Source organism: Archangium minus (assembly GCF_044360475.1).
Classification (GTDB): Bacteria; Myxococcota; Myxococcia; order Myxococcales; family Myxococcaceae; genus Archangium; species Archangium minus.
In genome coordinates this window covers 1546837-1603906 of sequence record NZ_CP043494.1, presented here as the reverse complement: position 1 = coordinate 1603906, position 57070 = coordinate 1546837, and the positions used below count along the sequence as shown (strand labels likewise).

49 protein-coding genes and 1 pseudogene (2 of these 50 running past the window's edge) are annotated in these 57070 nt (G+C 67.3%); 29 read left to right on the top strand and 21 right to left on the bottom strand.

Annotation, left to right across the window (positions count from 1 at the left end; genetic code table 11):
* Positions 1–379 carry the start of a PAS domain S-box protein gene (locus F0U60_RS06735; protein ID WP_395815582.1) on the bottom strand. It extends 3092 nt beyond the left edge of the window, so the window shows 379 of its 3471 coding nt (coding positions 1–379); the start codon lies at positions 377–379; its stop codon lies off the left edge, out of view.
* Between the two features lie 422 nt (positions 380–801).
* Between F0U60_RS06735 and F0U60_RS06730 the strand changes: the two genes are divergently transcribed.
* Positions 802–1470 carry a hypothetical protein gene (locus F0U60_RS06730; protein WP_395815580.1) on the top strand — a complete coding sequence of 223 codons (669 nt, stop codon included), beginning with the start codon at positions 802–804 and terminating at the stop codon, positions 1468–1470.
* A gap of 9 nt (positions 1471–1479) precedes the next feature.
* Here the strand turns inward: F0U60_RS06730 and F0U60_RS06725 are convergent, their stop codons facing one another.
* The 3 genes from F0U60_RS06725 to F0U60_RS06715 all read right to left on the bottom strand — a co-directional run bounded on the left by F0U60_RS06725 (position 1480) and on the right by F0U60_RS06715 (position 4134).
* Positions 1480–1689 carry a hypothetical protein gene (locus F0U60_RS06725; protein ID WP_395815578.1) on the bottom strand — a complete coding sequence of 70 codons (210 nt, stop codon included), beginning with the start codon at positions 1687–1689 and terminating at the stop codon, positions 1480–1482.
* 46 nt (positions 1690–1735) lie between these two features.
* Complete coding sequence (locus tag F0U60_RS06720) at positions 1736–3124, bottom strand: C39 family peptidase (protein WP_395815576.1); 1389 nt, start codon at positions 3122–3124, stop codon at positions 1736–1738.
* A gap of 308 nt (positions 3125–3432) precedes the next feature.
* A complete protein-coding gene (locus F0U60_RS06715) occupies positions 3433–4134 on the bottom strand; it encodes a sigma-70 family RNA polymerase sigma factor (protein WP_395815574.1) in 702 nt (233 codons plus the stop codon).
* Between F0U60_RS06715 and F0U60_RS06710 the strand changes: the two genes are divergently transcribed.
* Positions 4118–7057, top strand: coding sequence for a tetratricopeptide repeat protein (locus tag F0U60_RS06710; RefSeq protein WP_395815572.1), 2940 nt, complete (start codon positions 4118–4120; stop codon positions 7055–7057). The genes F0U60_RS06715 and F0U60_RS06710 overlap by 17 nt on opposite strands.
* Positions 7058–7065: 8 nt before the next feature.
* Here F0U60_RS06710 and F0U60_RS06705 read toward each other — a convergent pair whose 3' ends face one another.
* Positions 7066–8868 carry a serine/threonine-protein kinase gene (locus F0U60_RS06705; protein ID WP_395815570.1) on the bottom strand — a complete coding sequence of 601 codons (1803 nt, stop codon included), beginning with the start codon at positions 8866–8868 and terminating at the stop codon, positions 7066–7068.
* 624 nt (positions 8869–9492) lie between these two features.
* Between F0U60_RS06705 and F0U60_RS06700 the strand changes: the two genes are divergently transcribed.
* From F0U60_RS06700 to F0U60_RS06690, 3 genes are all read left to right on the top strand, one after another.
* Positions 9493–10011, top strand: coding sequence for a hypothetical protein (locus F0U60_RS06700; RefSeq protein WP_395815568.1), 519 nt, complete (start codon positions 9493–9495; stop codon positions 10009–10011).
* Positions 10012–10113: 102 nt separating this feature from the next.
* A complete protein-coding gene (locus F0U60_RS06695) occupies positions 10114–10968 on the top strand; it encodes a methyltransferase domain-containing protein (protein WP_395815566.1) in 855 nt (284 codons plus the stop codon).
* Between the two features lie 17 nt (positions 10969–10985).
* Complete coding sequence (locus tag F0U60_RS06690; protein ID WP_395815564.1) at positions 10986–11585, top strand: DUF938 domain-containing protein; 600 nt, start codon at positions 10986–10988, stop codon at positions 11583–11585.
* Positions 11586–11629: 44 nt separating this feature from the next.
* Here F0U60_RS06690 and F0U60_RS06685 read toward each other — a convergent pair whose 3' ends face one another.
* Together F0U60_RS06685 and F0U60_RS06680 are read right to left on the bottom strand one after the other, a co-directional pair.
* Positions 11630–12070, bottom strand: a complete 441-nt coding sequence (locus tag F0U60_RS06685) for a MarR family winged helix-turn-helix transcriptional regulator (protein ID WP_395815562.1) — start codon at positions 12068–12070, stop codon at positions 11630–11632.
* A gap of 25 nt (positions 12071–12095) precedes the next feature.
* Entirely contained in the window at positions 12096–12530 is a 435-nt protein-coding gene (locus tag F0U60_RS06680) for an organic hydroperoxide resistance protein (protein ID WP_395815560.1), read from the bottom strand.
* A gap of 430 nt (positions 12531–12960) precedes the next feature.
* Between F0U60_RS06680 and F0U60_RS06675 the strand changes: the two genes are divergently transcribed.
* Positions 12961–14886, top strand: coding sequence for a PAS domain S-box protein (locus F0U60_RS06675; protein ID WP_395815558.1), 1926 nt, complete (start codon positions 12961–12963; stop codon positions 14884–14886).
* Positions 14887–14901: 15 nt separating this feature from the next.
* On the opposite strand, the gene F0U60_RS06670 is transcribed toward F0U60_RS06675, so the two are convergent.
* A complete protein-coding gene (locus F0U60_RS06670; RefSeq protein WP_395815556.1) occupies positions 14902–15237 on the bottom strand; it encodes a TerB family tellurite resistance protein in 336 nt (111 codons plus the stop codon).
* Between the two features lie 493 nt (positions 15238–15730).
* Between F0U60_RS06670 and F0U60_RS06665 the strand changes: the two genes are divergently transcribed.
* A complete protein-coding gene (locus F0U60_RS06665) occupies positions 15731–17824 on the top strand; it encodes a hypothetical protein (RefSeq protein ID WP_395815554.1) in 2094 nt (697 codons plus the stop codon).
* Between the two features lie 35 nt (positions 17825–17859).
* Positions 17860–18612, top strand: coding sequence for a hypothetical protein (locus F0U60_RS06660; RefSeq protein WP_395815552.1), 753 nt, complete (start codon positions 17860–17862; stop codon positions 18610–18612).
* A 6-nt stretch (positions 18613–18618) separates the two neighbouring features.
* Here F0U60_RS06660 and traC read toward each other — a convergent pair whose 3' ends face one another.
* Complete coding sequence (gene traC / locus F0U60_RS06655; RefSeq protein ID WP_395815550.1) at positions 18619–20436, bottom strand: outer membrane exchange accessory lipoprotein TraC; 1818 nt, start codon at positions 20434–20436, stop codon at positions 18619–18621.
* Positions 20437–20616: 180 nt separating this feature from the next.
* On the opposite strand from traC, the gene F0U60_RS06650 reads away from it, so the two are divergent.
* The 8 genes from F0U60_RS06650 to F0U60_RS06615 all read left to right on the top strand — a co-directional run bounded on the left by F0U60_RS06650 (position 20617) and on the right by F0U60_RS06615 (position 27473).
* Positions 20617–21174, top strand: coding sequence for a DsbA family protein (locus tag F0U60_RS06650; protein WP_395826009.1), 558 nt, complete (start codon positions 20617–20619; stop codon positions 21172–21174).
* 137 nt (positions 21175–21311) lie between these two features.
* On the top strand, positions 21312–21554 hold the full coding sequence (locus F0U60_RS06645) for a hypothetical protein (protein ID WP_395815548.1): 243 nt from the start codon (positions 21312–21314) through the stop codon (positions 21552–21554).
* A 201-nt stretch (positions 21555–21755) separates the two neighbouring features.
* The gene (locus F0U60_RS06640) at positions 21756–22709 is read left to right on the top strand and encodes a DUF4202 family protein (RefSeq protein WP_395815546.1); all 954 of its coding nucleotides are present in this window, start codon (positions 21756–21758) and stop codon (positions 22707–22709) included.
* A complete protein-coding gene (locus F0U60_RS06635) occupies positions 22706–23794 on the top strand; it encodes a glycosyltransferase (protein WP_395815544.1) in 1089 nt (362 codons plus the stop codon). The genes F0U60_RS06640 and F0U60_RS06635 overlap by 4 nt, the downstream gene beginning before the upstream one ends.
* 3 nt (positions 23795–23797) lie before the next feature.
* The gene (locus tag F0U60_RS06630; RefSeq protein WP_395815542.1) at positions 23798–24580 is read left to right on the top strand and encodes a nucleotidyltransferase family protein; all 783 of its coding nucleotides are present in this window, start codon (positions 23798–23800) and stop codon (positions 24578–24580) included.
* A 139-nt stretch (positions 24581–24719) separates the two neighbouring features.
* Positions 24720–25568 carry a PIG-L deacetylase family protein gene (locus tag F0U60_RS06625; RefSeq protein WP_395815540.1) on the top strand — a complete coding sequence of 283 codons (849 nt, stop codon included), beginning with the start codon at positions 24720–24722 and terminating at the stop codon, positions 25566–25568.
* Entirely contained in the window at positions 25559–26587 is a 1029-nt protein-coding gene (locus F0U60_RS06620; protein WP_395815538.1) for a GNAT family N-acetyltransferase, read from the top strand. The genes F0U60_RS06625 and F0U60_RS06620 overlap by 10 nt, the downstream gene beginning before the upstream one ends.
* Positions 26588–26630: 43 nt before the next feature.
* Positions 26631–27473, top strand: coding sequence for an FRG domain-containing protein (locus F0U60_RS06615; protein ID WP_395815536.1), 843 nt, complete (start codon positions 26631–26633; stop codon positions 27471–27473).
* Here F0U60_RS06615 and F0U60_RS06610 read toward each other — a convergent pair.
* The gene (locus F0U60_RS06610; RefSeq protein ID WP_395815534.1) at positions 27467–27646 is read right to left on the bottom strand and encodes a hypothetical protein; all 180 of its coding nucleotides are present in this window, start codon (positions 27644–27646) and stop codon (positions 27467–27469) included. The two genes, F0U60_RS06615 and F0U60_RS06610, sit on opposite strands and share 7 nt — an antisense overlap.
* A gap of 217 nt (positions 27647–27863) precedes the next feature.
* On the opposite strand from F0U60_RS06610, the gene F0U60_RS06605 reads away from it, so the two are divergent.
* Entirely contained in the window at positions 27864–28004 is a 141-nt protein-coding gene (locus tag F0U60_RS06605; RefSeq protein WP_395815532.1) for a hypothetical protein, read from the top strand.
* Between the two features lie 47 nt (positions 28005–28051).
* Here the strand turns inward: F0U60_RS06605 and F0U60_RS06600 are convergent, their stop codons facing one another.
* The 4 genes from F0U60_RS06600 to F0U60_RS06585 all read right to left on the bottom strand — a co-directional run bounded on the left by F0U60_RS06600 (position 28052) and on the right by F0U60_RS06585 (position 32963).
* The gene (locus tag F0U60_RS06600; RefSeq protein ID WP_395815530.1) at positions 28052–28690 is read right to left on the bottom strand and encodes an alpha/beta hydrolase; all 639 of its coding nucleotides are present in this window, start codon (positions 28688–28690) and stop codon (positions 28052–28054) included.
* 138 nt (positions 28691–28828) lie between these two features.
* Positions 28829–29965: an ATP-binding protein gene (locus tag F0U60_RS06595; RefSeq protein ID WP_395815528.1), complete on the bottom strand. Its 1137-nt coding sequence runs from the start codon at positions 29963–29965 to the stop codon at positions 28829–28831.
* Positions 29966–29972: 7 nt separating this feature from the next.
* On the bottom strand, positions 29973–30422 hold the full coding sequence (locus F0U60_RS06590; RefSeq protein ID WP_395815526.1) for a response regulator: 450 nt from the start codon (positions 30420–30422) through the stop codon (positions 29973–29975).
* Between the two features lie 18 nt (positions 30423–30440).
* Positions 30441–32963, bottom strand: a complete 2523-nt coding sequence (locus tag F0U60_RS06585; RefSeq protein WP_395815524.1) for a PAS domain-containing protein — start codon at positions 32961–32963, stop codon at positions 30441–30443.
* Positions 32964–33286: 323 nt separating this feature from the next.
* On the opposite strand from F0U60_RS06585, the gene F0U60_RS06580 reads away from it, so the two are divergent.
* Together F0U60_RS06580 and F0U60_RS06575 are read left to right on the top strand one after the other, a co-directional pair.
* Positions 33287–33571, top strand: coding sequence for a DUF427 domain-containing protein (locus tag F0U60_RS06580; RefSeq protein WP_395815522.1), 285 nt, complete (start codon positions 33287–33289; stop codon positions 33569–33571).
* Positions 33572–33574: 3 nt separating this feature from the next.
* Positions 33575–35617: a TonB-dependent receptor family protein gene (locus F0U60_RS06575; protein WP_395815520.1), complete on the top strand. Its 2043-nt coding sequence runs from the start codon at positions 33575–33577 to the stop codon at positions 35615–35617.
* 15 nt (positions 35618–35632) lie between these two features.
* Here F0U60_RS06575 and F0U60_RS06570 read toward each other — a convergent pair whose 3' ends face one another.
* Positions 35633–36826 carry a glycosyltransferase family 1 protein gene (locus tag F0U60_RS06570; RefSeq protein ID WP_395815518.1) on the bottom strand — a complete coding sequence of 398 codons (1194 nt, stop codon included), beginning with the start codon at positions 36824–36826 and terminating at the stop codon, positions 35633–35635.
* Positions 36827–36976: 150 nt separating this feature from the next.
* On the opposite strand from F0U60_RS06570, the gene F0U60_RS06565 reads away from it, so the two are divergent.
* The 5 genes from F0U60_RS06565 (at position 36977) to F0U60_RS06545 (ending at position 42301) form a co-directional block, all read left to right on the top strand.
* Positions 36977–38782, top strand: a complete 1806-nt coding sequence (locus F0U60_RS06565) for an acyl-CoA dehydrogenase (RefSeq protein WP_395815516.1) — start codon at positions 36977–36979, stop codon at positions 38780–38782.
* A gap of 1 nt (position 38783) precedes the next feature.
* Positions 38784–39596: a hypothetical protein gene (locus F0U60_RS06560; RefSeq protein ID WP_395815514.1), complete on the top strand. Its 813-nt coding sequence runs from the start codon at positions 38784–38786 to the stop codon at positions 39594–39596.
* 4 nt (positions 39597–39600) lie between these two features.
* Complete coding sequence (locus F0U60_RS06555; protein WP_395815512.1) at positions 39601–40608, top strand: metal-dependent hydrolase; 1008 nt, start codon at positions 39601–39603, stop codon at positions 40606–40608.
* 114 nt (positions 40609–40722) lie between these two features.
* Positions 40723–41562, top strand: coding sequence for a M48 family metallopeptidase (locus F0U60_RS06550; RefSeq protein ID WP_395815510.1), 840 nt, complete (start codon positions 40723–40725; stop codon positions 41560–41562).
* A 172-nt stretch (positions 41563–41734) separates the two neighbouring features.
* Entirely contained in the window at positions 41735–42301 is a 567-nt protein-coding gene (locus F0U60_RS06545; RefSeq protein ID WP_395815508.1) for a hypothetical protein, read from the top strand.
* A 73-nt stretch (positions 42302–42374) separates the two neighbouring features.
* Here the strand turns inward: F0U60_RS06545 and F0U60_RS06540 are convergent, their stop codons facing one another.
* Positions 42375–44567, bottom strand: coding sequence for a M4 family metallopeptidase (locus F0U60_RS06540; RefSeq protein WP_395815506.1), 2193 nt, complete (start codon positions 44565–44567; stop codon positions 42375–42377).
* A 183-nt stretch (positions 44568–44750) separates the two neighbouring features.
* Here F0U60_RS06540 and F0U60_RS06535 point away from each other — a divergent pair, with 183 nt between their 5' ends.
* On the top strand, positions 44751–45938 hold the full coding sequence (locus tag F0U60_RS06535) for a DUF1615 family protein (protein WP_395815504.1): 1188 nt from the start codon (positions 44751–44753) through the stop codon (positions 45936–45938).
* Positions 45939–46167: 229 nt separating this feature from the next.
* On the opposite strand, the gene F0U60_RS06530 is transcribed toward F0U60_RS06535, so the two are convergent.
* The 3 genes from F0U60_RS06530 to F0U60_RS06520 form a co-directional block, all read right to left on the bottom strand.
* On the bottom strand, positions 46168–47643 hold the full coding sequence (locus F0U60_RS06530) for a M16 family metallopeptidase (protein WP_395815502.1): 1476 nt from the start codon (positions 47641–47643) through the stop codon (positions 46168–46170).
* Positions 47640–49031 carry a M16 family metallopeptidase gene (locus F0U60_RS06525; RefSeq protein ID WP_395815500.1) on the bottom strand — a complete coding sequence of 464 codons (1392 nt, stop codon included), beginning with the start codon at positions 49029–49031 and terminating at the stop codon, positions 47640–47642. Before F0U60_RS06525 ends, F0U60_RS06530 begins: the two co-directional genes overlap by 4 nt.
* 88 nt (positions 49032–49119) lie before the next feature.
* Positions 49120–50772, bottom strand: a complete 1653-nt coding sequence (locus F0U60_RS06520; RefSeq protein ID WP_395815498.1) for a bifunctional 3-(3-hydroxy-phenyl)propionate/3-hydroxycinnamic acid hydroxylase — start codon at positions 50770–50772, stop codon at positions 49120–49122.
* A gap of 308 nt (positions 50773–51080) precedes the next feature.
* Here F0U60_RS06520 and F0U60_RS06515 point away from each other — a divergent pair, with 308 nt between their 5' ends.
* The 4 genes from F0U60_RS06515 to F0U60_RS06500 all read left to right on the top strand — a co-directional run bounded on the left by F0U60_RS06515 (position 51081) and on the right by F0U60_RS06500 (position 56221).
* A complete protein-coding gene (locus F0U60_RS06515; RefSeq protein ID WP_395815496.1) occupies positions 51081–51842 on the top strand; it encodes a hypothetical protein in 762 nt (253 codons plus the stop codon).
* A 57-nt stretch (positions 51843–51899) separates the two neighbouring features.
* Positions 51900–52373, top strand: coding sequence for a hypothetical protein (locus F0U60_RS06510; RefSeq protein ID WP_395815494.1), 474 nt, complete (start codon positions 51900–51902; stop codon positions 52371–52373).
* An 846-nt stretch (positions 52374–53219) separates the two neighbouring features.
* Entirely contained in the window at positions 53220–53966 is a 747-nt protein-coding gene (locus F0U60_RS06505) for a hypothetical protein (RefSeq protein ID WP_395815492.1), read from the top strand.
* A gap of 188 nt (positions 53967–54154) precedes the next feature.
* Positions 54155–56221 (top strand): hypothetical protein, encoded by a 2067-nt coding sequence (locus F0U60_RS06500; RefSeq protein WP_395815490.1) that lies wholly within the window; start codon positions 54155–54157, stop codon positions 56219–56221.
* Between the two features lie 176 nt (positions 56222–56397).
* Here F0U60_RS06500 and F0U60_RS06495 read toward each other — a convergent pair whose 3' ends face one another.
* Together F0U60_RS06495 and F0U60_RS06490 are read right to left on the bottom strand one after the other, a co-directional pair.
* Positions 56398–56580, bottom strand: a complete 183-nt coding sequence (locus F0U60_RS06495) for a hypothetical protein (RefSeq protein ID WP_395826041.1) — start codon at positions 56578–56580, stop codon at positions 56398–56400.
* A 155-nt stretch (positions 56581–56735) separates the two neighbouring features.
* Positions 56736–57070: pseudogene (locus F0U60_RS06490) on the bottom strand (transposase); its annotated part runs 210 nt beyond the window's last position; the annotation flags it as partial.

The following is a 57070-nucleotide window of genomic DNA, read 5'->3' as shown; positions in this document are numbered from 1 at the left end:
AGGCGACCTCGCCGTGCGCGTCCAGCACGGGGGTGTTCAGCGGGCTCCAGAACCTCTCCTCGAATCCGCCCTCCTTCCGGGGAAGGTCGTACCTCTGCATCGCCATGGCATCCGGTTCACGGCTGGCGAGCACGCGCTCGAGCGAGCCCCGGAGGTTCCGCACACCGGTGGCCGAGGACTCGGCGGGGTTGGCGGGAAAGACCTCGAACAGACCGCGGCCCAGGATTTCCTGACGCTGTGTCAGGGTCGTACGGAGGTACGCATCGCTCACCGCGATGATCGTGAAGCGCGGTGCATCAGGAGAGAGGACGAGGAAGGGCTCCGGGGCCGCCTCGAACAAGGCCCGGAAATCAGGAGCTCGACCACCATCCTCGGACATCGCATGGACCTCCCAACGCCTGGACTCCACCAGGCGGGGACACGAGGAGCGGCACCCAGCAGGGCACTTCGGCCTCCCCCTGTTCAATTCCAATTTGATGCGGTCCGCGTGCAGAGGGGAGGGTACGTGCAGGCCCCCCTCAGGGGACGGCGGAGAAGGGAGAGATCGAGCCGTCCTACGGTCCTCGGCCCATGCGCTCGTTCAAAGAATTTGGGAAACCTCCGCTCGCTCCGTCGCCCGCTCCGGCAGCGGAGGTGGAGACGGTAGACACCCGTGGTGACTGCAGTCTCCAGGGAAACTGGTGACGGCAGTCACCACCCTGGCCCCGGGAACGGGCGGCCCCCAGAGGGAGCTGTCCTCGCCCTGAGCCTGGCACAACGGGTGCAATGGAGGCTCTCCATCACCGGCATAGGAGAAACCCCATGAAGGTCGCCCCTCCCACTCACCCCCTCATCAATTCCAACTTCAACGCCAACTCCGTGAAGGATGTTCAGGGCGAGAACCTGAGCAAGCTCTCCGATGGCGTGCGCAACGGCTCCATCACCGCCAACGAGGCCAAGACGCTCCTCAAGAATGAGGCGACCTTCTCCAAGATCGCCCAGCAGGCCAACGCCGATGGCAAGATCTCCGCGCAGGAGTCGAGGGAGCTGAAGCAGCTGTCGAAGTCTCTCGGCAGCGACATCGATCGGGCCGCCAGCAACAACCAGCGTGACCTCTTCCTCCCCATCAGGGGAGGCCCGCAGACGACGAGGACGACGCAGGCCAATCAGCTCGAATCCATCGCCGAGGGTGCCAAGAAGGGCTCGCTGAGCTTCAACGAGCTCAACGAGCTCAGCGCCCAGCAGATGGGCATCGCCGACCTCCGTTCCAGCGGCCCCCTAGGCTCCGGCACGCTGGGCTTGAATAGCGAGGTCAAGCTCGCCCAGCAGCAGGCGGAGTTCGACATCGACAAGGCCAAGGATAACGGCCTGGGCAAGGAGAGGCTGCTAGGCCCCCTCCTGAACAAGCCTGATGTCATCGGCCCCAAGATCAATCTGCCCAAGGAGGATGTGAAGCCCTTGGCGAATCCCGCCCTTACGATGATTGCATAGGGGCCGTCCCTATACGCGCTGCTGACGTGCCTCGGGCTCATCCATGTCGATGGGCCCCTGACTGGGGCCGAGCGTCATGGCGCAGTCGTCGCACAGCCAGAACCGGACAATCATCCCGTTGTCACCGTTGGAGATGTACGACGAGCCGCTCACGGCGCCCCCCTCGGGTTTCTTGCAGGAGAGACACACGTGCTGCTGGAACTTCTGGGAATGGGACATCGTTGACCTCACGTGAAAAAGAGAAGGGGATCAGGCGCGCCGAGGCTCAGCTGATGGCCATCTGGTAGCCACCGTTGGGGTTCGAGCGGAGGAAGTGCTCCATCTGCCGCGGGGTGATCGTCTTCACGTTCGCGTCGGCCGGGTCACGGACGATGAAGTTCCCCTTGGAGTCGATGCCAGCCACGGTGACGTAGTGGCCCGAGGTGCGGCCCTCGTTCTGGTGCGGCGGCATGGCGTGGTAGTCGCCGTTGGCCACCACCATCTTGCCGGCCTTGAGCTGCTCGGCCATCCACTGGACGTTGGGGCCTGGGCCCTTGGTGACGCACTTCTTGTCCATCGCCTTGGCCATTCGGGCGATGCCGTTCACGTCCGTGCCGTTGGAGCCAGTGCCGCCCGCCTTGCCCAGGTGCATGATGAGCTGCGCGTCCGTCATGTTCTTGCCGTAGCCGAAGGCCCGGGCAATCTGCGCCATGGACGTGGGGCCACAGTTCGCCCCGCCATTTGAGTAGTTGCCGTCCTTTCCCTTCGGGTTGTACTGGCTGATGTGCGGCACCTTGCTCGCGTCCACCGGACCCTTGTCCGTGATGGGCGTGGCCGGACCCGCCGGGTTGATGTCCACCGGATTCGGCTTGTTGGACGGCTTGAAGCCATCATCACTGGGGCCGAGCGCGGCCGGCAGCTTGAGCGTGTCCCCGGAGATGATGAGGTTCGGATTGGTGATCTTCGGGTTCAGGCGGGTGATTTGATTGATGATGTCCCAGTGGGAGCCCTCCATGCCCTTGCTCTTGAGCTGGGAGGCGAGGCCCCAGAGGGTGTCACCGCTCTTGATGCGGTAGTCGGACCCGGCGCGCGGACTGGAGGGGCTCTTCCCCGGCTTGGAGGAGTCACCGCCCGGAGCGGTGCTGTCGGGCACGGGGCCGGTGCTCGCCGGCGTCTTGCCTCCGGGGAACAGCCGGTTGATGTGGCCTTCGATGAGTCCCTGGTACTTGCGGCCGAGCGAGTCGTTCATGTTGCCGGCGCCACGGTGCCACTCGCGCGCGGCGGCCATGCTGCTGCCGTGCTTCTTGCTCAGCTCGCCGATCGTCTTCGCGAGGAACTCCACCTGCTTCTCCGGCGGAATCGTCTTCGCGCTGGCGCCACGGCCCACCTGCATCCCCGACCACTTCTCGAACGAGGGCAGCAGGCCGTTGTCGTCCAGGCCGATGAGCCCGTGGCCCGTGCCATCGCGGTGCACGCCGTGGTTCTTGAACGAGGACTCCTGCGCGATGATGCCGGCAACCACCTTCGGATCCGCGCCGTACTTCTTCGCGTACTGGTTGATGTAGGGCCAGAGCTGCTGGAGGTTGAGCTGTGCGTCCCGGCTCTGCGGGAGCCTTGCGGTCTTGGAGCTCTGGGTACGGGCAGTCGAGTGACTATCGACTCGAGGGCCAGTCATAGGCGGACTCCTTGAAGGGAAATGAGGTACGGTTTGCGAGAGGATTATCGACAGCCGGAATTTCGAGTTGCTTCATACCGCTCAATCACAAGCAACTCCTCCAGCCCGCCCAATCAAAGACAAAAAAAACCCATACACCCACCTCCAGGGAACCCGGAGGACGTGAGCGCTCGGTGTACGAGGCCATGGGGGCCTCGACTCCAGGACACACGCCGGGCCCGGGTGGCGCATTTCGGCCGGATTGATTTCCGGACCGCGTGCCAACCCCACGGAATCAGGGCACTTCCGGTGTCTGTCGCGGCCCTCCGTCAGGAGGACGTCGGGTCGCGCATGGCGGAGCGGATGCTCAGATCGAGCTGGCTCTGGAGCTCGAGCAGGAGGCTGCCGAGCGCGGGCGTGTCCACGCCAATGCGGGCCGCGAGGCGCACGCGGACCTCCTCGCGCAGCGTCTCCCGGGTCTGAGCCAGCCAGCGCTTCACCGTGGAGCGGTCCACGCGGTAGGCGCGGGCAATCTGGGCCGTCCCCACGCCCTCCACCAGGTGCAGCCGCAGCAGGGTCCGGCCCCGGGGCTCCAAGGCCGTCAGCGCCTCCTGGAACGCCTCGGTGAAGTCCTTGCGGTAGCGATCCTTGATGTAGCGCCGGTCGGCCTCGTCGAGGGGAGCGGCGGCCTCCTCGAGCCGGGCGTCGTCCAGGTCGAACGACAGCTTCCGCTCACGCATCATGTTCAGGGCGGTGCGCAGGGCGGCCACGCGGAGCCAGGCCAACAACGAGCCCTGTCCCGAGTAGTCGGCGATGCGGGGAGGACGCTCTCCACTGGGGACGAAGAGCTTCACGCGCAGAAGCTGGAGGGCCTCGTCCGCCGTGGCCCCATCCATCCCCCGCTGCAGCAGGGCCTTGCGGAGCTGGGGGACGAAGCGCGTCTCGAACTCCGCGAGCGCCTCCGCCTCACCCCGCGCGCACGCGCTCGCGAAGGCCCGCTCTTCCTGATGCTCCGTGTCGCTCATCGTCATGGCCGCCCACGTCGGCTATCCTCTTCCTGGCATGGACTGCTTCGACACGCGACAACTCTTCGCCTTCGCACAGGGCGAGTTGGGCGCCGAAGCTGCCGTGTCGGTGGAAAAACATCTGGATGACTGCACCGTCTGTCGAGCGCTCCTGGCGGAAGCCGCTCGTGTGAGCGGCGGCCCGGAGTCCCAGCCCTCCGAGCCTGGGCAGCCGACCGGACGAGCGGTGCAACCCTGGCTCGCGAAGGGCGCCCTGCTCGGGCGCTATGTGGTGCTCGAGCGCATTGGCGCTGGGGGCATGGGCGTCGTCCATGCCGCGTACGATCCCGAGCTGGACAGGCGGGTCGCGCTCAAGCTCATCCGCATCGACTCGACGAGTCCGGCGCGGCGGGAGCAGGCACAGGCCCGGCTGCTGCGGGAGGCCCAGACCGCCGCCCGTGTCGTCCACCCCAACGTCATCACGATTCACGATGTGGGGCGGTTCGGCGAGCACGTGTTCCTGGCCATGGAGCTCGTGGACGGCACCACCCTGCGCGCGCACATGACACCCGGGAAGGAGCGACGGGACTGGCGCGAGGTGCTGGGGCTGTTCCTCCAGGCGGGACGAGGGCTCTCGGCGGCCCACGCGCAGGGGCTCGTCCACCGCGACTTCAAGCCCGACAACGTCCTGGTCGGCCGGGACGGACGCGTCCGCATCACCGACTTCGGCCTCGCGCGCATCGCCGAGGACCTGGGTGGCCCCCCTGAGTCCGTGCCCCCTTCGGCCCTGCACGGCCTTGACGGCGTGACACTCACGCGCTCGGACATGGTGGTGGGCACGCCGGCGTACATGGCCCCCGAGCAGAAGCGCGGGGAGAGGTCCGATGCCCGCGGCGACCAGTACAGCTACTGCGTCGCGCTCCACGAGGCCTTGTATGGGAAGCGCCCCTTCACCCCGGATCCGGCGGCCAGCCCCGGGAGCGAAGACGCGAAACGCTCCGGAGTGCCGGCATGGGTACACCGGGCCATCCTCCAGGGACTCTCGGAATCACCGGAGGCGCGCCACGCCTCCATGGACGAGCTCCTCCGGCGGCTCAGCGACGCGCCAGGTGCGAAGTGGCGCCGGGTGGGTGCAGCCGCCGCCGCGGGGCTGGTGCTCGTCGCGGGGGGAGCGGCGCTGCACCGGTCCACGTCGGGTGACCCCTGCGGAGGCAGTGAGCAGGCGCTCGCCGGCGTCTGGGACGCACCTCGGAAGAGCGCGGTCCAGGCCACCTTCGCGTCGAGCCCCCTGCCCTTCGCGGCGAGTGCGTGGCGCGAGGTGGAGCGCACGCTGGACGCCTACGCGCGCGACTGGGTGGCGGCGAGCCACGAGGCGTGTGTCGCCACGCATGTGAAGGGCCACCAGCCGGAGCGGCTCCTCGACCGGCGCGTCATCTGCCTGGACCAGCGGCTCAAGGATTTGTCAGCCGTGGTCGACACGCTGGCGGCGGCGGATGCCCAGGTCATCCAAAACGCAGTGCGCGCGGCCCATGGCCTGGAGAGCCTGGCCCCCTGCGCGGACATCCCGACGCTCGCCTCACCGGAGCCACCGCCCTCGGATGAGGGGACGCGGCGCCGGATGGAGGAGCTTCGCGCACGGCGCGCCGCGGTGCGGGCGAAGCTGAACGCCGGCCAGGTGAAGCCCGCGCTGGAGCTCGCCACGGAGGTGGCCCGGGAGGCTCACGACGTGGGCCATGGCCCGCTGGAGGCCGAGGTCCTCGCGCTCCTCGCGGAGACGCAGGCCCAGGCGCGTCAAATCCGGGAGGCCATCCGGACGTGGCACCGGACCATCCAGGTCGCGGAGTCGAGCCGGCACGACCGGCAGGCCGCGGAAGCGTGGGCCGCGCTGGTCCGCCTGCACAGCTTCGAGGAGGCGAGCCTGGACCCGGACGAGGAGGTTCCCCGTCACGCGGCGGCGGCCCTGAAGCGCCTGGGTGGAGATGCCCGCATCGAGGCCATGCTGTCCCGGAACCTCGTCAGCCTTCACCGGGCCCGGGGCAGGCTGACCGAGGCGCTGGTGGAGAGCCAGCGTGCGCTCGCGCTGGCGCGGAAGACCTACAGCGAGAAGGAGCCGGAGCTCGCCACCGCCCTGCTCGGCCAAGGACAGATTCTCGGGCTCCTGGAACGTCACGAGGAAGGACTGCCCTTCCTCCTGGAAGCGGAGTCCATCTACCGAAAGACATACGGCCCGGAGCACCCCAACCTGGCGGTCGTCCTGGATACGCTCGCCGTTCACGAGGTGCGGGCTGGCAACGCCGCGCGCGCGCTGGAGTACGCGGGCCAGGCCCTGGCCATCTACCAGCGGGTCCATGGCGACGAGCACCTGATGACGGCGGGCACGCTCCACAACCGGGGCGGCATCCTGCTCGAGCTGGGCCGTGCGGAAGAGGCACTCCGGACGTTCGAGCGCGCGGCCCGGATTCGAGAGAAACAACTGGGGCCCGCGGACCCGAAGTTCGCCTCTTCCCTGTCCGGCATGGGACGTGCGCTCGCGAAGCTGGGGCGCTACCAGGAGGCGGCCGAGCACCACCAACGCGCGGTGGACATCCGGGAGAAGGCCCTGGGGCCGGAGAGCCTCCAGGTGGCCATCGATCTGCTGGGGCTGGGCAGCGACTTCGTAGAGATGAGCATGCCACGCAAGGCACTCGCCCCACTCGAGCGCGCAATAGCCATCTTCGCACGCGCACCGGCAGGGACAGAGGATGAGAACCTGGCGGATGCACGGTTCGCTCTGGCCCGGGCGCTCGCGAGCGAGCCACGAGACCTGGAGAAGGCGCGCCAGCTCGCGAGCGCCGCCCTCGATGCCTACCGACGACTCCCCCAGACGCGCGCTCCGACCCGCGAGCAGCTCGAGCGGTGGCTGGCCGAACATGGCGGCGCGCCCCGCGGTCCCATCGCAGCGGAGCGGTGACAGCGCGCTCAGAGCCGCAGCTTCTTCCCCGTGGTCTTTCCGGCGCGGATCTCCACTTCGATGACGGTGGAGATGTCCTTGTCCTCATTGACGAGCTTGAGCTGGTGCCGCCCCACGGGGAGGGGGACCTCGATGAGGGGCGTAGCTCCCAGCTTCCGACCCCGGAGATAGACGTAGGTCCGGGGCGTGGTGTCCAGGGACAGCCGTCCCCTGGCGCGCTTCGTCACGCGAGCCACCTCGGCCGCGGACAGGGGCTCCGCAGATTCCGGGACGGGAGCCTCGGCCACGAGGGCCTCGGGCGGGAGCGGCTGCGGAGGGGCGGCCAGCTCGAGAATCACCACGGTCCGCTCACCCGGTTGGGACAGCTTCACCGGACGTTCCACGGGCTCCCTGCCCTCGAGCAAGGCCTTCACGAGGTGCTCGCCCGGGGCGAGCGTCTCGAGCGTCAGAGGCGAGACTCCCACCTCCTGACCGTCCACCGAGATTCGAGCGCCAGGGGGAGCCGTCTCGATGGTGAGCACGGGCGGCTTCACGGGCGTGGGCGGGCGCTCGGCGACGGGGGGCGCATGGACGATGGACGGCTCGACGGGCGACGCGCGCAGGGCGAAGAAGACCCCGGTGATGGCGAGCAGCGACACCCCGGCGGCACCGGCGAGCCAGGGCCAGCGGCGCCAGCGGGGAGCGGGCAGCTTCAAGGTGAGCTCTTGGGTCCCGGTCACACGTGCCGGCATGGACGACCCGGACTGGCTGCGCCCCGCGACCCTGCGGACGCTCGAGGGGGTGAGCTCCCCGACGCGCGCCGTCTCCAGCAGCCGGGCGCGCTCCTGGATGCGCTCGCCGAAGAGCTGCATCATGAAACGAGCCATCTCACAGCTGTCCGGCTCCTTGGGCTGGCCGCGCAGCCACTCCGTCAACGCCGCATGGAAGTGACGGGCGCTGGCATAGCGCTGGGCGGGCTGACGCGCGAGGGCCCGGGAGATGATGCGGCTCAAGGACTCGGGAACGCGCGGGTTGCGCTCGTGGGCGATCGGCAGCGGCGTCCCGTCGGCCAGCATGTTCATCGCGGCGAGCGACTCGGTGGAGGGGAAGAGCCGCGTGCCCGTCACCAGCTCGAAGAGGACGATGCCCAGCGAGAAGATGTCGCTGCGACCATCGAGCGGCTCGCCTCGCGCCTGCTCGGGCGACATGTACGCCGCCTTGCCACGCACCTGGCCCACCTGGGTCTGGGTCTCACGGTTGGCGGCCTTGGCGATTCCGAAGTCCAGGAGCTTCACCGTGCCGTCGTAGGTGACCAGGATGTTCTGCGGCGACACATCCCGGTGGACGATGCCGAGCAGGGCCCCATCGGGCCCCTGCTTCGCGTGGGCATAGGCCAGGCCCTCGGCGGCGTCCGCGACGAAGCGCACCGCGAGGGCGAGGGGCAGCAGCTTCTTCTGACGCGCACAGGCCCGGGCGATGGAGGTCAGGGTCTCGCCCGCCAGGTACTCCATCGCGATGTAATAGGCCCCTTCTTCCTCTCCCAGCTCGAAGATCTGGACGATGTGAGGGTGGTTGAGCTGAGCGGCGAGCCGGGCCTCATCGAGGAACAGTCCCACGAACTCCGTATCCGAGCTCAGCTTCTCGACGAGGCGCTTGATGGCGACGAACTTCTCGAAGCCCCGCGGCCCGGTCTGCCGCGCCAGCCAGATCTCCGCCATGCCTCCCACGGCGAGCCGCGCCAACAGCTGGTAGCGACCCACAGTCACCCCTTCCCGCCAGATGACGAAGCGCTGGGTGTCACTCTCCGAGGTCCAGGTGTGGAGGTCACGCACGGGACGCGCATTCTTCATCCCGCCGGGTCACTGTCAATTCAGTGTTTTCCTATCATTCCATTATTCTCAATAAAGGGGGTGGTTTCCCTTCATCGACTTGTCACACCCACCATCACCTTTCCAATCTCCATCCGTCACGTGCTTGATTGCTTCTTAAGAAATCAATCCGAGAGCCCGTGGAGATTCCCTCTCCCCCTGGGAGAGGGCGAGGGTGAGGGTCTTCCCCCTGGACTGCGTCAGGATCACCCCTGCGCACCGTGGCCTACGTGTGCCTGGGACTGGCGGCAGGAGCGGGCGCGGTGGACAGCCTACGCCGTGGAGTTCGAGCCCTGAGCGGCCACGCCGGGGCACGGCTCAGTTGTCAATGGGAATCCGACTAGCCCTGGCGCCACCTGTATTTCCCAGGATTGGATCACTCCCGCGCCATAGCAGGAAAACAAGTTCACCATTCCCGCGCCCGGTACGAGGAGCACGCGTGGGAATCACACGATGGGCTGCCTCCCAGGCCATGGGGCGGAGAGCAGCCCAACACTCTCCGTCTGGCATTGCCGATGCTCAGGGCTCGCCGCAGGAAGAGGCGCCCTTCCCGAAGCGCTCACCGTGGCGCCAGGAGCGAGAGTCCAGATGCACATGTGGAACAAGGGTCTGGTGGCGGCCGTTCTGGTGGTGGGAGTGGGAGCCGGGTGCGGTGGCACTGAGCAGGAGGCCCAGAACGAGTCGAGTGGCTCCCCTGTGCTGGCGCAGTACCTGAATCGTGGCACGGAGCTGGAGGCGTTGGACGGCGACAACCAGTGCCCAAGTTGGAAGTTCTGCAAGGAGCTCGACGGCAACAAGAACATCACCCACGTCTTCTTCGACTTCCCCTCCAAGAAGGACCTCGAACCCGGGAAGGACTACAAAGTCTACTCATACACGGACCAGCGGGGCTGGGAGGAGGTCACCGACCGTGTGAAGGACCAGGGCGGACCCTGCGATGAGCTGGGCCTGTCCTACCGGTTCGAGCTGCCGGGCCCGGATCGTCATGCCAAGGTCTGTGTTGCCTTCAAGGACAGGAGCTACAAGGTCGAGTTCGGCCACAAAGAAGATGGGTTGTGTAAGAAGGACGGCGAGGGCAAGTGCAAGGACGAGGACCACGCCCTGTAGTTCGAGGGTGTGTCGGCGGGCTGCTTCAAGCTCGAGGTGGGTGCTACGGTACCCCCACCCAGGCGGCCAGAGCGCCGTGGGGTGAAACCCTGGAGTTCGAGCATGAGGCCGCCCGAGGAAGTGCATCCACGTCTGTCCCTGCCACTGACCGCGGAGGGCTACGCCGCGGCCAATGAAGCCTTCCGGCGTTGCTGGTCAGTGGACCGTGCGGAGGTGCTGTCCTTCCTCCGCGCCCATCCGCCCTCCATCGGAGCCGAGGGACTGAACGTGCTGGGTGTTGGCGTCGGAGACGGCTCCTTCGACCTCCAGCTCATCGACACCCTGCACTCGCTGGTCGGCGACGTGCCCCTCTCCTACGTCGCCGTCGAGCCCAACGAGGCGCAGCTCGACGGCTTCCGCTCGCGAGTGAGTGGGGCGCCGAAGCGAAACACCCAGTTCACCTTCCTGGCGCTCCGGGCCGAGGACTACGTGCCGGAGCGACGCTTTGCGCTCATCCACTACATCCACTCGCTCTACCACATGCCTGGTGGCGAGGAGCGCCTGCTCCGCATGTCGCTGGAGCACCTGCGTCCCGGCGGCAGGTTGCTGATTGCCCTCTCCTCGGAACGAGGCGGCATCTACCAGCTCATGCAGCGCTTCTGGAACGAGCTCGACTACAGCTTCTCCACCGGTGGGCTGTTCGGCCAGGAGAGCCTGCGGGAGTTGTTCGAGCAAAACGCCATCCCCTATCGCTATGAGCTCTACCCTCACGTGTCCATCGACGTGAGCGCCTGCTTCGAGCCGAAACCGGAGCTGGGCAGGAACCTGCTCAACTTCCTGCACCAGGCGGATATGCAGCGCGCTCCCGAGTCGCTACGCCAGCGGGTGCTCGACGCCCTGGCGGAGCTCTCGCACGTCGTCGAAGGCCGACGCCTGCTGCCCCACCCCAGCGGCGTGTTCACAGCGTCCACGTCATGAGTGAAGCTCGCGCACCCATGAGACGACATGCACCGTCCGCCGAGCGCAACCGCGAGCCCATCCTCGCCATCCTCCGCGAGCTGCTGCCCTCGCGAGGCACCGTGCTCGAGGTGGCCAGCGGCACCGGCCAGCACGCCGTCTTCTTCTCCCGCGCCTTCCCGGGACTCGTATGGCAGCCCACGGACGCAGACCCCACCGCCCTGGAGAGCATCGAGGCATGGCGTCGGGAGGAGGGCCCTCCCAGCTTGCGCTCGCCCCTCGTACTGGATGTCAGCACCGCCCCCTGGCCCATGGAGTCCGCGGACGCGATGGTCTGCATCAACATGATCCACATCTCGCCGTGGGAGGCATGCCAGGGATTGATGCGCGGTGCCGCCCGGGTGCTCTCGCCCGGCGGGCCGCTCATCCTGTATGGCGCGTACTTCATCGAGGGCCGGCCCACCGCGCCGAGCAACCTCGCCTTCGATGCCTCACTGCGCGAGCGCAACCCGGCCTGGGGCGTGCGCGAGCTGGGCGCCGTCACGGCGGAGGCGCGGGCGAACGGCTTGGAGCTCGACCGTGTCGTTGACATGCCGAGCAACAACTTCACCGTCGTCTTCCGCCAGCGCGGCGGGTGAGATGCGGAGCACGCCCGCCAGGCCGGACCCCTGAGACGCGACCCTCAGTCCTCCGTGTCCTCGTGAAGCGTTCGCGTGAGCTCCTGCAGCGTCGCGCGCAGACGCACGAGCTCACCGATGGAGAGCTTCGTCTTACAAAAGAGGGCCTGGGGGATTTCCCGGGCCTTCTGTTCGAGGCGCTTGCCCTCGGCGGAGAGGAAGACCTCGACGACGCGCTCGTCCGCGCTGCTCCGCCGTCGCTCGACGAGCCCTCGAGCCTCGAGGCGCTTGAGCAGCGGCGTCAGCGTCGCGGAGTCAAGGTAGAGCCGCTCCCCGATACGCGAGACCCGCGCACCGTCCTCCTCCCAGAGCGTGAGGAGGACGAGGTACTGGGGATAGGTGATGCCGAGTTCCTCGAGCAGCGGTTGATACGCCCCCGTCATCGCACGCGACGCCGCGTGGAGCGCGAAGCAGAGCTGGTTCTCGAGTCGAAGAACGTCGGTCATCGGTCGAGTCTACTCTAGCCCTCGCTCAGGCGAGGCGCACGTCCACCGCGATGTTGCCGCGCGTCGCGTTGGAGTACGGGCACACCTCGTGGGCAGCGCGCAGGAGGGACTCCGCCTGCTCGCGCGGAAGCTCGGGAATCGAGGCAACGAGCTCCACCGCCAGTCCGAACCCCTGCCCCACCGGGCCAATCGTCACATGGGCGGTGATGCTGACCGGCCCCGTGGTGACCTTCTTCGCACGAGCGACGTGACCGAGGGCGCTCCCGAAGCACGCGGCGTAGCCGGCGGCGAAGAGCTGCTCGGGGTTGGTGCCCGCACCGTTGCCGCCCAGCGCCCGCGGGGGGGCCAACGCCACATCCAGAAGTCCATCATCGCTCTTGGCGCGCCCATCACGCCCCGCCGTAGCCGTGGCGACCGCAGTGTAGAGGCGCTTCTCGAGAACCACAGGTGACTGGCTCATGCGTTTTCTCCTGATGGGAGCGTGTCCCGTTCGAGGCGTGGAGCCCTTGGCCCCTCGCCATGGACTGAATCTAACCCCAACAGCACCGCTTGCAACTAAATCGTGCACGATTCTTAATCTTGCGCTGAGTGATGGCCGGCCACACCCTCAGCGAGGGTGGGAATCGCCCCACGTACAACAATGTTGGGCCATCAAAAAGATTCACCCATCCAGAACCCGCCAGCGAGCGGCCCGTTGAGCACACGGCACCGACTCGGATTCAGCCTTGTCGCGGGCTGCTCCCGGGTCGAAAACCGAGCCATGCACGGACCTCTCCCGCTGATGAGAAACACCTTCGTTCACGTGCTCCTCCCGCCCCTCGGGCTTCTGGGGACGCTGCGCCACGGCTCGGCCGGAGCGCATGTCCAGGCACGGAGCTGAGGGCCACGAAATGCCCGAACAGAATCCGCGGAGATGGGCGGGACACGCGTCCCCGGATGAGGAGCTTGCACGGCTCCTCATCGAGAGCATCGACAACTACGCCATCTTCATGCTCGACCCCTCGGGACGCGTGGAGAGCTGGAACAGCGGTGCGGAGCGAATCAAGGGCTACAGCGCAGGGGAAGTCCTGGGGCGGCACTTCTCCCTCTTCTACCCGCCTGGGGAGATCATCGCCGGCAAGTGCGAGTACGCGCTGCGGTGCGCCACGGAGCAGGGGCGTTTCACGGATGAGGGCTGGCGCCTGCGCAAGAATGGCGAGCGGTTCTGGGCCAGCGTGACCCTCACCGCCATGCGCGACGCCACGGGCCAGCTCCGCGGGTTCGCCAAAATCACGAAGGATCTCACCGAGCGCCGCCTGGCTGAGGAGCAGCTGCGCCGGAGCGAGGAACAGTTCCGGCTGCTGGTCTCGGGCGTGAAGGACTACGCCATCTTCATGCTGGATACCGAGGGACGCGTGCTGACCTGGAACTCCGGCGCCCAACGCATCAAGGGATATGAGGCTCGGGAGATCATCGGGCAGTCCCTCAGCCGCTTTTACACGGACGAGGCGGTGGCCCTGGGCAGGCCTTGGGATCTGCTGGGCGAGGCCGCGAGGCACGGGCGCGTCGAAGACGAGGGCTGGCGTGTCCGCAAAGACGGCTCCCTCATCTGGGCGAACGTGGTCATTACCGCCGTGTACGACGAGACGGGAAAGCTGCGGGGGTTCGCCAAGGTCACGAGGGACCTCTCCGAGCGTCGCAAGGTCGAGGAGCGCCTGCGGCGGAGCGAGGAGCGCTTCCGGCTGCTGGTCTCGAGCGTGAGGGACTACGCCATCTTCATGCTGGATACGGACGGGCGCGTGATGACCTGGAACGAGGGGGCGGCGAGTATCACGGGCTACACGGCCAAGGAGATTGTCGGCGAACCCGTCGCCCTCCTCTACCCGCCAGAGGAAGTAGCCAAGAACAAGCCAGCCCTGGACATCGAAACGGCGAAGCGGGAGGGCCGCCTCGAGGAAGAGGGGTGGCGCCTGCGCAAGGACGGCACGACCTACCAGGCGCGCGTGACCCTCAGCCCCGTCTATGACGCGACGGGTGCGCTGATGGGTTTTGCCAAGGTGACCCGCGACCTCACCGAGAGCAAGCGAGCGGAGGATGAGCGGGTCCGGCTCGCCCAGGCGCAGGAAGCGATCCGGATGCGCGACGAGTTTCTCTCCATCGCCTCGCACGAGCTGAAGACACCGCTCACCGCGCTCCAGCTCCAGCTCCAGAGTATGAGGGAGCGCCTGGATGCTGTGGAGCCCAAGACCCATGCCAAGCTCGAGCGTGCGGTTCGCAGCACCGAGCGGCTGTCGGACCTCATCGAGAAACTGCTCGATGTCTCGCGGCTCTCGAGTGGTCAGCTCACGCTCCACCTGGAGCGGTTCGACCTGCTCACCGCCGTGAATGACGTCACCGAACGCCTGCGCGAAGCAGCGACCCACGCCTCCTGCGAGGTCCGGCTCCAGAGCGGACAGCCCATCGAGGGGGACTGGGATCGCCTCCGCATCGAGCAGGTCCTCACCAACCTCTTGTCCAATGCGTTCAAGTACGCGGCCGGAAGCCCCATCGAGCTCTCGGTCTCGCGGGAGGGGCCCGACGCGCGCCTCGTCGTCACCGACAAGGGGCCCGGCATCCCAGAGAAGGACCTCCCCCGGCTGTTCGGCAGGTTCGAGCGCGCCGCGTCGATACGCCACTACGGCGGACTGGGCCTGGGGCTTTACGTGAGCCGGGAGATTGTCGAAGCCCATGGCGGGAGCATCTCCGCCAGCAATCAGCCCGGGGGGGGTGCCTGCTTCACGATCCGACTGCCGGCGGTGCCTCCCGCCCAAGGCGAGACCGCTTCCCGTCCTGAGTGACGCGCTCCCCGCGGCTCAGCGCTCGGGGCTCAGGATGATGTGCAGCTCCTCGAGCATCTCCTTCTCGGCGGCTTGAAGCCGGCCGTCGCACGCGATGAGCGCGCGGGCCGCCTCGAAGACCTCGTCCGGGCGGTCACGCAGGAGCGCCAGGTCCGGAGCCGGTGGGGCGGCGTTGCCCTCCAGCAACTTCTTGAGCGCGGCGATCTCCGACTCCGGAACACCCCAGCTCCGCGCCGAGCCCAGGATGGTCCCCACCTCCTGCAGGTCCAGCTGACCATCACTCCAGGCGAGCTGGAGCATCAGTTTGAGCACCTCGATGTTGAAGTCGTCTTCCGCGGTGAGCTTGGCCATGTGGGTTCTCCGTGGCGCCCCAGCCTCGCCGTTGAACAGCGGTCAGTAAAGCCCCACCCTCTGCCCACGAGCCGACACCTCCCCCCAGGGTCAGGTCCGCGTAAAGCCTCCATTCCCAGCAATCCCAAGCACGCGGAGGCCGTGGCCTCACACCAGGAGTCCACGGCTACGACGTCGCTGCAGATCTGCCAGCCCGGCAAAAGCCTGACAACGCCCCGCGCGCGCCCTGCAAGTCTTTGATTGCGCGACTCTACGCGGGAGCCGTTTTCCCTGAGATCAAGCGGGGTTCCAGGGTCCTGACCCGAGGGAGCGGACTTTTCCAGCCACGTGAAGACACACGAAACCCAGAGCAAACACTTGCGGGGTTCGGCTTGACGAGGTGGGGGGTCGGGCGTTCTCTTTTCATGCAAGGGATTATTCTCGTCGTGGAAGAGCACGACCACGGCGAGGCGGCACGGCGGTCACTGCCGTCCCGAAAAGGGAGGAGGAGCCATTGAGTGGAGATCTAGAAACGTCGGCTGGCGCTGTCCTCGCCGCGGGTACCTATTCGGGATATTCGCTGCACACCCAGCCCGAGCAGGGCATCAACCTCATCCTGTCCCAGCCCGGTATCAGCTGTAGCCGCGTGACGCGGCTGAGCCCTACCGCGGTGTGGGCCCTGCCCGAGCCCGGCGCCGAGCTGCCGCCCCGGGAGCGCACGCTGCAACTGCTCCTGGACGACAACGGCCGCACCATCGGTCCCCTGCGAGGCGAAATCCTCTGGAGCGATCCACGCCGGTACGACGCGCCCATTGGAATCCAGCTCGTGGACGTGACGGTGGAGCAAGGCCGGCAGATCCTCTCCACCTTGGATGCCGCGGTCCGCCAGGGACGCGCGCTGCCCGCGGTCTCGCCCCAGCCCATCGAGGAGGCCATTGTCGAGCCCGAGCGCATCTGCTCCATCCTCAAGTCCGTGTGCGTGATGAAGCACCAGGGCGTGCTGCGGCAGCTCGGGCGAACGCTGCGCGTGTCGCTGGAGTACTTCGACGTGATGACCTCCCAGCTGCACTGGCGCCTCGAGGAGCCGGGGACCGGCTGGGGCGCGGCGCCCTATGACATTGAGGTGGTGGGCCACAACTCCGCCTACCGCCTGCGTGTGCCGGCGCTCGAGACGCGGGGCGGCCGGATGGTGACGCCCATTCCGCGGCGGATGTGGAAGGTGCGCCACCGCTGGCACCGACGCGTGCCCGCCCCCGCCGGCCTCCGCGCCCGCTTCCACCATCCGCTATGGGGCGAGCTGGGCCTGCTCGAGCGTGAGGCCGTGGACGTGTCCTTCAATGGCCTGTGCCTGCGCAGCCCGGCGGAGGATCTCATCTTCCCGGGCCTCCTGCTCCAGCCCCTCGAGCTCTGGGGCGAGGGCGACGAGCCCATTCTCCTGCGCGGCGAGGTGCGCTTCGTGGGGGACAAGGACGGACAGCGGGTGTTCGGCCTCCAGGTGACGCCGTGCACGCCGCTGGACGAGGCGCGCTGGATACAGCTCGTCTCGCAGGCGCTCTGCCCCGCTACACGCGGTGGCGAAGAGCTGCTCGAGCCCCTGTGGGAGCTCCTCGTCGACTCGGGCTACTTCAACCTGTCCGGCAAGAAGACGGAGCACTTCGAGGAGCTGCGCGCCAGCTTCCTGGAGACGAGCCAGCGCGCTGCGCACCTGCCCCGGCTCTTCTGCCAGGCGGTGTGGCCCTCGAAGCGGGGGGTAGAGGCCACGTTGTCCTCCGTGCGGCCCTACCGCCACAGCTGGCTGGTGCACCAGCTCGCCAAGCGCCCCGGCAAGCCCGACGGGGATGTGGCGCCCGGGCAGATCCTCCGCGACATCCACGTGCGCACGCTGGAGCACGCCCAGAGCGATCCCGACTTCCGGTGGCTGGTCGCCTACGTTGAGTCGACCGTGCCCCTCATTGAGCGCGTCCACATGGCCTATGCGCGGGCCTTGGCTGAAAGGGGGGAGGCCCTGGTCATGCCCGTGCGTCTGATGGACGTGCACTGCAACGAGCGCAGCGGGCTCCCGTCGGGCGGGTTTGAGCTCAGCCCGGCCCGCGCCGACGAGAAGACGCGCCTGGCGGAGGAGATCGCCCGCACGCGCCCCGCCTGCTACGTGGAAGCGCTGGACCTCTCGCGCGAGCGGATGGACCTGCGGGACACGGCAGCGACGTGGCACGCGGCTGGGTTGGAGCGCGAGCGGCAGGTGCTGGTGGCTCGCCGCGGTGGCGTGGCAGTGGCCGCCATCATCCTCGAGCTGGGACAGCCCGGGTCGAACCTCTTCCGCCTGCTGGACGCGGCACGCCTGTTCCCGCTCACCCCCGAAGGCCCGGACGCCTACGTCGCGCTGCTCGACGAGGCCCGCGCCTGGTACGCGCGGCGGGGCCGCACCTCCTTCGTCTTCCTGCGCGAGGATGAGGACGACAGCTACACCGCTACCGCCCGGCTGCATGACGAGCCCGATGCGCAGCCCTGCCTGTGGCTGCTCTCCGCCCGGATGCTGCCCGAGTTCCTGGAGTACGTGAGCGAGGCGACCGTGGGTCGCCTGACGCCCGCGAATCACCGCACGGCCTGAGAAGAGACGTACCGGAAGTAAGGAGTCAGTCGAACATGAGTCTGGTCAAAGAGCTGTACGAGCCCTACGTCCTGCCCGCGCGTGCCCGCATCTCCACGGACCCCGTGATGCGCACGCTGGTGGACCCCGCCATCTCCCCCGCGCTCCTGGAGCGCTTCTTCATCCAGTACCACTCGTTCGGCGTGTACATGACCGAGCCCGTGGAGGGGTGGATCCGCCGGGCCGGCCAGCGCTGCCTCATGCAGGGCCTGGACTCGCTCGGCAAGGGACTGCTCGCGCATGCGAAGCAGGAGGCTGGCCATCACCTGATGATGATCGACGACGTGCGGCGGCTGGTGCACCGGTGGAACATCCGGTACCCGCCCATGCTCGTCGTGGAGCGGCTGCTGGCCCAGCACCCCACGGACGCGATGCGCGCCTACCGGCGGCTCCACGAGGAGACGATCGCCGGCGAGCTCGCCGCGGGGCAGATCGCCATCGAGTTCGAGATCAAGAACCTGTCCATGGTGCTGGGGCCGCACCTGCTATCCAACGTGGTGCGGGTGCTCGGCCGGGAGACGCTGGACGGGCTCGGCTTCCTCAAGGAGCACGTCCAGATCGACATGGGGCAGACGGCCACCAACGCGCGGATGATGGAGGAGCTGCTCCGCTTGATGCCGGAGAACGCCCGGACGCTCGCGGAGCTCGGCGCCGAAGCGCTCGACATCTACCTGCGCTTCCTCGGGGACTGCCTGCACTCGGCCGAGGCCGCGATGTGGACCTCGGACTCGAGCGAGGCAGTGCTCTAACGCGCCTCAGCGCCCGAAGATGGCCTCGGGATTCTCCAGGCCGCGCGCCTTGGCCAGCGGCTGGAGGATGTCCTGGGGAGGCTCGTCCGCGGTGAGCAGCAGCGCGCGCACCGCCGTCTCCACCACGTCCTCGGCGCTGGGGCGCACCATGCCCCGCCGCGCGTCCTCCACCTTGCCCTGGCGGTAGATGTCGAAGCGCTCCTTCACGCGCTCGGCGATGGAGGCCATGGCCTTGTCGCCCGCCTCCACCCGCAGCTCCGCCTCCGTGCGCAGCTGCACCGGATCCGCCAGCACGCCCACCTTGTCATAGGCCTTGTTGGACGAGTCCTCGGCCACGGCCGCGTAGTCCTCGGTGCGCGGCGAGGCACCCGCCGCGTCCTTCGCCAGGTCGATCAACCGCTCGGTGACGCTCGTGGTGATGGACAGCCGGTGCAGCTCCACGTCGTAGGGGTAGTCAGCGTAGACGGGCTCTTCCACCGTGAGAGGCTCGCGGTAGTAGGCGTCCCGGCCCCGCTGCACCTCGCGCCGCTGCAGCTCCGCGCCCTCCTGCGCCGCCTCCAGCCGACGCTCCAGCTCCTTCGCCGCGTTGGCCCGCTGCGCCAGCGCGCCCTCCTCCTGCTCGCACTGCGGGTTGCAGCGGGCGGGGTTGCACTCGTTCGGCACATCCCCCGGCTTGGCCCGCTCGAAGGCTCGGATGCACTCGGACAGCCCCTTGGCGCACACCGTGCGCTCGCGCTCGCGGCAGCGGGCAGCCACCTCGCGCGCCTGGCTCAGCTCGTCCTGCTTGCGCAGGTAGTCACGCAGCACGCCCGACAGCTTGCGCTCCACGTCCTCCAGCTTGCGCTCCTGCTCCAGCAGTGCCGCCTCCAGCTCGAGCCGGCGCGGGCTGGGCACGGCCTTGTTCGTCACCAGGTAGCGCTGCAACTTCTGGCCCTGCTCCACCGACTTCACCGGCATCACCCGCTCCACCGCCAGCCCCAGGCGCACACCTGGGTGGTCCTTCGGCGCATCGGCGGTGATGACACGGATGGGGACCTCCTGCGGCAGCAGCGCCGACAGCCGCCCCGGAGACAGCCGCTGCACCACGTCCGGCGCCGACGCCTTGTCCTCCGCGGGCCCCGTCACCACCAGGAAGGCGATCTCGTCCCGGAGCTTGCGGCGCACCTCCTCGGCGCGCTCCCGGGCGGCGGTGACCCCCACGCGCTCCTGGTCCGCGCGCACGTACGCCAGCAGGGCGTTGCCCAGCTTGCCCTCCTCCTCCAGCCGCTGCGCAGTGGAGAACCACCGACGCGCCCACGCCGTCTGCACCGCGACCACGCCCTTGCGCGCCGCATCGTGCTCGGCGTTCACCGCCAGCACCGCGTCGAGCTCGGCCCGGGCCTCCTGCAGCCGCTCCTCCTTCAGCGCCTTGAGCGCCACCTCTACCCGCGCATCCAACGTCTGGCCGAGCAGCTCGCGCGCCGGGTCATTCTCGCTGTCCAGCTCGAGCACGCGCACCAGCAGCGGCGTGGCACTGGCCAGGTCCCCCTCGGCGTGCTTCGCCTGCGCGGCCTGGAACACCTCGGCACCCCACTGCTTGCGCATGTTGCGCAGCTTCACCTTCACTTCCGAGTCGCCAGGCTCCACGGCGAGGGCGCGCAAGTAGGCGGCCTCCGCCTGCTCCCACTTGCGGTTGGTGGTGAATTGGTCGCCTTCCTTCACCGCGCGCGAGAAGGCCGAACAACCGGTGACCGCGAGCAGCGCGAAGAGTGAGAGGGCAAGGAACCCTAGCCGGCGGGCCAGGGACGACGGGGGGCGGGCAGGCAAGGAGCGCACGGGGGGCATTTTCCGGGAAAGGCGGGTCAGGATGAAGCGCTGATTCAACGCCTGCCCGCTCTGCTGGCAAGCTTCTGGAAACGGCTGCGTCACGGCGCTAGAAGAGGGGCGGCTTCGTCTCGACAGAGAGGTGTCCCCATGCCCGTGCGCATCCGGCTGTATTCGGACTTCGTCTGACCGTACTGCTTCATCGCGGAGCGGAGCAGCCTGGTCAGGCTGCAAGAGGAGTTCGACGTCGAAGTGGAGTGGAAGGGCTTCCAGCTGCACCCGGGAACGCCTCGGGGTGGAGTGCCCCTGGACCGGCTCTTTGGGGGCCGCGCGGAGATGATGCGGAGCCAGGTGGCGCAGTTCGCCCGAGGCTTCGGGGTCTCCATTCAGGTGCCCGGGCACCTGTACAACACACGCCGGGTGCTCGCGCTGACGGAGTGGGCGCGAGAGCAGGGGCGCTTCCAGGCCTTCTACGAAGCGGCCATGGAGGCCCATTGGCAGCGCGGCGAGGACCTCGAGAACCCGGACGTGCTTGCCCGATTGGCGGAGCAGGCAGGCCTGCCTGGTGAGGAAGCAAGAAGCGCCATGGACGCGCCCCAGTACCAGGCCCGCGTGGAGGCCCTCCGAGAGGAGGGCGAGCGAGAGGGCGTGCAAGGCATCCCCACCTTCTTCATCGGGGACGTCCGCGTGGTGGGCTGCCAACCGTACGAGGTCTTCGCAGAGGCCGCTCGTCGCGCAGGTGCACAGCCTCGGCGCTGAGCGCTCGCCTCCTCGCCTGGGGTGTTACGCGGGGAGGCCCTGAGCTCCGTCAGCTCCCGCTCGGGAATGACGCGACGCACCAGTGGGTATGAAGACTCCCGAGGGGGGCCCACATTTCACCAGGGAGTTTCAGCGACATGGCCTGCTCGCAACCGAAGCCCAATCCCACCGAGCTCCGCCTACCCATGTGGGCGGACCACCACCGCGTCGAGGACTACCGCAACGTCCACTGCCGCTTCTATGCCCTGTGCATCGACGCAGCCGTGCGCGAGGACTGGGAGGGCTTCTCTTGCCAGAAGTGCCCCCTGTTCCACGACGACGCCGCGCCTCGCGCGGAGCAGTTCGCCTTTGATCAGCCGGCCGACAACGGCCGTCCGTAGTCGTCCAGAGGGTTGCCGGGTGAACGTCACCTGGCTGTGTGCCAGCGCACGGGCCTGAGCCGACGTCCGTGTACTGGCGCACGTGGGCCCTGTCCTTTAGGACATTGGCCCACGCGCCCATACATGGGGCCCTGGCCTTTCGAGCCACGAGACAGCAACTTGGCCGCGTCCTCGACGTGCGGGACACCCGCGGGAGACGCGATGATCCGACAGCTGCTGCTGTCCGAACCCGACCTTCGTGCCGCTGACGCGCAGCCAGCGCCGTCTGGTGCCTTCGTCCTGTTGGCCGAGGAGTTTCCCTCCATCGCCGTAGGCCCGCCTGCTTCGGCCAGCGACGCGAACGTGCTGCGGCTCGACGCCCAGGCGTGGCGCGCCCCCGGCTTCGACCCGTTCGACTGGGACGAGCACGTCTTCGGCACCGCCAACGCGTGCCCCGAGGGCCAATGTCTGACGCTGAACCTCACCGGCGCCCCGCGCGAGGTGCTCGCCTCCACGGCCCTGGAAATCCTCACCCGCTACCAGGGGCTTGTCAGCCGCCGCAATGCCGCCTCCGAGGGGCCGCTCTTCGACGCCATCCTCGCGCGCCACCGGGCCTTGCATGACATGAGCAAGCCGCTCGTCGTCGCGGACTACCGGCATGCGCTGGACGTGTGGCAGTGGGTGCTGCGGCTCGCCCCACGGGCGGACGTGGCCCTCCAGACGGCGGCCCTCTTCCATGACGTGGAGCGCCTGCTCTCCGAGCCCGATGCACGCGTGGAGCACCACGCCCGGGACTACCAGGCCTTCAAGGACGCCCATGCGGCGCGCGGCGCGGACGTGGCGTGCGAGCTGCTCGCGGACGTGGGCATGGACAAGGGCACCTGCGAGCGCGTGCGCTGGCTCATCAGCCGCCACGAGCGCCCCGAGTCGGACGTGTGCCTCACGCTCCTCAACGACGCGGACGCCCTCTCCTTCTTCTCGCTCAACGCCTCTGGCTTCGTGCGCTACTTCCCGCTCGAGCACACCCGCCGCAAGGTGGCCTACACGCTCGGACGGCTGCGCCCCAACCAGCGCTGGCGGCTCGCGCGCATCCGGCTCGCGCCCCAGGTGCGCCGCCTCCTCGAGGAGGCCCTCGGCGCGGTCACCCTTCCCACCACGCTGCAGGAGTCGGCATGAAGCTGGTGATCTTCGGCCTCACGGTCAGCTCCTCCTGGGGCAACGGACACGCCACCCTCTGGCGCGGGCTCATCTCCGCCCTCACCGACCGCGGCCACCGCGTCGTCTTCTTCGAGCGAGACCAGCCCTTCTACGCCGCCCATCGAGATCTCCTCGAGCTGCCTCCAGGCGCGGAGCTGGTGCTCTACGACTCGTGGGAGGAGATCCTACCGCGCGCACGCCAGCACCTGCGGGACGCGGACGCGGGCATGGTGACGTCCTACTGCGCGGACGGTGTCGCGGCGGGCCGGCTGGTGCTGGGCTCGCGCGTGCCGGTGAAGTCCTTCTATGACATGGACACGCCCGTCACCCTGGAGCGGGCCGAGCGCGGCGAAAACGTCGAGTACATCGGCCCGGAGGGACTGGGCGACTACGACCTCGTCCTCAGCTACACGGGCGGAGAGGCCCTCACCGGGCTGAGACGGCTCTTCGGCGCCCGTCACACCCTGCCCCTCTACGGCAGCGTGGACCCGCGGGTGCACTTCCCGGTGGATGGCAGGGACCACTACCGGGCGGACCTCTCATACCTGGGCACCTACGCCGCCAACCGGCAGCAAGCGCTGGAGCGCCTCTTCCTGGAGCCCGCGCGACAGCTGTCCGATCGGCGCTTCGTCATCGGCGGGGCGCAGTACCCACAGGACTTCGCCTGGACGCCGAACCTCTACTTCGTCCAGCACCTGCCTCCCGTGGAGCACCCGGCCTTCTATTGCTCATCCAAACTCACGCTCAACATCACCCGTGCCCCCATGGCCGCCATGGGCTGGTGCCCCTCGGGGCGCCTCTTCGAGGCCGCGGCGTGTGGCACCCCGGTGCTGTCGGATGCGTGGGAGGGACTGGACTCGTTCTTCCGCCCTGGCGAGGAGCTCCTCATCGCGCATTCCACCGAGGATGCCGTGGAGGCGCTCTCGCTGTCGCCAGAGGAACTGGCTCGGATCGGCAGGCGCGCACGGGAGCGCGCCCTCACCGAGCACACGGCGGAAAGACGCGCGGAGGAGTTGGTGGCGGCGTTGGACGGAGCGCGCATCTCGAACCATGCGAGGAACTGATTTATGTGGGGACTCATACCGGCGGCAGGCATCGGCAGCCGCATCCAACCACTCGCATTCTCCAAGGAGCTGCTCCCCGTAGGGGGCCGCTACGACGGCAAGACGGAGCGGCCTCGGGCGGTGAGCGAATACCTGGTGGACCGCATGGTCCTCGCGGGGGCGAAGAAGCTCTGCTTCATCATCTCCCCGGGGAAGTCCGACATCGTCGAGTACTACGGCGGCTCGGTGAACGGCGCGCAGATCTGCTACGCCGTGCAGCCGGAGCCCCTGGGGTTGTGTGACTCGCTCTTTCGCGCCGTCCCCCTCATCCACCCGGACGAGGAGGTGCTCATCGGCCTGCCGGACACTGTCTGGTTCCCCGAGGACGGCCTGTGCCGGCTGCCGAGCGGAGGGCTCTCGTTCCTCTGCTTCCCGGTGGCACGTCCGGAGCTGTTCGACGCGGTGGTGGCGGACAAGGACGGCACGGTGCGGGAGATTCAGGTGAAGCAGGAGGGCGCCACCAGCCATTGGATATGGGGGGCCTTCAAGCTCACCGGCGCCATCATGCGCGAGCTGTACGAGCTGTGGCTCACCCGTGAGCCGCGTGACCCGTACATGGGCACATTGGTGAACGAGTGGCTGGCTCGGGGCGGTAAAGCCCAGGCGGTGCGCGCGGGCGAGTCCTACGTGGACGTGGGAACGCTCAACGGCTACCGCGAGGCCATTCAACTGCTCGGCACGCGGCCGTCACGAGGCCCCGTCACGATGCAGGACGAAGAAGGTGCTGCTCCGCCTGCTCCGCACTAGCGCGGTGACTGGCGCGACAGGTCGGAACGGTGATGGAGACCCTCACCCCGACCCTCTCCCAGGGGGAGAGGGAGGATGAGGGAGTCGGGGCGGGAGGGGGAGGCGGCGATGGTGAGAGCAATAAGAAGGAGGACTGCCCATGCAGCCTCCTGAAGAACCCATTCAGTTCAGAGAGCAAGAGGACGAGCAGGCACGCACCGTGGCAGACGTCCTCGGACCCCTGCTTCCTCCCCAGGTCCTGCGTGGCCCCATCCTCGTCGTGGCCGCGCACCCAGACGACGAGGTGCTAGGCGCCTCGTGGCTGCTGCTCCACGGACCTGGCTGCCATGTCGTCCATGTCACCGATGGAGCGCCGAGGGACGCGTCCTACGCCCGTCTCCGAGAGAGAGAGGCCCTCGCGGCACTGGCCCTCGCCGGAGTCCCTCCGAATCGCCTGTTCTCCCTGGGCGCGGCGGACCAGGAGGCCACGCAGCACCTCGTCACGCTCACCCAGTGCTTGGTGGCACTGCTCAAGGCGCTCCGTCCGACGCTCCTCGTCGTCCACCCCTACGAGGGGGGACACCCGGACCATGACGCCGCCGCCTTCGTCTCGCATGCCGCTGTGGCGTTGATGGCCCGAGCGGGGCGCACGCCTCCTGCACTGCTGGAGATGACGTCCTACCACCGCCGCCAGGACTCGCGCGTCACCGGCGAATTCCTCCCTGCGCCGGACGGTCGGCTCGTCGCCACGGTGTCCTTCACCGAGGCGGAGTGTGCCACCAAGCAGCGCATGCTCACGTGCCACGCATCACAGGCGCGGCTGCTGGAGACGTTCTCCGTGGGGCAGGAGCGCTACCGCACCGCGCCCCGCTACGACTTCACCCGTCCGCCGCATCAGGGAACGCTCCAGTACGAGGCCCACAACTCGCGCATGACGGGCACCCATTGGCGGGAGCTGGCCCGCCAGGCACTCGAGGCATTGAAGCTCCCGGAGGCACCATGGCATTGACGACGGACTTCGCGCTCCCCCGGCACCAGACGACCCGGACCCTCGCCCCACTCGAAGTGGAGGAAGTCGTCTCCCTGCGCGGACTGGAGCAGTTGCAGGGCGAGTGGCGTTGGTTGTGGGCCCGCTGTCCCGGAGCCACCACCTTCCAGCGGCCGGAGTGGCTGCTGTCCTGGGTCCGGCACCTCGGCGCCTCCTTCTCGGCGCAACCACCCTGGGTGGTGACGCTGCGGAGTGAAGGCCGGCTGGTGGGGCTCGCCCCCCTGGGCATCCGCGTGGAGAACGGTGCCCGCGTGGTGCGGCTGCTCGGCGAGGGCGTCTCCGACTACCTCGATGTGCTCATGGACCCGGAGCTGGCCCAACACGGTGTACGCACCCTGTTCAACTGGCTCGGCCGCAATGGCGAGCGCTGGGACACGTGCGTCTTCGAGCAACTCCGGGAGGATTCGCCGCTCCTGCACACGCCCGTGCCCGAGGGCTGGGGTGAGCGCTCCGAGGTGCAGGAGGTCTGTCCCCAAGTCCTCCTCCCCTGGACGGCGCCGGGAGGGCTCGCGGCCGAACTGCGTCAGGCCTACCGCCGCCTGGAGCAACTGGGCCTGGTGCGTCTCGAGGAGGCGGACGCGAGCAACCTCGAGGCGATGATGGACACGTTGGTGCGACTGCGGGGCGCTCACTGGGACGCCTCACTCCAAACCTTCCACCGCGAGGCCGCGCGCGGGCTGCTCGCCGCCAGGGCCCTGCGCCTGTTCGTGCTGCACGTGAAGGAGCAGCCCGTGGCCGTCTTCTACGGCTTCCGGGACGGAACGCACCTCCGCTACTACCTCGGGGGCTCCGCTCCGGAGTTCCAACACTTCAACGTGGGCTCCCTCCTGGTGGCCCAGGCCCTCGAGGAAGCGAGCCATTGGGGAATGGAGGTGTTCGACTTCCTCCGAGGCGCCAAACCCTACAAATACGCCTGGGGCGCGAGCGACACGCGCAACCACTGGCGCTGCGTGTGGCACGGCCCCGAGCAGAAGGTGTGAAGCCACCCCGAGGGGCGGAGGGTGCACAGTTGAACGGAGGGACATGCCAATGGACTCCGAGCTGCCCATCTTCCTCAGCGTGCAGGAACATCGGGTCAACAGCTGGGGGGAGCTCCAGGAAGAACTCTTCACGGGCTCGTGGAATGAGTCCCTCCGTCGCTTCCGCCCCACCCTCGCCTTCCGCGGCATGCCGGACTCGCACCATGACCTGGCCACCAGCCTGAACCGGCGCGGGGGCAACTACTCCCGCCAGGAGCACGTCATGCTGCGCGCCTTCCGCAAGTACGCGCGCGGCACCACCAACCCCTGCGAGTCTCTCTGGGACTGGCTGTCGCTCGCGCAGCACCACGGCCTGCCCACGCGCCTGCTCGACTGGACCTTCAGCCCCTACGTGGCGCTGCACTTCCTCACGGAGGACCCGTCCCTGTACGACGTGGACGGCGTTGTCTGGTGTGTGGACTACCGGGAGACGAACCGGCTCCTGCCCCGCCCCCTCAAGGCCCAGCTACGCGAGGAGGGCGCCGACGTCTTCAGCGCGGAGATGCTCGCTACGGTAGCGAGAGATCTCTCCTCCTTCGACAAGCTCGCCCGCCACCCCTTCGTGCTCTTCTTCGAGCCGCCCTCGCTCGACGAGCGCATCGTCAACCAGTTCGCCCTCTTCTCCGTGATGAACGACGCCTCGGCGCGCCTGGACGCGTTCCTCGAGAAGCAGAAGCGAGGCGTGCGGCGACTCATCGTCCCCGCTCGCCTCAAGCAGGAGGTGCGGGACAAGCTCGACCAGGCCAACATCACCGAGCGCGTGCTCTTCCCTGGCCTGGACGGGCTCACCCGCTGGTTGCGGCGCTACTACAACCCGCGCCCTCCCGGCGCTCCGTCCGGTCAGTAGGCGTGGATATCCCCCTCCGCGGGAGGACGCTGATCCGGCGTGACGCGCCCCTCCGTCTCCACACGCTTGTCGCCGATCCTGCTGACGCCACCGAGGATGATGGTGAGCGCGATGGCGACGAAGAAGACGAGCAGGGCGAAGATGAAGAACGCCAGTGCGAAAGATTCCACCATGGAGACACCTCCTTTCGTCTCAAGCTAGGGCCGCAGGCTGAGCCGCGCAGCCGCCGCCCGCTCCCTCGCCCTCCGTCCATGGACGCTTGAGGCTTGCCGTCTCCCGGCGAACTCCTGACCTTGAGTCTCAAGTCCAACAAACCCATCGCGCCGGAGGACGCACGACATGCCTCGTAAGCCTCAAGAGGAAAACCCCACGATGCACGGGGACGCCAAGATGAGCGAAGAGACCCGCAAGGAGGTATTCGGCAAGTCGGAGAAGGAGAGCGCTCCCGAGGATGCTGACCGTCAGCGTGAGTTCAGCGGGCCTTCCGAACAAGGCAGGAAGGACAGCGCGGGGAGTGACAAGCACAGCTGAGGTGCTGTTTCGGGAGGCGGATGCGCTCGGCGTCCCCTCCCGGTGTTTCAGGTCCGCAGCTCTCGCAGCAGCCAGTCCCGGACCCGCGTGAAGACGCGCTCGGCGGCCTCGTCCAGGACGTGCCCCGCTCCCGGGATGAGCTCCAGCTCCTTGCGTCCCCGTGCCCGCTCGTAGATGGAGAGCGAACAGCTCGGCGGCAACACCGCGTCCGACCTGCCGTGCACCAGCAGCAGCGAGCGGGGATGCAGCTCCGACACCGCCTCTGTTCCGTAGCTCTGCGGCGACAACCCCACCACGGTTGTCACCCAGGGAGACTGCGCTCCGGCGTCGATCATCACCGCGCCGCCGAACGAGTGCCCCACCAGCGCCACGCGCTCCAGTCCGTGCTCCACCAGGAAGTCCACCCCCGCGAGCACGTCCTGCACCGCCTCCGCCAGGTCCGTCGAGTGGCGATACCTCACCCGGAGCGTGGACAGGTGATGCCTCAGCAGCTCCTCGCCCAGCCGGGGGTACAGGCCCAGGGCCGGCGTATCGAAGCCACCCCCTACGCCCCCTGCCAACAGCGCCCCTGCCTTCGCTCCGAGCGACTCGTAGAGCAGGGTGTCGACGGGGCCTCTCCTCGTCTTCAGGGTGTACGGCCGCGGCTCCAACCCCGCCCCATCCTGCGGCGTTTCGATCTCCGACATCGGTCGGCGCCTCCTCTTCTTCAGCCCTCGCACCTAGGGTGGGCATGGCTGGCGGGCTGGGAAGGCGTGAGACCTCGAGCAGGAGGACGGAGGGTAGACCCTCACCCTGGCCCTCTCCCAGAGGGAGAGGGGATTGGCTCAGGCCTTCGCGGCCGGAGGAGGGTGGCGCGGCAGGAGCAACCAGAAGCAGGTGCCCTCCGCCTCCGTCGAGCGAACCTGCAGCATGCCCCCGTGCGCCTTCACGATTTCATGCGTGATGTAGAGCCCCAGTCCCAGCCCCGAGCGAGAGCCCGAGCGCGCGCCATCTCGTCCCCGGACAAACGGATCGAAGATGTGCGTCATCCGCTCCGCCGGGATGGGTGTGCCTCCGTTGTGCACCTCCACCCGCACGCCGTCGCCCTCGTCGCGCACCACCACCCGCACCACGCTGTCCTCCGGCGAGTACTGCACCGCGTTGCCCACCAGGTTCGACGCCGCCTGGGCGATGCGATCCGCGTCCCACTCGCCCCAGCCGGTGCCGGACACGCTCAGCTCGAAGCGCCGCTGCGGGTGCGCCACCTCCAGCTCCTCCACCACCTGCCGCAGCACGTCGTGCACGTTCATCCACGTGCGCTGCAGCGTGTAGCCCCCGCCCAGCCGCGTGCGTGTGAAGTCCAGGATGTCGCCAATCATCCGCGCCATCCGGTCCGACGAGATGGAGATGCGGTTGACCGCCTTGCGCTGGGGCTCGGACAACCCGCCGTAACGCAGGAGCAGCGCCGCGTTGCCGGAGATGGCCTGCAGCGGGTTGCGCAGGTCATGCCCCAGAATCCCCAGGAACTGCTCGCGGAACAGCGCCGTCTGCCGCGCGGCCTCCTCGCGCTTGAGGCCCTCCTCGGCCCGCTTGCGCTCGATGGCGTAGCGCAGCGCACGCACCAGCAGTGGGCCCGTCACCTGGCCCTTCACCAGGTAGTCCTGCGCGCCCGCGTGCACGGCCTTCATGGAGAGCTGCTCGTCGTCGTTACCTGTGAGCACCACCAAGGGCAGCGCCGGCGCCGCCTGCAACATCCGCTCGATGTTGGACAGCCCGTGCCCGTCCGGCAGCGACAGGTCCAACAACACCACGTCCCACCCCGGCTCGCCCACCGCCGCCAGCGCCTCCGCCATGCGCGTCACGTGACGCACCTCGAAGTGCACGGAGGGCACCTCCTTCAGCTCCTCCTGCAGGAGCCGGGCGTCCCCGGGGTTGTCTTCCACCAGCAGCAGCCGCAACGGCCGCGCCTCGTTGATGCTCATGGAGGCCTCACTCCACCGTGGGCAGCCGCACCACCGACAGCCAGAAGTCGTCGATGGAGCGCACCACGGAAATGAACTGCTCCAGGTCCACCGGCTTGGTGATGTAGCAGTTGGCGTGCAGATCGTACGTGCGCAGGATGTCCTCCTCCGCCTTCGACGTGGTCAGCACCACCACGGGGATGCGGCGCAGGCTCGAGTCCGCCTTGATGTCCGCCAGCACCTCGCGCCCGTCCTTCTTCGGCAGGTTGAGATCCAGCAGGATGAGGTCCGGCCGCGAGGCGTTCGCATGAGGGCCCTCGCGACGCAGGAAGGCCAGCGCCTCCACCCCATCGCGCGCGACGGAGAGGCGGTTGCTCACCTTGCCCTCCTTGAGGGCCTCGATAGTCAGGCGGACGTCGCCCGGGTTGTCCTCGACCAGGAGGATTTCGATGGGCCGTCCGCGGGTGTCGTCACTCATGAGGTAGCGCCCTGTGTCCTAGGAGGGGGTGGGAACCGCGGGAAGGGTGAACCAGAACGTCGTCCCCTGCCCGGGTTGTGAATCGAGTCCGATGCGGCCCCCGTGCCGCTCGACGATCTTCTTGCAGATGGCGAGCCCAATGCCCGTGCCCGGGTATTCCTCCTTGCCGTGGAGCCGCTGGAAGATGACAAAGATTCGCTCGAAGTATTGTGGCTCGATTCCGATGCCGTTGTCCTCCACGGTGAAGCGCCACTCGGTGCCCTGGCGCTCGGCATCCACGACCACCCGCGGCGGCGTGCTGCCACGGAACTTCAGCGCGTTGCCCACCAGGTTCTGGAAGACCTGGGTGAGCTGCGTCTCGTCCGCCATCACCGCCGGCAGCCGGCTCTGGGCGATGGTGGCGCCTGACTCGTCCACCAATGCCTTGAGGTTGGCCAGCGCCTTCTCCAGCGCGCGGCCCGAGTCGATGGGCTTGAACTCGTGGCCCCGGGTGCCCACGCGCGAGTAGGCCAGCAGATCCTCGATGAGCCGCTGCATGCGGTTCACCCCGTCCACGGCGTACTGGATGAACTCGTCCGCGTCTGAGTCCAGCCGGCCCTTGTAGCGCCGTGACAGCAGCTGCGTGTAGCTGGCCACCATGCGCAGGGGCTCCTGCAGGTCGTGCGAGGCCACGTAGGCGAACTGCTGCAGCTCCTCGTTGGAGCGCGCCAGGTCCTGGGCATGCTCCTGGAGAGCCAGCTCGGCGCGGCGCCGCTCGAGGCCTTGGGCCATCGCCTCTGCCACCGTGGACAGCGTGGCCAGGGTCTCCTCCTCCAGGGGCCGTAGGCCGAAGACGACAAGCACGCCCACGAGCTGCCCGCGCACCAGCAGCGGAGTGCCCAGGAAGGACACCAGCCCCTGCGTCTGGGCCCACTCGCGCGAGCGCAGGCCGGGGTGCCGCAGCACGTCATTGATGAGCAGGGGCTTGCGCTCCTGGCCCACCTTCCCCACCAGGCCCTCTCCCAGCTCGAAGCGGGTGGGCTGGAAGGCGGTGGGCACGGTGATGCCGGCATGGCCCTCCAGCAGCAGCGCCCGGGCCTCCCGGTTCCACGTCCACAGCTGCGCCATGGGCAGCACGGTGAGGTTGCGCACCACCACCTCGGCGCAGGCTTGGACCAGCCGCGCGGGGCTGTCCTCACGGGAGAGCACGTCGCTCACCTGGGCGCGCAGGGCCTCCAGCTCGCGGGCGCGCTGCTCACTCTCCAGCCGGCGCGAGGCCTCCTCGGCCTGCCGTTGGGCGGTGACGTCCGTGCTCGTTCCAATCCACTCGCGCACCTGCTTCTTCGCATCGAGCAGGGGCACCGCGCGCGCCAGGGTGACGGCGTAGCTGCCATCTGCCCGGCGCACGCGCATCTCCACTTCATAGGGCTGCTTGAGCGCCCGCGCCGCCTGCCACCCGCGCCGCACGCGCTCCTGGTCCTCCGGGTGGACGACGGCGAGCCAGCCGTAGCCCTTGTACTCTTCGTAGGTCTGCCCGGTGAAGGCGCGCCAGGAGGGCGAGTCCTCTTCCACGTGCCCTTCCGGCCGCGTCACCCACACCGCCTGGGAGGTGGCGTTGATGAGCGAGCGGAAGCGCTCCTCCGCACGCACGGCATTTCCGTAGAGGCGCGCGTTGTCCACCGCGATGGCGGCGCGCGAGGCCAGCTGCTCGGCGAGGGACACGTCCGCGGGGGTGAAGCGCCGGCCGGACTCGGCGGTGACGAGCGCGAAGGCGCCGAAGGTGCGGCCCCGTGCCGTGAGGGGCACGGTGATGGCCGAGCGCAGGCCCAGCGTGCGCGCAATGCGCAGGTGCTCCTTGTCCCCCCGCGTGGCGGCGACCAGCGCCGCGTCGGAGATGTCCGGCATCACCGCGGAGCGGCCGGTGCGGAGGACCTCGTGGAGGCCGTTGGGGTCCTTCGGGTCGGGCGGGTAGCGCTGGCGCAGCTCGTGGGCGAGCTTCACCTTCGCCGGGTCCACATGCGCCACCGAGAGCAGCCGGACGACGCCGTCCTCTCCCAGGATGTCCAGCGAGCACCAGTCCGCCAGCCGGGGCACCGCCAGCCGGGTGAGCGCCGCCAGCGTGGTCTCGTAGTCCAGTGAAGAGGAGAGGAGCTCGCTCGCCTCCGTCAGGAACTGCAACGAGTCCCTGGCTCGCTTCTGCTCCTCGATGTCCGTGCAGGTGCCGAACCACTTGACGATCTGCCCGGAGGCATCGCGCACGGGATTGGCGCGGCCGATGAACCAGCGGTACACGCCGTCGTAGCGCCGGCAGCGATACTCCACCTCATAGGGCTCACCGGTGCGCAGCGAATGCTGCCAACGCTTCTGGGCCTCGGGGACGTCGTCCGGGTGGAAGGGCAGACGCCAGCCTTCGCCGAAGGTCGCCCCGAGACTCGTGCCGGTGTAGTCGTACCAGCGCTGGTTGAAGTAGTCGTGGTGACCATCCGGGCGGGTCGTCCACACCAGCTGAGGGATGGCCTCCGCGAGTTGCCGAAAGGCGAGCTCGCCTTCGGGACTGCTCAAGGTCTGGCTCAGAAGCGTGTGGACGTCCGGGGCGCGTCGCTCGGTGGGGTTCATGAAGGGAGACGTGGGACGTTACCAGCGCCAGAACAGCCCGGGACGTCCCTCCCCATCCACCTATCATTTCGCTTTCCAACAGCCGACAGTCATGCGCCTGGTGCCGCCTCTCTCGGGAAACGGTGCCTGGAGCGCCCGATTGGCCGCCCCCCTCCCCCGGGACACCTCGTTCGCGTGCCACCTGACGGACGGAAGGCCTCCAAGATTGTAGCGCAGTGCCTGCGGGCCGAGCAGAGATGCAGGGACACAAGATGCAACAGGAGGTCCCCATGGCCAGAGCGATGTGGAACGGAAAGGTGATTGCCGAGAGTGCCACGTACGAAGTGGTGGAGGGGAACATCTACTTCCCCTTGGAGGCGGTGAATCGCGAGGCGCTGCGGGACAGCGACACGCACACCACGTGCCCGTGGAAGGGCGTGGCGAGCTACTATGACGTGATGGTGGACGGTAAGGTGAACAAGGACGCGGCCTGGTACTACCCGGAGCCGAAGGACGCAGCGCGCAACATCCAGGGACACGTGGCCTTCTGGAAGGGCGTCCAGGTGGAGCGCTAGCGGATGTCCTGGTTCCTCCCCTGCGCGCTCCTGTCCGCCACCCTGGCACAAACCTCCCCCGCTCCCACGGACGAGCAGCCCGCGGAGCCCTCACGAGAGACGACGGTGGTCGCGCCGAGGGTCCCCACGCCGCTGAGCCGCACCCCCGCGGCGGTGAGCGTCGTGGAGCAGGAGGACATCCAGGAAGGGCGTCCCACACTGGGCGTGTACGAAGCGCTCGTGGGCGTCCCGGGGCTGGTGACGCAGAGCCGGAACAACTTCTCGCAGGACCTGCGGTTGTCCATCCGCGGCTTCGGCGCGCGCTCGGCGTTCGGCATCCGCGGCATCACCGTGCTGGTGGACGGCTTCCCGGAGACACTGCCGGACGGGCAGACGAACGTGGACAGCCTGGACATGGCGTCGGCGGCGCGCATCGAGGTGCTGCGGGGACTGTCCTCGTCGCTGTACGGGAACGCGGCGGGTGGCGTGGTGAGCATCACCACGGAGGACGGCCCGGATCGGCCCTTCGTGGAGGCGCGGACGCTGCACGGGGACGCTGGCCTGTGGAAGCTGAACGTGAAGGGCGGAGGGAAGAGCGGAGACGTGCGCTGGCTGGTGGGCGCGTCGCGGCTGACGCAACAGGGCTGGCGGCCCCAGTCGAGCACGGAGCAGGTGCTGCTGAATGGCAAGGTGGGCTGGACGCCGGATGAGCGCTCGGAGCTGACGGCGGTGCTGTCGCTGGTGGACGCGCCGGAGGCGGAGGACGCGGGCGGGCTGACGCGCGCGGAGGTGGAGCAGGAGCCACGACAGGCGGCCCCCCTCAACCTGAGCGACCGCGCGGGCGAGTCCGTACGGCAGGGCCGGCTCGGGCTGACGTACCGCCGGCGCCTGGACGAGGTGCACGAGGTGGAGGCGCGAGGCTTCCTGGCGCTGCGGCGCTTCCAGAACGCACTGCCCTCGGTAGTCGTGGCATTCGACCGGACGTTTGACGGGGTGACGGTGCGCTACGGCAACCGGGCACCACTGCTCGGGCTGCGCAGCCGCTTCACGGTGGGCGCGGAGTTGCAGTCGCAGTCGGACCGGCGGAAGAACTTCAACAACGCGGCCGGACTGCCAGGAAACACGCTGCAACTGGACCAGGACGAGGACGTGCTGGGGCTCGGCCTCTTCGCACAGGAGGAGCTGGAGCTGCGCGAGCGTCTGACGCTGGTGGCGGGCGCGCGCTACGACGTGTCGCGCTACGGGGTGGAGGACTTCCTGAAGGAGGACGGGGACGGGACGGGGGCGCGGACGTTCCAGCAGCCCACGGGGCGGCTGGGGCTCATCTGGGCGCCGAGGCCGGAGGTGTCCGTCTACGGGAACGTCACCCAGGCCTTCGAGGCACCGACGACGACGGAGCTCGCGGTGGCGCCGGGGATGGGCGGTGGGCTGTCGCGAGAGTTGAAGCCACAGCACTCGGACGGGGTGGAGCTGGGCGCACGCGGATTGCTGGGGAGCCGGCTGCGCTACGACGTGGCGCTGTTCTCGGTGTGGATCCGCGACGGGCTGGTGCGCTTCGAGGACGAGAACGCGCGCGCGTACTACCGCAACACGGGACGCTCGCGGCACCTGGGCGCGGAGGTGGCGCTGGAGGCCAAGGTGACGGAGGAGCTGCGGCTGCGGGCGGCCTACAACGCGTTGCAGGCGACGTTCCGCGACTACGTGTCACAGGGAAAACAGCTGAGGGGCAACAAAATCCCGGGCATTCCAGCGCACCAGGTGAGCGCTGAGGCGGTGTACCAGCACACGAGCGGCGCGCGGGCGGCGGTGGAGGTGTTCAGTGCGGGCGGGCTGTACGCGGACGACGCGAACACGGTGCGCGAGCACACGGCCTGGGTGGTGAACGCGCGGCTGGGGCACCGCTTCCAAATGGGCGTGTTCGAGGTGAGCCCCTTCCTAGGGCTACAGAACCTGTTGTCGGCGCGCTACAGCGACAACGTGCGGGTGAACGCGAGCCGGGGACGCTACTTCGAGCCGGCGCCGCCCCTCACGGTGTACGCGGGAGCGGGCCTGTCTCACCGCTGGTGACGCCAGACGCCTTTCTCAGGTCTCCATCTGCGGCTCTGGCGTGGAGACGGGATGCTGCCGGGAGCGTGCCTCCACCGCCCTGTCGACATGGTCCTTCATCCCGCGCCAGGTGTGCTCCCAGGACAGGCGCGAGAGGAACGCGTCTACCCGGGGCAGCCACTCCTCGTGGGATTGGGACAGGCTCTCCTCCACCGCCCGGACGAACGCCTCGGGCGTGTCGGCGATGCGCACCAGGCCCAGCTCGCCATAGGGGCGCACCACGTCGCGGATGGAGGTGGACACCACGGGCCTGCCCGCGGCGAGGTACTCGGGCGTCTTGGTAGGGCTGAGGAAGCGAGTGGCCGGCGTGCGAGCGAAAGGCGTCATGGCCACGTCCCAGCTCGCGAGGTAGGCCGGCAGCTCCTGGTAGCTCTTGCCGCCGAGGTAGTGGATGTTGGGCAGGCGCGGCAGGGAGTCGGGGGAGATCTTCACCACAGGCCCCACCATCACCAACTGCCAGTCCGGGCGCGCCCGGGCCACCCCCTCCACCAGCACCAGGTCCATCCGCTCGTCGATGACGCCGCAGAAGCCAATGCGCGGCCGGGGCAGGTGCGCCTGGTCGTGCGGGGCGTCCGGTCCTCGGCGGGCCTGGGCGAAGTGAGGCACGTCCACGCTGCTCGGGAAGGGATGAACGTTGGAGTGGCGCTCCCGCTTGGCCTCGTAGAGGTGGTGGCCACCCGTGAACATGACGTCCACGTGGCGCATCAGCTCCGCCTCACGTTGCACCAACACGGGCGGTGCGCCGGTGAAGGCGGACAGCTCGTCCATGCAGTCGTAGACCACCGCCCTGGGCCGCAGCCGCCGTGAGAAGGCCAGGGCCATAGGGGTGTAGTACCAGAGCACGAAGTTATTCACGCCCTGGTCCTCGAGCAGTTCCTCGAGCAACTCCCGCTGGATGGCCTCCAGGAGGTCCGGGTCCATCCGGATGCCCGGCGGCGGCGCTGGCGTCACCTGCGAGGCCCCCTCCACCTCGATGTGGGGAACGGCGATCCAGACACCCTCCGGGGAGCGGGAGACCTCCATGCGCGTGGGGCCAGGACCCCAGGCAGGCTCCTCCACGAAGAAGACGCGGCGCTCGCGCGCGAAGCGGGACATCAGGTGCTGCGGGCGCTGGAAGACGAACTTCCAGCGAAGGTGCGACAAGCAGACGAGGTCGGGGAGGTACGACATGTCGGGTCCTCCAGCGGGGTGGCACTCAAGGCGTTACAGGGAGGGTGGGTGTTGCCCCCGCTCGTTCCATTGGCCTCGAAGACACTACGTCCGGGGCAGCGCTCGAACCCTCCCCCGCCCACCGGCAAGCGTGTGGCATAACCCCGGCCTATGACCGCTCCCGCCTCGAACCCGCTGCTCTCCGACCGCGACGTGGACTTCCAGCTCTATGAGGTGCTGGACACGGAATCGCTCTGCCAGCTCCCGGCCTTCGCGGACCACTCGCGTGAGACGTTCACCCTCTTCCTGGACAGCACGCGCCGCTTCGCGCGGGACGTGCTCTTCCCCACCTATCGGCTGATGGACCTCGAGCCGCCGGTGTTCCGCGACGGCCGCGTCCACGTGCACCCGCTGATGCGCAAGCTGTACCCCCAGCTCGTGGAGCTGGGCCTGCTGACGGCCATCGTGCCCGCGGAGGCGGGAGGCCAGCAGCTCCCCATCACGGTGTACTCGCTGGCCTCGGCGTACCTGATGGCGGCCAACCTGAGCGCGTACGGCTTCGTTGGACTCACCAGCGGTGCGGCGCACCTCATCGAGGCCTTCGGCAGCCCCTGGCTGAAGGAAGAGTTCATGTCCCGCATGCACCGGGGCGAGTGGACGGGCACCATGGCGCTCACCGAGCCGCAGGCGGGCAGCAGCCTCGCGGACGTGCGGACCCGCGCCACGCCGGCGGAGGACGGCACGTACCGCATCACCGGCTCGAAGATCTTCATCAGCGGCGGGGACCAGGACTTCACGGACAACGTGGTGCACCTCACGCTGGCACGCATCGACGGCGCTCCGGCGGGAACGCGGGGCCTGTCGCTCTTCGCCGTGCCCGCGCGCCGGCCCGAGAACGGGCGGCTGGTGGACAACGACGTGCGCGTGGCGGGCGTCATCCACAAGATTGGCTGGAAGGGCATCCCCAGCATAGCGCTCAACTACGGCGAGGGCGGTGACTGCCGCGGGTGGCTCGTGGGCGAGGCGGGCAAGGGCCTGAGCCACATGTTCCAGATGATGAACGAGGCGCGCATCATGGTGGGCCTCAACGGCGTGTCGACGGCCTCGGTGGCGTACCATGAGGCGCTGGCGTACGCGCAGAACCGGCCCCAGGGGCGCCCGGCGTGGGAGAAGGACGCTGCGCGGCCCCAGCGACCCATCATCGAGCACGCGGACGTGCGGCGGATGCTGCTGCGGCAGAAGGCCATTGTGGAGGGAGGGCTGTCGCTGCTCGCGATGGCCTCGTTCCAGGCGGATGTCGCGGCCCACGGCAAGACGCAGGAGGAGCGCCAGCGCGCGGGCCTGCTGTTGGACCTGCTTACTCCACTGGCGAAGACGTTCCCCGCGGAGAAGGGCTTCGAGGCCAACGCGCTGGCGGTGCAGGTGCACGGCGGCTACGGCTACTCGAGCGAGTACCTGCCCGAGGCGTACCTGAGAGATCAGAAGCTCAACAGCATCCACGAGGGCACCACGGGCATCCAGGGGTTGGACCTGCTGGGGCGCAAGGTGATGGCGGCGGGAGGCGCGGCGCTGCAGGCCTTCGCGGAGGAGGTATCGGCCACGGTGGAGCGAGCGCGCCGGGCGGACGTGCCGTCGGAGTGGGGCGAGGCGCTGAGCAAGGCAATGCAGGAGGTGATGGAGCTGACGATGGAGCTGGGCGCCGCGGGCATGGCGGGTGAGGTGGAGCGGATGCTGCGCCACAGCGCGCACTACATGGAGCTGTTCTCGATTTTGGCGGTGTCGTGGCGGTGGCTGGCACAGGCGGCGGCCGCGCGCGAGGGCCTCGCGCGGGGCTCCGAGGGCCGGGACTTCTACGAGGGCAAGCTGTCGGCGGCGCAGTACTGGATTCACACGGAGCTGCCGCGCGTGTCGACCCTGGTGGCGCTGTGCCGCACGGGGGAGGACTCGTACACGCGGATGCGCCCCGAGTGGTTCTGACATGACCGTCTCGCTCCACCTGTGCCAGCCCGGCCGGGGTGCCTCGTGCGGCGCCTGCTGCGGCCTGTACAACTTCCGCGACCACTCGCGCGCCACGCTCTCCGAGCGCCTCGCCGAGCAGACGGCCACCTTCCGTCCGCTCCCCAAGGCGCCCGAGGCGTACCAGGCCGCGGCCCGTGCGTTGCGAGAAGCACGTCAGGCCACGCCGCCCCTCTTCCCCGCGGTGCGCGTCTGCCCGCTGCTCGGCTTCCTCGACGCGGAGCACACCCGGGTGGGCTGCCTCGGCCACCCGAAGGTGACAGGTGGCGAGGACCTGCGCGACTGCGGCGTCTACCGCGCCGACATCTGCGAGACCTTCACCTGTCCCTCCTTCACCTGGCTGTCGGACGCCCAGGCCCGGCTCATCCAGGCCGCGTGCGCGGACTGGTACCTGTACGGGCTCGTCATCACTGACGTGGAGTTCGTCCGCGGCTGCCTGCGCCTGCTCGAGTGGGAGCTGGCGCGGCCCGTGAATCCCGAGGCCCTGCTCGCCCGCCCCGAGGCACTCGAGGCCGTGCGCCAGCTCTTCGCGTTGAAGGAGACCGCACCCAACCGGGGCACCCACGCCGCCGTGTTCGGCCGCTTCACCCCGGACACCGAGGGCGAGCCCGTCTCGCGCACGCTCGACTACGCCGCGCTGGGCGCGCGCGCCGCTCCCGAGGACGAGGTGGTGCTGTGCCTCGGGTATGCCCCCACCCAATTGGAGGAGCTCACGCGGGCACGGGAGCTCGTCCGCGCGCACGTGCGAGCCGTGGCGCTCGCCCTGGGTTCGTGACGCGATGGACAACCTCACTCATGGATTGCTGGGCCTGGCCCTCGGCGCGCTGCGCCGCCCCGAGGCCCCCGCAGGCTCGCCCCTCACGCCCACCGACAAGGCCGTGCTCCTCGGCTCCGTCCTCGCCGCCGAGCTGCCCGACCTCGACACCCTCCTGCCGGCCGCCAACTCCGTCGACCACGCCCTGCGCGCCCACCGGGGCTTGTCGCACGCGCTCGCCTTCGCACCCGTCGTGGCCCTCGCCGCCACCGGGCTCGCCCTGCTCGTCTTCCGCCGCGCCCGCTTCCTCCCCGTCTACGTCTCCAGCCTGCTCGCGCTCGCCGTCGCGCACCTGCTGCCCGACCTGTGGACCGGCTGGGGCACCCGACTCCTCCTCCCCTTCTCCGACCAGCGCCTCACGCTCGACTGGACAATGGTGGTGGATCCGCTCGTCACCCTCCCCCTGCTCGTGGGTGCCGGGGTGGCCTGGCGGCGACGGACGCACTGGCGGCGTGCACTTCTCGTGGGGCTCGCGTGCTCGGCCGCGTACGTGGGCCTGCGCGGCGTGCTCCAGGCCACATTGACCTCGCGGGTGCGTGAAGCCTGGCCCTCCGCCGAGCGCGTGCAGGTCTTCCCCGCGTGGCTTTCGCTCACCACCTGGCGCTACGTGGTCGTCCTCCCTTCCGAGTACGTGGCCGGCACGGTGTCCCCTGGTGAGCCTCCGCTCGAGGAGCGACGCCTGGCACGGCCTGCTCCCGAGGTACTCACCGCCGCCATGCGCGCGGTGCCCACCGTGCATGAGGCACTGGCTTGGGCCCGGTTCCCCGTCGTCTCCTCGGCTCCCGGTGAGGGGGGACGGACATCCGTGCGCATTGGAGATCTGCGCTACCACCTGCACGGCGAGCCGACGCTTACGTTCGTCCTGGAAGTGGAGTCGGACCTTTCAGTGAGCGAGGCTCGGCTTGAGCGCGGTGGCAGCGCGCGGGAGCTGATTGAGCGCTGGCGCACGGTGAAGGAAATACCCTCACCCTAGCCCTCTCCCAGAGGGAGAGGGGACTTACACGGGCGCTCGGTTGCATGCCTGGGCCTCCCCCTGCGGACAGGCGTCATGTTGTTCCGCCCGTGTCCGGTGCGCATCTGGACTCTTATGAGACAGTATCTGATTCCCGCCACCGCGTTGCTCGGGCTCCTACTCGGCTCGGGTTGCGGCACCGTGGCCTCGGCCACCCGCCCCGCCACCCGAGCCATCGGCGAATTCGTCCTCGGCCCCGAAGATGAGAAGAAGCTCGGAGATCAGCTCGCCGCCGAGGTGAAGCAGCAGGAGAAGGTCCTCGGCGATGCACAGGTGCAGAGCTATGTGAACACCCTCGGCCAGCGCCTCGTCGCCCAGGCGCCCAAGGAAGAGCGACCGTTCAACTTCCAGTTCACCGTGATCGACGCGCCCGACACCGTCAACGCCTTCGCGCTGCCCGGTGGCCACATCTTCGTCTACTCGGGCCTCATCCGCGCCGCGAGCGACGAGGCGGAGCTCGCATCGGTGCTCGGCCATGAGATAGCCCACGTCACCTCGGGTCATGCGCGGCAACAGCTCGCCAGCCAGGTGGGCCTGGGTACCCTGCAACAGCTCCTGCTCGGCAGTGATCCGAACCTCCTCGCCCAGGTCGGCAGCACCATCGTCGCCCAGGGATACCTCGCCGCGTACACCCGAGGCATGGAGAGCGAGGCAGATAAGCGCGGCCTGCAGTATCTGGACGGAGCGGGCTATGACCCGGCCGCCATGGCGCGCTTCTTCGACAAGCTCGCGAAGATGCAGGGCTCCCGCCCCAATTTCGTGGCGTCCTTCTTCGCCACCCACCCGGACCCCGGAGCCCGCGCGAAAGAGGTGAACTCACTCATCCAGTCGCGCGGCTATGGCGGCGGCCAACAGGCCATCGTCAGCAAGGACTTCCAGGATATCCAGGCCCGGGTCGGCGGCGCTGTGCGCTGAGCCACCACTGGACAGACCTCCGGGCGCATGGCTTGCCGCGCCGCCCCCGGAGCCCCACCTTCCCCAAGCAGGCGAGCGAGGGGAGCGTGGGATGGCGAGATGGGCGACGGGGTTGGGGTTGGTGGGGTGGTGTGTCCTCTGTTCAACGGGATGCCAGAAACCGGAGGTCGCGGTGACCGCCGCCTCCGCACGCTCGGCCGTCGCCGAGGCTTCCCACGAATCACCTCCCGCCCGGCCCACCGCCTTCGTCGAGTTGCCGGAGCCACCACCCGAGCCCGAGCCACCGCCGCAGTCCGAGCCCACGCAGGCCGGAACCGTCGCGCACATGGAGGAGGAGCCCTCGCGGATCCTGGAGACGGACTCCGGAACCTGGGAGCGGGAGGAACGCCAAGCCACCCGTCCCCTCCTCGAGGATGAGGATCGCATCTGGCTGAGCGAGACCGCGGAGTCAGCGAGAGCGGGAAACACGCGCATCTCCGCGAGCGAGCCCGTGGAGGAGATCACCATCGCCACCGGCACCGTGGATGGCCGGGTGAAGCGCGTGCGCCCTGGCACCATCGAGGTGAGCGACGACGAAGGCAACGTCTACGAGCTGCGCATCGACGGCCGCAGCCGAGGCCTGCGTCGGGGCCGCCACATCTCGCTGAGGGACATTGCCGAGGGCACCCCGGTGCGCGCCTCGTTCGATCTGGTGGGCCGTGGGGAGAGCCTCGCGCGCGACATCGTGCTGCGGCGCTGAGCCCTCCCCGAAAGACGACGGGCGGCCCCCAAGAGGAGAGCCGCCCGCCGTTCGATGCGCCCAGCCGCCGGGCCTACGGCCTCGTGTAGTTGATGGCCAGGCTGTAGGTGCCCGAGGAGTAGCCGCGCACCATGATGTAAGCGCTGCTCTGTCCCGCCGGCACCGTCAGGTTGCACGTCTCGGAGGCACCCGAGAGGAACGGACGGCAGTGGTAGCTGGTGGTCGTCGGCGCCGAGCCAAAGCGGACGTACAGGTCGGGGTCACCCGAGCCCGTCATGACCACCTTGAAGGTGGTGCCAGCCAGCACGTTGTACGGGCCGTAGTTGACGTTCTGGCTCCTGGACACGCTGCCGCTGACGGTGGTGTACACCGGCGTGCCCGTACCACCGCCGCTGCCGCCGCTGTAGGTGCCCTTGAGGGAGGCGCCCGAGTACTCGGAGTACGCGTGGACCAACACGTACCAGGTGCCAGCCTGCGGGTTGGCGAAGGTGCAGCTCTCCGCGTTGCCGCTCGCGTACGAACGGCAGTCGTAGGTGCCGGTGGACGGCGCCGCGCCGAACTTCACGTACAGGTCCGCGTCACCCGAGCCGCCGCTCGTGTTGAACACCAGGCTGGTATGGCCCGCGGGGACCTCCAGCGTGTAGTACTTCTTGTTGCCGGAGCTGCCGGCGATGCTCACCGCGACGCCATTGCTCAGCGGCGTGGTCACCGGCGGCGGAGCAGGCACGCCCACGGCCTTCCAGGCCTCTGTCACAGCCGCGGCCTCGGCCGAGCCCACACCGAAGAGCGCCTCAGCGGCCTGCACCGTGTACGTCTTGGCCTGCTCGAAGGTGGTGCTGGCGGTGAAGAGGTCCGTGTTGGCCTTGTAGAAGACGCGGCCGGCCTTCTCCGGGCCAATGGCCGGCACGACGTTGCTCGTCTTGCCGCGCGGGTGTGTGCCACCCTTGGCCAGCAGCGAGAACACCAGGTTGGGAATACCGGAGCTGTAGTGCACGTCCACGCCCGAGGAGTAGTCCGGGAAGTAGTCGAGCGAGTCGCCGTCCTTCGCCGGGTCATCCATGTAGCGCAGCGCATCGTTCGCGGTGCCTGGCGTCCAGATGTCCTCGCCAATCATGAAGATGTCCGGAGTCGTGGCCCAGGTGCCGGTGAAGTAGCTCTCGCACACGCCGGCGAAGATGTCGGACATGGACTCGTTGAGACCCCCGGACTCATCCGAGTAGATGAGGTCCGACTCCGAGTCCGTCACGGCGTGGGTGAGCTCGTGCACGGTGACGTCCAGGTCCTTGCCCAGCTCAATGGAGTTCACGCCGTCACCATCGCCGTACACCATCTGGGTGCCATCCCAGTAGGCGTTGACGTAGGCGCTGCCGTAGTGAACGGTGCTGATGAGCGTGCCGCCCGCGTTGTCGATGGAGTCGCGGCCGAACAGCGTCTTGTAGCAGTTGTAGGTGTCGCCGAGCTTGTCGTAGTTGGTGTCGACGTGCGCGTCGCCAATGGGGGCCTGGCCCTCGCTGCGCTTGAGGGTACCCGGCGTGCTCGAGCCGTTGTTGGCCGAGTACACCTTGCGGTTGAGGGCCGAGTGGATGAGTGGATTCACCAGCAGGATGCCGCCGCGCTGCGCATCCACGTAGACGAGATCATCGGCGGGCATGCCGTCGCGCTCGCCCTTCACGCGCACCTCGTAGGCCAGCCGCGGCTCCGAGCTGTGCTCGGCGCGCAGATAGACGAGCTGCGCATCCCCCTCGGAAGCGGCGCCACGCGCGGAGGACCCCTCCACAGCCACCTTCAAGGCGGCCTCGGGGGCCACCTTCGCCTCGGCGGATACCGGCTCACCCGTCCGAGCCGAGCCGTTGGCGGCGTAGATGAGCCCTTCGCCATCCGCGTGCAGGACGAGCTCGCCGCCCACCACGCGCAGCCCATTGAGGGTCTGCTGGAAGCGCAGGTGCCGGTGCCCTTGCGCATCCACCGAGGCCCGCTTGAACACCAGGTCCTCGCCGCTCACGCGGAACGCCGGGGCGATGTCCGTCACCACCTGGCGCAGCTCGTCCCTGGCGCGCAGCTCACTCACCTCTCCCGCCGCCGACAGCCGGCCCAGCTTGCCCGTCACGGCGTACGGAACACCGGCCTCGCTGCCCACGACGCGCACGTCCTTGAAGCGCGCCAGCGCGGCCTGAATGTCCACATCCTTGTCCCCCGCCCGCACCGCCTCCTCATTCACTTCCGCCGTCGAACCACAGGCTGCGAGACTTGCACCCAGCCACGCCACACAGAACGTCCTCAGAACCCGATTAGCCAATGCACTACCTCTCTGAAAGAAGGCACGCATTCCTTGACATACGAAGAAGGCCACTCCCAAGGGGTCGTCATGGATTTCAGTTCTGTATCTGATTCAAAGTTTTTGAACGTCAATTCCTCCCCACTCGTCTCACTCCTGGGGACAGGGAACGGAATGCGATTGCGGATTGTAAGGCGAGGCCTCGGATGGCTGCCCGTGTGCGTGCTCCTGGTGATGACGGCTTGTAGCCGCAACGTGCGCCCCACGGCGCCCCTCCCCCCGCGCGTCACCGCGGAGCAGGCGACGCAGCTGGTGCCCCCGGATGTGAAGGACCGGGAGGGCTGGGCGGAGGACGTGCTGGCCGCGCTGGACGCGCATCGGCTGCATCCCTCGGCGGAGGCGGTGTGCTCGGTGTTCGCCGTCATCGAGCAGGAGTCAGGCTTCCAGGCCAACCCCGCGGTGAAAGGACTGGCGCGCATCGTCCAGCAGCGGATGGAGGCCTACGCGGACAAGCTAGGCCCCTTGGGGCCTCCGGCGATGAAGGCCCTGCTCGATGGCAAAGCGCCGGGGCAGACGCTGACCTTCGAGCAGCGGCTGGCGCAGGTGAAGACGGAGAGGGACCTGGACCGCATCTTCCGCGAGCTGCTGGAGTACTACGAGACGGAGTACCCGACGACGTACACCGCGGCGGAGCTCGCGAGCCGCCTCTTCAAGTCCACGCGGCTGGAGGACCTCAACCCCATCACCACCGCGGGTTCCATGCAGGTGAGCGTGCGCTTCTCTGAGGAGCTGGCGGGTGGGGACGATCGCGCGCTGCAGCGAGTGCGTGAGGAGCTCTACACGCGGGGCGGCGGGGTGTACTACGGCACGGCGCGGCTGCTCGGCTACGAGGCGCACTACAGCGACCCCATCCACCGCTTCGCGGACTACAACGCAGGATTCTACGCCTCGCGCAACTCGGCAATCCAACGGCAGGTCAGCCGCCTCACGGGAATCGAGCTGGTACCGGACGGGGACCTGCTCGCCTACGACAAGCAGGGCGAGCCGCTGGACGAGGACAGCAACTCCCTCAAGGCGATTCTCTCCTTCCGGCAGCGGTACGCGCCGGACCTGAGCGAGCGGCGGGTGCGCAAGGACGTGCGGAAGGAGAAGGAGCTCGACTTCGAGGAGACGGATACGTGGAGCGCCATCAAGGACACGTACCAGAAGGTGACGGGCGAGACCCCGGAGTACGCCCAGCTCCCCACGGTGACCATCCGGAGCCCGAAGCTCAGCGGGGACCGCTCCACGGCCTGGTTCGCCCAATCGGTGAACAAGCGCTTTCAGCGGTGCATGGGCCGCTACGCGGCGCTGCCCAAGTAGCAGCCAAGACTCAAGGCAGACAACAAAACGAAGGAGTACGAGCGGATGAAGAAGCTGGGCGTGGTGTTTCGTTCAGAGCCCACGCAGATGGGGCCGACAACCGTTGTCGTCCTTGACGATACGTGCGGCAATCACATCCAGCTCTATCAGGGCTGAGGCGGCCTGCTACGGGTTCCTCCGCCCTCACCAAAGAGGAGGGCGGAGGCGAACGTCCGGCGCAACCGCGGCGCTACTTCTTCGCCGAGGGAGCCTGGGGCGCGAAGTGCGGATCCGTGATGCTCATCTCGGTGACGGTGCCGTACTTGCGCGCCACCTCGCGGATGTCCGAGGCCTTGCCAATAAGCACCAGGGTGAGGTCGTCCTGGGCGGGCACCACGCGCTGGATGGCGGCCTGGATGCGCGCCTTGTCCGCGCTCCCCACCTTCGCGGCGAACTCGTCCACATCACTCGCGTCCAGCCCGTAGAAGGCGAGCTCAGACAACTTGGACGCGATCTGCAGGCCCGTCTCCAGGGTAGGAGGGAACTGGCCCAGCACGTATGCCTTGGCGGAGGCGAGCGTGGCCTCGTCCATGCCTTGCTTGCGGTAGCTCGAAAGCACCCCCAGCGCCATGTCCAGCGCCTGGCCGGTGGACTCCGTCTTCGTGTACGAGGAGATGGCGAACGGCCCGGGCTGGGTGTTGGCCATCACCGCCGAGGCAGCACCATAGGTAAGGCCAGACTTCACGCGCAGCGCCGTATTGAGCAGCGAGGTGAAGCGGCCGCCGAGCACCGTGTTGGCCAGGTTCACGTCCACGCGCGTGGGGTCCGTGCGCGAGATACCGGTGTTGCCAGCCCAGAAGTACGTCTGCGTGGCATCCGGCTTGTCCACCAGCAGCACGCGCCGGCCCTTCGTCGGCTGGGTGGGCGAAGCCACCGGGGCCGGAGTGGATGCGCGCGCCCAACCCCCGAGCGCCGCCTCGAGCTGCTTCGCGAGCTTCTTCGCGTCGAAGTCACCCACCACCGAGAGGATGAGCCGATCTCCCCCCATCTGCGCCTTGGCATACGCCAGCACATCCTCGCGCTTGAGCGTGGCCAGGGACGACTCGCTGCCACTCATGGGCCGACCGTAGGGGTGCGCGCCGAAGTGGAAGGCCTGGAAGTAGGTGCCGATGAGGCCGCGCAGGTCACCGTCCTTCTGCGCGGCGAGCTCCGACACCATCCGCTCGCGCATCTTGTCCAGCTCGGCCGCGTCGAAGCGGGGCCGCATCAGCATGTCTGAGAGCAGCTCCACCATGAGCGCGGTATCACGCGCCATGAACTGCCCATAGACGTCGAGCGCCTCGCGGCCGGGGCTCACCGCGAGCGAGCCGCCCACGCTGTCCACCGCCTCGGCGAACTGCTGGGCATCCCGCTTGCCGGCGCCCTTTTGGAGAAGCTCGGCGGTGAGCGCGGACAGGCCCTCCTTGCCCTCGGGATCGCCCAGGGCCCCGCCGCGCACCTTCGCGCTGAAGGCCACCAGCGGCACCTCGTGCTTCTCCACCAGGAGCAGCTTCGCGCCGTTCTTCAGCTCCAGCACGGTCGCTTTGGGCAGCGTCACCGCGTCCTGCACGGCGGCCTTGCGCGCCTGCTGCGCCGTGGGGGGCTGCCCCGCCTTCGACTCCTGAGCCCCCGCCGTGGAGGCCACCAGCAGCGCCGCGAGCGCCACCTTCCCGTTGAGCACCTTCATCGCGCCGCCTCCTTCTTCGCCTCGTCCGAGCCCGCCTCGGGCACCAGCACCCCCACCGTGCGGTTGTTCTTCGCGAATACCTTCGCGGCCACCTTCCGCACCTGCTCGCGCGTCACCGCCTCATAGCGGTCCGGCGCACCGAAGAGCTTCTGCCAGTCCCCGTGGAACACCTCGTAGGTGCCGAGCGCCTGCGCCCGGCCACTGTTCGTCTCCAGGCTGCGCCAGAAGTCCGACACGACGATGTTCTTCGCCTTGCGCAGCTCCGCGTCGGTGACGCCCGCGGACACCACCTTCGCCAGCTCCTCGTCGAGCAGCTTCTCCGCCTTGCCCAGGTCACCTCCGGGCGGCAGGTTCACCAGCATCCACGTGAGCGACGGGTCGAACCCCGCGCCCTGGTAGCCGGCCACGGCGATGGCCACCTGCTCCTCCTCCACCAGCCGCCGGTGCAGCCGCGAGGAATCCCCCTCCGTGAGGATGCGCACCAGCAAATCAAGCGCGGGAGCGTCCTCGTCCCGGCCGCGCACGCCATGGAAGGCCATCTGCAGCAGCGGCGCCTGCGCCAGCTTGCGCACCACCACCCGACGCTCGCCCTGCTGCGGCGGCTCCACGGTGCGAACCGGCTCGGGGGCAGGCTGCGCGGGGATGGGCTCGAGGTACTTCTCCGCGAGCGAGAAGATCTCCTCGGGCGTCACCGCGCCCACCACGATGAGGGTGGCGTTGTTGGGCGCGTAGTAGGTGCGGAAGTAGCGCTCCAGGTCCTCTTGCTTCCAGCTCTCGATGTCCGAGGGCCAGCCGATGACGGGAATCTGGTAGGGGTGGGCCACGAAGGCGGTGGCCTGCACCTGCTCCATGAGCAGGCCGGAGTTGTCGTTGTCCACGCTGGAGCGCCGCTCCGAGTAGACGACACCGCGCTCGCTCTCCACCACCTTGGGGTCGATGGCGAGGCTCGACAGCCGATCCGCCTCCAGGTCGAAGATGGTCTCCAGCGCCGAGCGCGGGAACCAGTCCTGGTACACGGTGACGTCCTCGGAGGTGTAGGCGTTGTTACGGCCGCCATGCGCCTCCATGACGCGGTCGAACTCACCGGGGCCGTACTTCTTCGCGCCGTTGAACATCATGTGCTCGAAGAAGTGGGACAGGCCGGTGATGCCGGGACGCTCGTTGCGACTGCCCACGCGGAAGAAGTTGAAGAGGGAGACGCTGGGGTTGTCCGGGTCCGACCAGACGATGACCTTCAACCCGTTCTTCAGCGTCTTCGTCTTCACCTGGGCGCCAGGCTTCGACGCGGCCGTGGCCGACGTCTCGGTCCTCGAGGACCGGCCTTGGGCGCACGCGGCCGTTCCGGCCAGCAAAAGCATTCCCGTGACGAGCAACTTCTGTCTGAGCATCCGCTCTCCCTATGTGGCTCAAATCTCGTACGAAAGCCCCACCCAACCGGTGGGGCCGGCATGAATTCCCCGAGGGCTCGTCGGGCCGTCAGCCCACCGAGGAGATGAAGGCGGGAGCGGACTCGAGGGCCCCGGCCTCCACCGTGCGCAGGGGCCCGTGAATCCACCCGCGCAGCGCGGCGGAGAGCCACGACAGGTGTGAGCCGCGCACCGCGCCGAAGAGGTAGCGATCGGGACGGAGCACGGCGATGTCCACGCGATGCTCGCGGAACCACGCATCGAGCTTGCCCTCGACGTCCACCACCTCACCAGGTTGGGCGTGGCCGGAGCGCGGAGGGATGATGCGCAGACAACGGGCACCAATGCTCTCGGCGAGCACCTGTGCGGCCTTGAGCGAGACCTCGCGGGTTTCGGGGTGCACCAGGATGGAGAAACCGGAGCCCAGCAGCTCGTCGAGCCGCACCTCCTTGCCACCCGGAGCGCCCACGCGGGGCTGGGGGAAGTACGTGCCCTCGGGAGCCTGGGAGTGGCCGCGGGAGCCGCCCAGCATGAAGCCTCGAGGGATGAGGGGCCGGGGTTTGAACTCGAGGTTACGGATGAAGCGCTGCACGCGGGGAATCCGGTCGAGCGCCCGGAAGAGGTTGTCGCGCACGAAGGCGATCGGACGGCTGCCGGTGAGGACGATGCGGCCCATGTTCACGCTGGCCTCGAGCATGGCCTCCGCGTGGGGGCGGCGCTCCAGCTCGTAGGTGTCGAGGAGCGGCTCGTCGGCATGACCGTGGATGACGGACGCGAGCTTCCACGAGAGGTTGGCAGCGTCGCGCAGGCCGGAGCAGAGCCCCTGACCCAGGACGGGCGGCATGAGGTGGGCGGCATCGCCGAGCAGGAACAACCGCCCCTCGCGCCAGCGCGAGGCCACGCGGCGGTTGAAGATGTAGGCGGCGGCGCGCTGCACGGTGGCGCGGTCCGGGTCGACGTAAGGGGAGATGAACTCGCGGATGCGCTCGGGCCGGAGCAGGTCCTCGGGCTTCTCGTCCGCGCGGATCATGCATTCGACGCGCAGCTCGTTGCCGGCGCAGCGGGCAACGAAGACATGGCGATGGGGGTCGCACACCATGCGGCAGAGGGGCGGAGGCGGTTCGGGCAGGAGGAGGGAGATGGCGAGCATGCCCTCGTCGTAGGTGGCGCCCACCATGTCGATGCCGGCGAGCTGACGCAGGGTGCTGCGGCCTCCATCACAGGCCAGGAGGTAGCGGGCGCGCACGGTGCGCTCGGAGCCATCACGGGCATCACGGACGGTGACCGAGATGCCCTGAGCATCCTGCGCATAGGCCTCAACGCGCTGGCCGAGCCGCAACGAGACATGGGGGAAACGGGAGAGGCCGAGGCGCAGGATGCGTTCGAGGTAGGGCTGACTGAAGAAGCGGAGGGCCGAATACCCGTAGCCAAAGTCGGTCCCCTGGATGACGAGCCGGGCGAAGAGCTCGCCCGAGGCACCGACAAGCTCCACCTCGGGGCAGGTGTACATATGGGCATCGAGGACGTCGGCGAGGCCGGCGGCCTGGTAGATGCGCATGGCCTCGTCGTCACAGGTGATGGCGCGAGGCTGGCTGTGGGGGGTGAGGTCGCGCTCGAGGACGACGGTGCGGACTCCGTACAGACCGAGGAGGTTGGCTGTCAGCGCGCCCACCGGCCCGCAGCCGGAGATGAGCACGTCCGTGTCTTCCACCAATGGCGTCATGGAACTCCCAACCTCGATGCCCAGGGGAGGGAACCCTGGCGGGGGGAGAATCTACCGGATGGAAAGCGTCCCACCACGTCCGTTGTCACTGGGTTACCCGGCAATCATCCGGACGAGGGGAGGACCGCCTACACTGGGGGTACACCCCCCTCTCCCTCTGGGAGAGGGGACGGGGGTGAGGGTATATCGGTTTGCCGTCTCCGGAAAACAGCCCACCCCGAACCGAGAATCCTCCCTCCGTGAAGTACGCTTGTGAGCGGAGCCCTCCCGCTGTCGGGCATCCTTGCACGTCCAGGAGTCGGTACTGCATGCGCTACCTCCATGTTCTCGTGCTCACCCTCGCGGCAGCGTGCTCGGGCCCCCGGCGGTACTACCTGCATACTGAACTTCCCAAGCTAGAGGGCAACCTGCTCCTGGCGGTGGTCCCAGGACCCTGGCCGGAGGTGCCCACCGTCATCTCGGACACGGCCAGCATCCCGGATGACCTGGTGCTCCCCACCCTCACGGGACTGATGAATTTGCCAGGAGCGTCGGATGCCTGCGATCCGAATACGAGACGTCCGCGCCAGGATGCATCCGAATACTGTGCCGCCATCTACCGAACCCCGCAGGACTGGCGCGTATCCTGGCCCATCCGGCAGGTGTTCGAAGGAGCCAGCTCGTGTCAGCCTCCGTTCGGAGGGGTCGACGATTCGGACTTCGGACGAGACGTGCCTGTTCTCGGCTACGCCCACAATCACCCCTGTGGGTCCGGCCTCAGCAGCCAGGACTTGAGCGTCTGGCCCATGCTGAAGACGAGCGAAGGTAGCTGGGTGATGGTTGCCTACGGAGTCAGCCCCAGTGGCAGGGTGCTCCGTGACGCCCAAGGAGAGTTGATTCCAGCGTGGGGGTGGCTCGCCACCGGACACAAAAGCCAGCCTCGCTTCTATAAGTGGAATCAAGAGGGAAAAGTGTGGAAGTGGAACGAGAATGAAAAACGATGGGAGTTCCAGACCACCTGCAGGCCGCGCTCGTCCAGCATCCTCAGTCCCAAGGGTGTCCTGCCGGATTGCTCGCCCGAAATGCGATAGCAGGCAAGCATGGAGATGCCCGGACACGTGAGCCCCCCCTTCCGCTCGAGGTCCTACATGCGCAAACCGCATCGCGTCATGCTGCCCGTGTTGCTGTTGGCCTGGACAATGAGCCCCCGAGCCAACGCCACGGACCCCATCTCAACCATCAGGATTCCACTTCCCTTCACCACGGAATCCATCCCCATCATCACGACGCCACCGCCGCTCACCCAGGACACAATCCGCTGGCCGGAGGAGATACGGCCACTGGCGACATTGGACGCGTCCGCCATCCTCGCCGCCAATGCCGCGCTCCAGCATCTCCTGGCCCGCGTCCCACAAGAGTACGTCGGGACGTGTGACTACTCGGCCAAGGCCATGGAAGTGGTGATCGGACAGGAAGCAGGTCTCTATTTCGTCCGCATCAACCGGCGAGCGGACAGATGCGGAGTGAAGTTCCCGGAAGGCGCCATCGGGTTCGATTGGTTCGAGCTGTATGCGGTGTCGCCGGAAGGAAGAGTCCTGGCTCGCTACCCCTTCTCGCCATAGACGCGAACCGGGAGGATACATCAGCTCAACCCGAGCCCGGCCTCATGCCATCCGGCGCATCTAGCGCCTCTAGCTCACGAACTCTCGCCCGAGCCGCCCTACGGGCCTCACGCTGCTCGCGCGCGACCTCATGTGCAGAGGCCTCAGTCCGAAGCAGCCCTACTGTACGCCGCACCCCACTGCTACGTGAGCGGGCCCCTGTCTTTCAGGGGCGCAGGGAGGAGGCGACCCGAGACACTTCGACTCCCACGCCACCTCTCCCTACAGCCTGCACCCAAAAGCGCGCGAGCAGCCTCCAGCGGAGGGCCTCCCACCGGACATCTCGGGCAAGTTGCTGCAGCGCCCGCTGGAATCCACCCCTGTCGAACCAGCACCGGACACGTGGCCACGAGGCCATGCTCGACGTCGTCCACCTCGTACCAGCGGGTGTCCGGCATGTAATCCGGAGGCGCCACCCCTGAGACAGGTAGCGTGTTGCGCTCGCACACACCGTTGATAGCAGGGCACCTACTTGGCGCAGTGCCATGGTTCACCTACAGCAAAGGGTCGTCCTGGAAGAAGGGAAGAAGAGCCTATCCTGCGGGAATAGATACCCTGGCCATACCGCAAGGCTCTCCGCCCATTTCACACCCAGCCGCAAGACCGCATCTCGATGCCACTGCCGCATCGTGACGAGACCTAATGCGATGGTGACTCAACATGGGTAATATGGGGTATGGTCCGCTGGTGACCGATTCTTTCCTAAACGAACCCAAATCCGCACGAACGTCGCCCCCTATCGTTCCCATAAACCTTCAAGAATAAAGATTGAGCCAGGGCTCAATGCCACCTTCAGCAACATACGATATGGATCAGCATCTAACATTGCTGTCGTTCGACGAGACCCACCGAGCTGCAGAAAGCCCTGGACTCTACGCATGGTACGGCTCGCTCTATGCATCCGTAGCCGACTACAAGCGAGAAGTCGATGCCGAGGGCAAGGACATTGGAACCATCAGATTTCGTCGACTACTCGCACGTCATATGCTCCGTTATCAGCCATTCCCTATCGACATGCGTGGCCGAAACACATTCGGTGCGGATTGGCGTGGCGCTCTTGAGGACAAAAGCCAAGACCCAATCCAGGACATCATCTTGGGACGCACTGAAGGAGCAACGGAGTTGTCGGATGACGCGAAAGGATTCAGTCAAAAGCTCGACCGAGTAGCCAATGATGCCAAAACGAGAGGACTACTCGTTCGTGTCCTCGAAACAGCAACCCCAGCCATTTCGGCTCCTATCTATGTCGGTGTTGCCAAAAATCTTCGGGAGCGCCTTGGACAGCACGTTAGCCTGTACAAAAACTTGAAGGATGTCATCGGCAGTGACGAAGAAAAGCTAAGGCTGCTGCGCGAAAAAATCCGCCAAGAAGGATTAGGCTTTGCGCATCGAGCCATTGCGATGGACTTTGGACCCGAACAACTGCGGGTCATCACATTAGATATCAAATCATTGGTTGGTGACCAAGCTTCCGATGAAGAACTGCGCGAAGTCGCCGGCGTAGCCGAATGGCTATTGAACCGTTGGCACAGACCATTTGCTGGGAGAAGATAATGTTTGGCTCAAAAGGCACCAAGATATCTTTTCAACATTCTGTCTATGGAACATGGGGTCGGTTCCGAACGCCCGCAGGGTCCGTCGAATTTCTTGAAACCAAAGCACGAATTGGACCCGCCGCGAAGGATCTTGAACGAAGGCTGGCTCGAGCACTGCGTCCCGTACGGGAAGTGCTTCCTACGCAGATGATGGATTTCAATCAACTGCTTCAGCGAGATCTCGACGACCACCGTGTTGCAACCGAGCTTGTTCATTATGTCCTAGAACCCTCCAAAACCGGACCCGCTTTCTTCCCACCAATCGTTGCGGCCATGCTGCCGTTCGAGGGGAATGAGCCAAAACCACAATTTCCAGCTCTTGCAGAGGTTGGCCCCCTCCAGGATGAAGTGGCACTCTGGCAAGGGTTCCGATTCGGCAGCGCGTTCCAGTTCGAACGCATGATCAACCCTCAGGACAAAAGCGACTTCGAAATAAAACTCGGTCGTGTGTCCTGGAATCCAGAAGAAGTCAAGCTCGTCATCATTGATGGTCAACACCGAGCGATGGCTCTTTTGGCTATAGATCGAACCATCAACAACAGCTGGAGTGAGTCCGGCGAGAAATACAAGTATTTTTATGAACCAGTCATTAGAGACATCCTGAAAGAAAAAACAGAAAAGCAGAGACTTGACCTACTTGAGAACATAGAATTTCCAGTGACACTGGTATGGTTCCCAAGTGCAAATGAGATCGGTGGTGACCATCATGCCGCCGCCCGGAAGCTATTCGTTGACGTCAACCAGAACGCACGCAAGCCAAGCGAATCCCGACTGCTCCTCCTATCAGACGCCGAACTCATCGGCATCTTCACCCGTCGCGTCCTAAATGAGTTTCGGGTTCGAAAGGACACCTTGCCCATTTACGCCGTTGAGTACGACCACCCTGGGCGAGACCAAGCCTCAAGCTCGAAGTGGAGTGTGACATCAAACGTCATCATTCTTAGAGACTGTATCGAGCGAGCAGTTTTTGGGCCCAAAAAGTACATTGAAAATCTGAACCTTGGCTTCAGTGGGCGTGAAAGCGAATTTGATAGATCCCTATTCATGCGGCAAACACTCCAGCTCGATGAAGAGATCGGCGAGACAGTGGAGGACATGCAGAGGAAAAACATCTCCAATATCGATTTTCCCAGAACAAAGCTTGATTTCCTACAAAATCAGTTGATGCGAGGTTGGGGTCTATTCATCGTCCGCATGTTGAGCGAACTCTTGCCGTACAAAGTTCACGGCGAGGCGCTTACAAAACTGCGGGATGGATGGGCGACAGCGGGCTCCACCGATTCTCTCGCCAAAGACGCCATTTTCGAAGGCGTTGGAATGTACTGGACCATTCGAGATAGTTACCAGCATTGGGAACGCTTGAATCAGATCCGAGCCGAGCTAAAGCAACAGCAGACAGCCAGAACAGACGTTGTTCGGACTTGGCAAGTCATGGAGGGGAAAAAGCGCGAGTTCTTGGACCTCCGAAATCAAATCTATATCGGGAAGAGCGACAGCGACGCAACTGAGGCCGTAAACGGTGCTTTTGAAGCATTTTCAACTAACGCATGCCAACTGGGGTTCGTTTTGATGGCTCGAACCATCTCCCTGCGCGGCGGAATAAAGCTTGAAGGAATGAATGCCTTCACGACAGCACTGATACAAGCAGCCAACACAGCCCTGCTCGGAGGTCCAAAGAGCGAGTATGGGCGTCGCACAGCTTTCTGGCGAGGACACGAGGATAGCCTCAACAGAATCACAAAGTTGGATACCCCTTATGCTGTCCACTTCCGATACTTCTGGCTTGAACTCCTCTCTACACCAGAGGCCCAGCCCCACCTCGGTACGGAACTCTCCACTGTCGTGATGACTGCTAGGGACGAAGCACGCAGGGGTTATCTGGCTTATCTTTCCAAGGAGATGGAGAAAGCACTACGAAAAACCGAACCGAACACGAGCAGAGCCCTGCTTCACTCGAAAGCTGACGAGACAGCAGCAGAGACGCTTAGAAAGGCGTTGTACAAATGGTTCGGGATCAAAAAAGCGGAGTTCGAAGATTGGCGTGTGCGCGAATCGCAGGCCAATAATGACACGACAAGTCCAGAGGCAATGGGTGAGGACGCGGTCACGGACACAGGCGAAGAAGCAGAAGCTCCAGCATCTTCGGATGCAGGCGAAGCAGCATCTCCTTCGTTCGATGAGCTTTTGAAGGCGAACATCGAAGAAGACGAGTGAGTGCTGCCAAATTTGAAGCTTGGTACTACAGTTGGACTTTCCCTCGAGACAGGGGCTGCACGAGTCCGAGAGGAGGTACGACTGTAGTACTAAAGACTACCAATTTAAAGGTGTATCAGCAGATCCACCGGAAGGTTTTTCAAGGAGGCCTCTGGAGGCTGAGCCATCCCCTCATTTTAGATGAGACCGAAAGCTTCGCGGAAAACGAGCTGCTCACGGACGAGTTGGGCGAAGCGCTCCATGAGAGGACGCAACTCGGCTTCTCGCATCATGGGCAGGGCCTTGTAGTACATACATCCCTGACGGAAGAGGGAGTAGGTGCGCTTCTTGGAGGTGTTGGCCTTGAGGTAGCGCTCCATGCCGAGACTCTCGCCCGCGGCCCCAGCAGCGTCAGCAGCGCGCACGCCAGGGCACTGACCAGCAGCAACCTGTCTCGCCTGTCCGTCTCGGCGATGCGCACCGAAGACAGGCCCATACCGAAGCGCAAGTCCTTCACATCCCTGAAACCCTCTTCGATGGTGAAACGGCGGCGGTAGAGCGCGACGACCTCGGCACCGGAGGCATCCACCAGGTTGGTGGCCAGACACCAAGCATCCTTCATGCCCTTCTTCTTCAGGCACACCACGGCAGCCACTTCTGTCTCGTCCGCCGTGACTCGCGCTCCTTTGAGCGTGCGCAGGTGGCCCGACTTCGGCACCCACTCCCCGCGGGTTTGCGCTCCCCGTCTGTGTTCGTCACCGTGATGGATTTGCGGAAGCGCACCACGTACGAGAAGCCCAACTGCGCCAGCAGCGCATACAGTGCCTGGTCAGCGAAGCCCCGGTCGGCAAGTACCGTCACCTTCACCTC

Coding starts and splice junctions, on each gene's coding strand:
- F0U60_RS06730 (WP_395815580.1), top strand. CDS start 802: ATGAAGGTCGCCCCTCCCACTCACCCCCTCATCAATTCCAACTTCAAC.
- F0U60_RS06725 (WP_395815578.1), bottom strand. CDS start 1,689: ATGTCCCATTCCCAGAAGTTCCAGCAGCACGTGTGTCTCTCCTGCAAG.
- F0U60_RS06720 (WP_395815576.1), bottom strand. CDS start 3,124: ATGACTGGCCCTCGAGTCGATAGTCACTCGACTGCCCGTACCCAGAGC.
- F0U60_RS06715 (WP_395815574.1), bottom strand. CDS start 4,134: ATGACGATGAGCGACACGGAGCATCAGGAAGAGCGGGCCTTCGCGAGC.
- F0U60_RS06700 (WP_395815568.1), top strand. CDS start 9,493: ATGCACATGTGGAACAAGGGTCTGGTGGCGGCCGTTCTGGTGGTGGGA.
- F0U60_RS06695 (WP_395815566.1), top strand. CDS start 10,114: ATGAGGCCGCCCGAGGAAGTGCATCCACGTCTGTCCCTGCCACTGACC.
- F0U60_RS06690 (WP_395815564.1), top strand. CDS start 10,986: ATGAGACGACATGCACCGTCCGCCGAGCGCAACCGCGAGCCCATCCTC.
- F0U60_RS06685 (WP_395815562.1), bottom strand. CDS start 12,070: ATGACCGACGTTCTTCGACTCGAGAACCAGCTCTGCTTCGCGCTCCAC.
- F0U60_RS06680 (WP_395815560.1), bottom strand. CDS start 12,530: ATGAGCCAGTCACCTGTGGTTCTCGAGAAGCGCCTCTACACTGCGGTC.
- F0U60_RS06675 (WP_395815558.1), top strand. CDS start 12,961: ATGCCCGAACAGAATCCGCGGAGATGGGCGGGACACGCGTCCCCGGAT.
- F0U60_RS06670 (WP_395815556.1), bottom strand. CDS start 15,237: ATGGCCAAGCTCACCGCGGAAGACGACTTCAACATCGAGGTGCTCAAA.
- F0U60_RS06660 (WP_395815552.1), top strand. CDS start 17,860: ATGAGTCTGGTCAAAGAGCTGTACGAGCCCTACGTCCTGCCCGCGCGT.
- traC (WP_395815550.1), bottom strand. CDS start 20,436: ATGCCCCCCGTGCGCTCCTTGCCTGCCCGCCCCCCGTCGTCCCTGGCC.
- F0U60_RS06645 (WP_395815548.1), top strand. CDS start 21,312: ATGGCCTGCTCGCAACCGAAGCCCAATCCCACCGAGCTCCGCCTACCC.
- F0U60_RS06640 (WP_395815546.1), top strand. CDS start 21,756: ATGATCCGACAGCTGCTGCTGTCCGAACCCGACCTTCGTGCCGCTGAC.
- F0U60_RS06635 (WP_395815544.1), top strand. CDS start 22,706: ATGAAGCTGGTGATCTTCGGCCTCACGGTCAGCTCCTCCTGGGGCAAC.
- F0U60_RS06630 (WP_395815542.1), top strand. CDS start 23,798: ATGTGGGGACTCATACCGGCGGCAGGCATCGGCAGCCGCATCCAACCA.
- F0U60_RS06625 (WP_395815540.1), top strand. CDS start 24,720: ATGCAGCCTCCTGAAGAACCCATTCAGTTCAGAGAGCAAGAGGACGAG.
- F0U60_RS06620 (WP_395815538.1), top strand. CDS start 25,559: ATGGCATTGACGACGGACTTCGCGCTCCCCCGGCACCAGACGACCCGG.
- F0U60_RS06615 (WP_395815536.1), top strand. CDS start 26,631: ATGCCAATGGACTCCGAGCTGCCCATCTTCCTCAGCGTGCAGGAACAT.
- F0U60_RS06610 (WP_395815534.1), bottom strand. CDS start 27,646: ATGGTGGAATCTTTCGCACTGGCGTTCTTCATCTTCGCCCTGCTCGTC.
- F0U60_RS06605 (WP_395815532.1), top strand. CDS start 27,864: ATGAGCGAAGAGACCCGCAAGGAGGTATTCGGCAAGTCGGAGAAGGAG.
- F0U60_RS06600 (WP_395815530.1), bottom strand. CDS start 28,690: ATGTCGGAGATCGAAACGCCGCAGGATGGGGCGGGGTTGGAGCCGCGG.
- F0U60_RS06595 (WP_395815528.1), bottom strand. CDS start 29,965: ATGAGCATCAACGAGGCGCGGCCGTTGCGGCTGCTGCTGGTGGAAGAC.
- F0U60_RS06590 (WP_395815526.1), bottom strand. CDS start 30,422: ATGAGTGACGACACCCGCGGACGGCCCATCGAAATCCTCCTGGTCGAG.
- F0U60_RS06580 (WP_395815522.1), top strand. CDS start 33,287: ATGGCCAGAGCGATGTGGAACGGAAAGGTGATTGCCGAGAGTGCCACG.
- F0U60_RS06575 (WP_395815520.1), top strand. CDS start 33,575: ATGTCCTGGTTCCTCCCCTGCGCGCTCCTGTCCGCCACCCTGGCACAA.
- F0U60_RS06570 (WP_395815518.1), bottom strand. CDS start 36,826: ATGTCGTACCTCCCCGACCTCGTCTGCTTGTCGCACCTTCGCTGGAAG.
- F0U60_RS06565 (WP_395815516.1), top strand. CDS start 36,977: ATGACCGCTCCCGCCTCGAACCCGCTGCTCTCCGACCGCGACGTGGAC.
- F0U60_RS06560 (WP_395815514.1), top strand. CDS start 38,784: ATGACCGTCTCGCTCCACCTGTGCCAGCCCGGCCGGGGTGCCTCGTGC.
- F0U60_RS06555 (WP_395815512.1), top strand. CDS start 39,601: ATGGACAACCTCACTCATGGATTGCTGGGCCTGGCCCTCGGCGCGCTG.
- F0U60_RS06550 (WP_395815510.1), top strand. CDS start 40,723: ATGAGACAGTATCTGATTCCCGCCACCGCGTTGCTCGGGCTCCTACTC.
- F0U60_RS06535 (WP_395815504.1), top strand. CDS start 44,751: ATGCGATTGCGGATTGTAAGGCGAGGCCTCGGATGGCTGCCCGTGTGC.
- F0U60_RS06530 (WP_395815502.1), bottom strand. CDS start 47,643: ATGAAGGTGCTCAACGGGAAGGTGGCGCTCGCGGCGCTGCTGGTGGCC.
- F0U60_RS06525 (WP_395815500.1), bottom strand. CDS start 49,031: ATGCTCAGACAGAAGTTGCTCGTCACGGGAATGCTTTTGCTGGCCGGA.
- F0U60_RS06520 (WP_395815498.1), bottom strand. CDS start 50,772: ATGACGCCATTGGTGGAAGACACGGACGTGCTCATCTCCGGCTGCGGG.
- F0U60_RS06515 (WP_395815496.1), top strand. CDS start 51,081: ATGCGCTACCTCCATGTTCTCGTGCTCACCCTCGCGGCAGCGTGCTCG.
- F0U60_RS06510 (WP_395815494.1), top strand. CDS start 51,900: ATGCGCAAACCGCATCGCGTCATGCTGCCCGTGTTGCTGTTGGCCTGG.
- F0U60_RS06505 (WP_395815492.1), top strand. CDS start 53,220: ATGGATCAGCATCTAACATTGCTGTCGTTCGACGAGACCCACCGAGCT.
- F0U60_RS06500 (WP_395815490.1), top strand. CDS start 54,155: ATGATGGATTTCAATCAACTGCTTCAGCGAGATCTCGACGACCACCGT.
- F0U60_RS06495 (WP_395826041.1), bottom strand. CDS start 56,580: ATGGAGCGCTACCTCAAGGCCAACACCTCCAAGAAGCGCACCTACTCC.